At 36.7% G+C, this 57,671-nt stretch carries 51 protein-coding genes and 1 pseudogene (1 of these 52 running past the window's edge); 13 read left to right on the top strand and 39 right to left on the bottom strand.

Translation table 11 applies throughout. The annotated features are described in order from the left end of the window. Positions 1-674, bottom strand: partial view of a TetR/AcrR family transcriptional regulator gene (locus M3225_RS18860; RefSeq protein ID WP_251396233.1) — the 5' portion only. The gene continues 223 nt to the left of window position 1, outside the view; only the first 674 of its 897 coding nucleotides appear in the window; the start codon lies at positions 672-674; its stop codon lies beyond the left edge, outside the window. A gap of 222 nt (positions 675-896) precedes the next feature. Here M3225_RS18860 and M3225_RS29840 point away from each other — a divergent pair, with 222 nt between their 5' ends. Both M3225_RS29840 and M3225_RS18850 read left to right on the top strand, forming a co-directional pair. Continuing rightward, positions 897-2,150 carry a cytochrome P450 family protein gene (locus tag M3225_RS29840; protein WP_251396232.1) on the top strand — a complete coding sequence of 418 codons (1,254 nt, stop codon included), beginning with the start codon at positions 897-899 and terminating at the stop codon, positions 2,148-2,150. Between the two features lie 117 nt (positions 2,151-2,267). After that, positions 2,268-3,500 (top strand): cytochrome P450, encoded by a 1,233-nt coding sequence (locus tag M3225_RS18850; protein WP_251396230.1) that lies wholly within the window; start codon positions 2,268-2,270, stop codon positions 3,498-3,500. Between the two features lie 88 nt (positions 3,501-3,588). Here M3225_RS18850 and M3225_RS18845 read toward each other — a convergent pair whose 3' ends face one another. Genes M3225_RS18845 through M3225_RS18835 form a run of 3 tightly spaced genes read right to left on the bottom strand, consistent with a single transcriptional unit; the run spans position 3,589 to position 7,703 of the window. Continuing rightward, a complete protein-coding gene (locus tag M3225_RS18845) occupies positions 3,589-5,082 on the bottom strand; it encodes a tagaturonate reductase (RefSeq protein ID WP_251396228.1) in 1,494 nt (497 codons plus the stop codon). 51 nt (positions 5,083-5,133) lie between these two features. After that, on the bottom strand, positions 5,134-6,147 hold the full coding sequence (locus M3225_RS18840; protein WP_251396226.1) for a zinc-binding alcohol dehydrogenase family protein: 1,014 nt from the start codon (positions 6,145-6,147) through the stop codon (positions 5,134-5,136). A 50-nt stretch (positions 6,148-6,197) separates the two neighbouring features. Then, positions 6,198-7,703, bottom strand: a complete 1,506-nt coding sequence (locus M3225_RS18835; RefSeq protein WP_251396224.1) for a UxaA family hydrolase — start codon at positions 7,701-7,703, stop codon at positions 6,198-6,200. A 165-nt stretch (positions 7,704-7,868) separates the two neighbouring features. Between M3225_RS18835 and M3225_RS18830 the strand changes: the two genes are divergently transcribed. Next, positions 7,869-8,735 carry an AraC family transcriptional regulator gene (locus M3225_RS18830; protein ID WP_251396222.1) on the top strand — a complete coding sequence of 289 codons (867 nt, stop codon included), beginning with the start codon at positions 7,869-7,871 and terminating at the stop codon, positions 8,733-8,735. A gap of 66 nt (positions 8,736-8,801) precedes the next feature. On the opposite strand, the gene M3225_RS18825 is transcribed toward M3225_RS18830, so the two are convergent. The 9 genes from M3225_RS18825 to M3225_RS18785 all read right to left on the bottom strand — a co-directional run bounded on the left by M3225_RS18825 (position 8,802) and on the right by M3225_RS18785 (position 17,972). Then, complete coding sequence (locus tag M3225_RS18825) at positions 8,802-10,085, bottom strand: MFS transporter (protein ID WP_251396220.1); 1,284 nt, start codon at positions 10,083-10,085, stop codon at positions 8,802-8,804. A gap of 159 nt (positions 10,086-10,244) precedes the next feature. Further along, the gene (locus tag M3225_RS18820; RefSeq protein WP_251396219.1) at positions 10,245-11,246 is read right to left on the bottom strand and encodes a LacI family DNA-binding transcriptional regulator; all 1,002 of its coding nucleotides are present in this window, start codon (positions 11,244-11,246) and stop codon (positions 10,245-10,247) included. Between the two features lie 142 nt (positions 11,247-11,388). Beyond that, complete coding sequence (locus M3225_RS18815) at positions 11,389-12,225, bottom strand: SDR family oxidoreductase (RefSeq protein WP_251396217.1); 837 nt, start codon at positions 12,223-12,225, stop codon at positions 11,389-11,391. Continuing rightward, complete coding sequence (gene uxuA, locus M3225_RS18810) at positions 12,201-13,298, bottom strand: mannonate dehydratase (RefSeq protein WP_251396215.1); 1,098 nt, start codon at positions 13,296-13,298, stop codon at positions 12,201-12,203. The genes M3225_RS18815 and uxuA overlap by 25 nt, the downstream gene beginning before the upstream one ends. After that, positions 13,295-13,933, bottom strand: a complete 639-nt coding sequence (locus M3225_RS18805; RefSeq protein WP_251396213.1) for a bifunctional 2-keto-4-hydroxyglutarate aldolase/2-keto-3-deoxy-6-phosphogluconate aldolase — start codon at positions 13,931-13,933, stop codon at positions 13,295-13,297. The genes uxuA and M3225_RS18805 overlap by 4 nt, the downstream gene beginning before the upstream one ends. Before the next feature lie 10 nt (positions 13,934-13,943). Continuing rightward, entirely contained in the window at positions 13,944-14,963 is a 1,020-nt protein-coding gene (locus M3225_RS18800) for a zinc-binding alcohol dehydrogenase family protein (protein ID WP_251396212.1), read from the bottom strand. 8 nt (positions 14,964-14,971) lie between these two features. Further along, positions 14,972-15,982, bottom strand: coding sequence for an ureidoglycolate dehydrogenase (gene allD, locus M3225_RS18795; protein WP_251396211.1), 1,011 nt, complete (start codon positions 15,980-15,982; stop codon positions 14,972-14,974). A gap of 83 nt (positions 15,983-16,065) precedes the next feature. Further along, positions 16,066-17,022, bottom strand: a complete 957-nt coding sequence (locus M3225_RS18790; protein WP_251396210.1) for a sugar kinase — start codon at positions 17,020-17,022, stop codon at positions 16,066-16,068. Between the two features lie 485 nt (positions 17,023-17,507). Then, a complete protein-coding gene (locus M3225_RS18785) occupies positions 17,508-17,972 on the bottom strand; it encodes a hypothetical protein (protein ID WP_251396209.1) in 465 nt (154 codons plus the stop codon). 248 nt (positions 17,973-18,220) lie between these two features. On the opposite strand from M3225_RS18785, the gene M3225_RS18780 reads away from it, so the two are divergent. After that, positions 18,221-18,643, top strand: coding sequence for a CBS domain-containing protein (locus M3225_RS18780; RefSeq protein WP_251396208.1), 423 nt, complete (start codon positions 18,221-18,223; stop codon positions 18,641-18,643). 241 nt (positions 18,644-18,884) lie between these two features. Continuing rightward, positions 18,885-19,010, top strand: coding sequence for a hypothetical protein (locus M3225_RS29640; protein WP_013056562.1), 126 nt, complete (start codon positions 18,885-18,887; stop codon positions 19,008-19,010). Between the two features lie 62 nt (positions 19,011-19,072). Here M3225_RS29640 and M3225_RS18775 read toward each other — a convergent pair whose 3' ends face one another. Then, the gene (locus tag M3225_RS18775) at positions 19,073-20,128 is read right to left on the bottom strand and encodes an aldose epimerase family protein (RefSeq protein WP_251396207.1); all 1,056 of its coding nucleotides are present in this window, start codon (positions 20,126-20,128) and stop codon (positions 19,073-19,075) included. Between the two features lie 188 nt (positions 20,129-20,316). Next, the gene (locus M3225_RS18770) at positions 20,317-20,841 is read right to left on the bottom strand and encodes a DinB family protein (RefSeq protein ID WP_251396206.1); all 525 of its coding nucleotides are present in this window, start codon (positions 20,839-20,841) and stop codon (positions 20,317-20,319) included. A 308-nt stretch (positions 20,842-21,149) separates the two neighbouring features. Between M3225_RS18770 and M3225_RS18765 the strand changes: the two genes are divergently transcribed. Continuing rightward, positions 21,150-22,043 (top strand): sigma-70 family RNA polymerase sigma factor, encoded by an 894-nt coding sequence (locus M3225_RS18765; RefSeq protein ID WP_251396205.1) that lies wholly within the window; start codon positions 21,150-21,152, stop codon positions 22,041-22,043. Positions 22,044-22,105: 62 nt separating this feature from the next. Here M3225_RS18765 and fsa read toward each other — a convergent pair whose 3' ends face one another. Both fsa and M3225_RS18755 read right to left on the bottom strand, forming a co-directional pair. Then, positions 22,106-22,774 (bottom strand): fructose-6-phosphate aldolase, encoded by a 669-nt coding sequence (gene fsa, locus M3225_RS18760; RefSeq protein ID WP_251396204.1) that lies wholly within the window; start codon positions 22,772-22,774, stop codon positions 22,106-22,108. 60 nt (positions 22,775-22,834) lie between these two features. Next, positions 22,835-23,344: a hypothetical protein gene (locus tag M3225_RS18755; RefSeq protein WP_251396203.1), complete on the bottom strand. Its 510-nt coding sequence runs from the start codon at positions 23,342-23,344 to the stop codon at positions 22,835-22,837. A 486-nt stretch (positions 23,345-23,830) separates the two neighbouring features. Here M3225_RS18755 and M3225_RS18750 point away from each other — a divergent pair, with 486 nt between their 5' ends. Then, a complete protein-coding gene (locus M3225_RS18750; protein ID WP_013082749.1) occupies positions 23,831-24,127 on the top strand; it encodes a hypothetical protein in 297 nt (98 codons plus the stop codon). A 107-nt stretch (positions 24,128-24,234) separates the two neighbouring features. On the opposite strand, the gene M3225_RS18745 is transcribed toward M3225_RS18750, so the two are convergent. Continuing rightward, positions 24,235-25,686 carry an NADP-dependent glyceraldehyde-3-phosphate dehydrogenase gene (locus M3225_RS18745; protein WP_251396202.1) on the bottom strand — a complete coding sequence of 484 codons (1,452 nt, stop codon included), beginning with the start codon at positions 25,684-25,686 and terminating at the stop codon, positions 24,235-24,237. A 524-nt stretch (positions 25,687-26,210) separates the two neighbouring features. Here M3225_RS18745 and M3225_RS18740 point away from each other — a divergent pair. Then, a complete protein-coding gene (locus M3225_RS18740; protein WP_165573386.1) occupies positions 26,211-26,351 on the top strand; it encodes a hypothetical protein in 141 nt (46 codons plus the stop codon). 73 nt (positions 26,352-26,424) lie between these two features. On the opposite strand, the gene M3225_RS18735 is transcribed toward M3225_RS18740, so the two are convergent. Then, complete coding sequence (locus M3225_RS18735; RefSeq protein ID WP_251396201.1) at positions 26,425-26,874, bottom strand: hypothetical protein; 450 nt, start codon at positions 26,872-26,874, stop codon at positions 26,425-26,427. 376 nt (positions 26,875-27,250) lie between these two features. Here M3225_RS18735 and M3225_RS18730 point away from each other — a divergent pair, with 376 nt between their 5' ends. Beyond that, positions 27,251-27,406, top strand: a complete 156-nt coding sequence (locus tag M3225_RS18730) for an aspartyl-phosphate phosphatase Spo0E family protein (protein ID WP_016763750.1) — start codon at positions 27,251-27,253, stop codon at positions 27,404-27,406. A gap of 136 nt (positions 27,407-27,542) precedes the next feature. Here the strand turns inward: M3225_RS18730 and M3225_RS18725 are convergent, their stop codons facing one another. From M3225_RS18725 to M3225_RS18665, 13 genes are all read right to left on the bottom strand, one after another. Next, positions 27,543-28,511: an extracellular catalytic domain type 1 short-chain-length polyhydroxyalkanoate depolymerase gene (locus M3225_RS18725; protein WP_251396200.1), complete on the bottom strand. Its 969-nt coding sequence runs from the start codon at positions 28,509-28,511 to the stop codon at positions 27,543-27,545. Positions 28,512-29,098: 587 nt separating this feature from the next. Next, positions 29,099-30,436 (bottom strand): MFS transporter, encoded by a 1,338-nt coding sequence (locus tag M3225_RS18720; RefSeq protein ID WP_251396198.1) that lies wholly within the window; start codon positions 30,434-30,436, stop codon positions 29,099-29,101. Positions 30,437-30,497: 61 nt separating this feature from the next. After that, positions 30,498-31,517 carry a TAXI family TRAP transporter solute-binding subunit gene (locus M3225_RS18715; protein ID WP_251396196.1) on the bottom strand — a complete coding sequence of 340 codons (1,020 nt, stop codon included), beginning with the start codon at positions 31,515-31,517 and terminating at the stop codon, positions 30,498-30,500. A 138-nt stretch (positions 31,518-31,655) separates the two neighbouring features. Beyond that, entirely contained in the window at positions 31,656-33,062 is a 1,407-nt protein-coding gene (locus M3225_RS18710; RefSeq protein ID WP_251396194.1) for a sigma-54-dependent transcriptional regulator, read from the bottom strand. Next, entirely contained in the window at positions 33,034-35,097 is a 2,064-nt protein-coding gene (locus tag M3225_RS18705; RefSeq protein ID WP_251396192.1) for a transporter substrate-binding domain-containing protein, read from the bottom strand. Before M3225_RS18705 ends, M3225_RS18710 begins: the two co-directional genes overlap by 29 nt. A 469-nt stretch (positions 35,098-35,566) precedes the next feature. Then, positions 35,567-35,851 carry a DUF5316 family protein gene (locus tag M3225_RS18700; protein WP_251396190.1) on the bottom strand — a complete coding sequence of 95 codons (285 nt, stop codon included), beginning with the start codon at positions 35,849-35,851 and terminating at the stop codon, positions 35,567-35,569. Positions 35,852-36,026: 175 nt separating this feature from the next. Then, a complete protein-coding gene (gene ybaK, locus M3225_RS18695; protein ID WP_251396850.1) occupies positions 36,027-36,509 on the bottom strand; it encodes a Cys-tRNA(Pro) deacylase in 483 nt (160 codons plus the stop codon). Between the two features lie 96 nt (positions 36,510-36,605). Continuing rightward, entirely contained in the window at positions 36,606-37,613 is a 1,008-nt protein-coding gene (locus M3225_RS18690) for a hypothetical protein (RefSeq protein WP_251396188.1), read from the bottom strand. Positions 37,614-37,842: 229 nt separating this feature from the next. After that, positions 37,843-38,832: an ABC transporter ATP-binding protein gene (locus tag M3225_RS18685; RefSeq protein ID WP_251396186.1), complete on the bottom strand. Its 990-nt coding sequence runs from the start codon at positions 38,830-38,832 to the stop codon at positions 37,843-37,845. Continuing rightward, positions 38,825-39,823 (bottom strand): ABC transporter ATP-binding protein, encoded by a 999-nt coding sequence (locus tag M3225_RS18680; protein WP_251396184.1) that lies wholly within the window; start codon positions 39,821-39,823, stop codon positions 38,825-38,827. The genes M3225_RS18685 and M3225_RS18680 overlap by 8 nt, the downstream gene beginning before the upstream one ends. Beyond that, complete coding sequence (locus tag M3225_RS18675) at positions 39,820-40,728, bottom strand: ABC transporter permease (RefSeq protein ID WP_251396182.1); 909 nt, start codon at positions 40,726-40,728, stop codon at positions 39,820-39,822. Before M3225_RS18675 ends, M3225_RS18680 begins: the two co-directional genes overlap by 4 nt. A gap of 9 nt (positions 40,729-40,737) precedes the next feature. After that, a complete protein-coding gene (locus tag M3225_RS18670) occupies positions 40,738-41,691 on the bottom strand; it encodes an ABC transporter permease (RefSeq protein WP_251396180.1) in 954 nt (317 codons plus the stop codon). 59 nt (positions 41,692-41,750) lie between these two features. After that, a complete protein-coding gene (locus M3225_RS18665) occupies positions 41,751-43,289 on the bottom strand; it encodes an ABC transporter substrate-binding protein (protein ID WP_251396178.1) in 1,539 nt (512 codons plus the stop codon). A 292-nt stretch (positions 43,290-43,581) separates the two neighbouring features. On the opposite strand from M3225_RS18665, the gene M3225_RS18660 reads away from it, so the two are divergent. Beyond that, positions 43,582-44,328 (top strand): gamma-glutamyl-gamma-aminobutyrate hydrolase family protein, encoded by a 747-nt coding sequence (locus M3225_RS18660; protein WP_251396177.1) that lies wholly within the window; start codon positions 43,582-43,584, stop codon positions 44,326-44,328. A gap of 150 nt (positions 44,329-44,478) precedes the next feature. On the opposite strand, the gene ppsA is transcribed toward M3225_RS18660, so the two are convergent. The 4 genes from ppsA to M3225_RS18640 all read right to left on the bottom strand — a co-directional run bounded on the left by ppsA (position 44,479) and on the right by M3225_RS18640 (position 49,913). Continuing rightward, positions 44,479-47,085: a phosphoenolpyruvate synthase gene (gene ppsA, locus M3225_RS18655; RefSeq protein ID WP_251396176.1), complete on the bottom strand. Its 2,607-nt coding sequence runs from the start codon at positions 47,083-47,085 to the stop codon at positions 44,479-44,481. 365 nt (positions 47,086-47,450) lie between these two features. Next, entirely contained in the window at positions 47,451-47,834 is a 384-nt protein-coding gene (locus M3225_RS18650) for a hypothetical protein (protein WP_251396175.1), read from the bottom strand. 316 nt (positions 47,835-48,150) lie between these two features. Continuing rightward, positions 48,151-48,666: an SMI1/KNR4 family protein gene (locus M3225_RS18645; protein ID WP_251396174.1), complete on the bottom strand. Its 516-nt coding sequence runs from the start codon at positions 48,664-48,666 to the stop codon at positions 48,151-48,153. Positions 48,667-49,010: 344 nt separating this feature from the next. Next, complete coding sequence (locus M3225_RS18640) at positions 49,011-49,913, bottom strand: AraC family transcriptional regulator (protein WP_251396173.1); 903 nt, start codon at positions 49,911-49,913, stop codon at positions 49,011-49,013. A 190-nt stretch (positions 49,914-50,103) separates the two neighbouring features. Between M3225_RS18640 and M3225_RS18635 the strand changes: the two genes are divergently transcribed. Beyond that, positions 50,104-51,084 carry an aldo/keto reductase gene (locus tag M3225_RS18635; protein ID WP_251396172.1) on the top strand — a complete coding sequence of 327 codons (981 nt, stop codon included), beginning with the start codon at positions 50,104-50,106 and terminating at the stop codon, positions 51,082-51,084. A gap of 313 nt (positions 51,085-51,397) precedes the next feature. Here M3225_RS18635 and M3225_RS18630 read toward each other — a convergent pair whose 3' ends face one another. Next, positions 51,398-52,105, bottom strand: coding sequence for a DNA alkylation repair protein (locus tag M3225_RS18630; RefSeq protein ID WP_251396847.1), 708 nt, complete (start codon positions 52,103-52,105; stop codon positions 51,398-51,400). A gap of 124 nt (positions 52,106-52,229) precedes the next feature. Next, positions 52,230-52,601, bottom strand: a complete 372-nt coding sequence (locus M3225_RS18625; RefSeq protein ID WP_251396171.1) for an iron chaperone — start codon at positions 52,599-52,601, stop codon at positions 52,230-52,232. A gap of 1,135 nt (positions 52,602-53,736) precedes the next feature. On the opposite strand from M3225_RS18625, the gene M3225_RS18620 reads away from it, so the two are divergent. Both M3225_RS18620 and aspA read left to right on the top strand, forming a co-directional pair. Next, positions 53,737-55,008, top strand: a complete 1,272-nt coding sequence (locus M3225_RS18620) for a cation:dicarboxylate symporter family transporter (RefSeq protein ID WP_251396169.1) — start codon at positions 53,737-53,739, stop codon at positions 55,006-55,008. Positions 55,009-55,045: 37 nt separating this feature from the next. Next, positions 55,046-56,488, top strand: a complete 1,443-nt coding sequence (aspA, locus tag M3225_RS18615) for an aspartate ammonia-lyase (protein ID WP_251396167.1) — start codon at positions 55,046-55,048, stop codon at positions 56,486-56,488. 611 nt (positions 56,489-57,099) lie between these two features. On the opposite strand, the pseudogene M3225_RS18610 reads toward aspA, so the two are convergent. Next, positions 57,100-57,591, bottom strand: a pseudogene (locus tag M3225_RS18610) (Y-family DNA polymerase); the annotation flags it as partial. Positions 57,592-57,671 lie beyond the last annotated feature (80 nt).

Here is a 57,671-nt window from a genome sequence, read left to right as displayed (position 1 = left end):
TTTAACTTCGCGGTTACACGCGTCAGATCAGTCGAAAAATGACTTTCCGTTTTCTTATTAAACACCGCAGAGTAAACGAAAGGATTAAATAATTGTTCTTTTTGTTCTGCTACTTCGATTACGATTTCCTCTGTACGCTTTATACAATAACGGACAATTTGTTCAATAGGTAATGGATAGTTTAGTGCTTTATTCATTTTAAACATATTATTAAGCATTCCTTCTAGCAGCACGGCTCCATCAAATAAATAAGGAGCAGTATTAGATGGAAAAATCTGCTGAAAGCGTTCATATATCCAGTTGAATGTTGCCGCTTTTAACTCCTCTATATAATGAAATGTTTTAACTTCATTTAAAATGAGTGTACTTTCAATAATTTCAGGAATTTTGTTTTGCTCTGCAAAGTTCAGCATAAAGATCATCTGTTCTTCAAATACCTTCTGATTATCCCCTTTATATTCAATGGCTACTTTTTCTCTTTGTAGAATAAGTGATTCTTGCAGAGACGAAAGTAATGAGATAAGCAGTTCGCTTTTAGAAGAGAAATATTTATAAAATGTTCCTTTTGAAATACCGCTTCTTTCTAATATATCTTGTACCGAAGTGTCTACGTATCCTTTTTCCATAAAAAGCTGATGTGTATGCCCTAAAATATCGAGCTGTTTTTGATTCATTGCTGTTACTCCTCTGTTTACAATTTACTTTTTATTTAGTATAACTTATCTGCCTTTTCCTACGTAAATTTTATCCTTTTTCCTTGATAAACAAGTAAAAATAATTATATACTATTAGTACATTTTTATACATGTAGTATAAAAATGTACTAATAGTATAGGTTAATTACCTGTAAAAAAAGCTATATCCGGCTACAACTATATGTAGAAAGGAATGTTTTTGTGAAAAACCTAGATAAAACCGTAGAAGATAAGGAAGTTTTAGACTTATTTAGTGGTAAGAGCTGTAAAAATCCATTTGTGTTATTTTCGAAAATGCGGGAGATGGGCGCCGTTATTCCTATTCCTTCTCCGATGGAAGAAATAAAAACTCAGGCTTGGGTAGTGACTCGTATGGAAGAGGCTATGCAAGTTCTAAAAGATCACCATCATTTTACGGTAGACCAAAGTTCTGTTAGCAAAAATCATGATACGCGAAAACATAAAGCTGATGAGTCCGATCCCCCTACATTCTTTGGAGGACAATCGATGCTTTCTGTTGATGATCCAGATCACCGACGCCTACGCACGCTTGTATCAAAAGCATTTACGCCAAGATACATGGAAAGCTTACGTCCACGTGTACAGGAAATAGCCGATGAGTTACTCGATGAAGTACATGACAAAGGGAAAATGGATCTTGTTAAAGACTACGCCTTTCCATTACCCATCAACGTTATTTCTGACATGCTTGGTGTTCCAAAAGAAGATAAAGAAAAAATTCACGGCTGGTCTGCTGCTATTGCAAGAGGGCTGAGCTTAGGGAGAAGAGATCCTGGCGTGGAAAAGCAAATAAAAGCTTTTGGAACGTACACCATGCAGTTGGTAGATGCTAAGCGTAAGCACCCTGCCGACGACTTAATAAGTCAGTTAGTCGCGATTGAAGAAGAAGGAGATCGCTTAAGTGAAACAGAATTGCTTTCAATGATTACATTATTAATTTTTGCTGGTCATGAGACTACATCAAATTTAATCGCGACCGGATCTTTAATGTTATTTGATCATCCTGAACAGCTGAAAAAAATTAAAGCCGACCCTGCCTTAGTATCGTCAGCTGTTGAAGAATTGCTTCGTTTTAATGGACCAGCCACTATTTCAGGACCTCGTTATGCTACAAAAGATCTTGAATTGGGCGGTCAACAGATTAAAAAAGGCGACATGGTAATTCCTGTCTTAAAGTCAGCAAATCGTGATGAGCAGCAGTTTATAGATGCGGAGGAACTTGATATTATGCGCCCTATCAAGCGCCACTTGGCCTTTGGTCATGGTATTCATATGTGCTTAGGAGCTCCACTAGCTCGTATAGAAGCAGATGTTGCCTTTTCTACTCTACTAAGACGTATGCCTAATCTGCGCCTTTCCATTCCTCGGGAAGAAGTAAATTTACATTTTACACTGAGCTCACAAGGAGTAACTTCATTGCCGGTTATTTTTTAAAACATCTAAAAAGTACAATTCAACAAAGTAATTATTTATCTAGCAAGTGACAACTGCTGAGCTATATAGCTATTAGATTCCAAATCTATACCTATTCTAAAGGAGGAATAAGATCATATGAACAAAGAAGTCATTCCCGTTACAGAAATTCCAAAATTCCAATCACGTGCAGAAGAGTTTTTCCCTATTGAATGGTATAAAGAAATGCTGAACAACCACCCTGTTTATTTTCATGAAAAAACAAACACATGGAATGTATTTAAATACGACCATGTTAAACAAGTCTTGAGCAACTACGAATTTTTTTCAAGCGATGGACAAAGAACGACTATTTTTGTTGGAGATAATAGTAAGAAAAAAAGCACATCTCCAATTACTAATCTCACAAACTTAGATCCTCCTGATCACCGGAAAGCTCGATCTTTGCTTGCTGCAGCCTTTACTCCTCGTAGTTTAAAAAACTGGGAACCGCGAATCAAACAAATTGCAGCAGACCTTGTAGAAGCGATACAAAAGAATTCAACTATTAATATTGTTGAAGATTTATCCTCTCCTTTTCCTAGCTTAGTTATAGCAGATCTATTCGGCGTACCGGTAAAAGATCGATATCAGTTCAAAAAATGGGTAGATATTCTCTTTCAGCCTTATGACCAAGAAAGATTAGCAGAGATTGAACAAGAAAAACAACGTGCAGGAGCAGAATATTTTCAATACCTCTATCCTATTGTTATTGAAAAGCGTTCTAACCTTTCTGATGATATTATCTCAGACTTAATTCAAGCGGAAGTTGATGGTGAAAAATTCACAGATGAAGAAATTGTGCACGCTACCATGCTGCTTTTAGGTGCAGGAGTTGAAACCACAAGTCACGCCATTGCAAATATGTTTTATTCTTTCTTATATGACGACAAGTCGTTATACAGCGAGCTGAGAAACAATAGAGAGTTAGCTCCAAAAGCAGTAGAAGAAATGCTTCGATATCGGTTTCACATCTCCAGACGAGATCGCACGGTTAAACAAGATAACGAGTTATTAGGCGTTAAGCTAAAAAAAGGAGATGTAGTTATTGCGTGGATGAGTGCATGTAATATGGATGAAAATATGTTTGAAAACCCTTTTTCTGTAGATATTCACCGTCCAACCAATAAAAAGCACTTAACATTTGGAAACGGACCTCATTTTTGTTTAGGCGCCCCTCTTGCCCGACTTGAAATGAAAATCATATTAGAAGCATTTTTAGAGGCATTTTCTCACATCGAACCATTTGAAGATTTTGAATTAGAATCGCATTTAACAGCTTCAGCTACGGGTCAATCTTTAACATACTTGCCCATGACGGTGTACAGATAAAGTTTATGTACAAGACAAAGCAGAGAAACGTGAAAGAGGTGTATCTTCTCCCTCATGTTTCTCTTTTCTTTTATCATTCCGTTATTTACTAGGCTTTTATTATCTCGTTTAAGTATTTATGTACCAAATTTGAGAGGCCTTTAATACCATTCAAATCCTCATCCCAAAAATCTTTATTCCCTAGGATATTTTCAACCAGTTGCAAGAGAGAAATCTGATTTTTTTGATATTGCAACCACTGGTCTCTATAAAACTCTAAAATATATTCTTCATCTTTTAATATATATGGTTGGCCCTTAAAACCTTCTCCTGTCCAAGTGCCTTTAAGCTTCTCTACTTTATAAAAACGAATAAGCACTGCAAAGGCTTGAACAATTCCAAGAGGAAGTGCTCTGTTTAGGTCGACATAGCTTTTTAAAGTGGGCAGTAGACGATGCTTGAATTTTGATAAGCTGTTTAATGAAATATCAGCAAGACGATGATGAATAAATGGATTGGTGAATCGTTCAAATACCTCTTCTGCGTATACTTTATTTTCATTAAAATCACCTTGGGTAGAAGGAATAACTTCTTTTTTTATTACTTCATGCAGAAAGTGATTAAAGTTGGCGTTTTCCATAAATTCTTTTACTGTTTCGACTCCTGACAAAATTCCACGTAATGCCATAAGTGTATGAGCCCCATTTAAGATACGGACTTTTCGTGTTTGGTAAGGAGATAAATCCTTCACCCAATGCACATTTAAACCGGCTTTTTTAAAAGGAAGGCGATGATCTAATTCACTGTTTCCTTCTATAGCCCAAAAATGATAAGGTTCTGCTGTATTCAGTAAGAAATCCTCATATCCCCATGCTGTAAATAAAGCTTCTGCTTCTGCCTTAGGAAATCCTGTGACTATTCGATCTACCAACGAATTAAGGAATAAATTATGTTCTTTTATCCATTTTATAAATGCTTCAGGTAACTCCCACTCTTTACTATAACGGAGCACGCATTCTTTTAAGGTATCTCCATTTTTTTCAAGAAGTTCACACGGAAGCATAGTTAACCCTTTTTTTGTATTTCCACTGAAATGCAAATAGCGATGGTACAAAAAGAGTGTTAATTTTCCCGGAAATGATTGAATTGGGACACCTTCTTCTAATAAAGTTGGCTGATAGTTAAGTCCCGCTTCCGTCGTATTAGAGATTACAAATTCCAATGTAGGATTTGCTGCTAATTGTAAAAAGGTATTCCACTCTTCGTATGGATTAATGACTTGGGAGAAAACAGAAATTACTTCACTAGACGTAACCGTATCTCCGTTTTCCACTCCACGTGTAAGCAAGGTATAGAGTCCATCTTGCTCCTTCAATTTGTCTATTTTCTCTTTCCCCGCAGGTCGAGGCTGCGTGACAGCAATACTTCCTTGAAAATAGCCTTTCTTGTTGCATTGATGAATCATCCAGTCACAGAAGCCACGCAGGAAATTTCCTTCTCCAATCTGTAACACTTTTATAGGATATTCTAAGCCTACATAGTTATCTTGAATAGGAGCGGTCTTTTTATTAAGTGGGTTTAAAGTATCTTGTGAATTATTCAATGTAGATTCCTCCTTTGTATAATGAATTGCTTAGCTTTTCATAGTGATTGATTATATTTCTACAATAGCTTTAATCACATTTGCTTCAGGAGTTAACCAGTCTTCAAACTGTTCAATTAGTTGATCAAACTGTGCTCGGTGCGTAATATAGCGATTTAAATCTACTTTGTTGCATTTCAGAGTGTCTACTACATAATGAAAATCTTCTAACGTAGCATTCCTGCTTCCCATCAGCGTCAGCTCCCTTTTATGGAATTCTGGATCGTTAAATGAGATGTCTGCTTTCACTAGACCTACGTATATTAATTTTCCGCCATGAGCCGAATAGTTAAATGCCTCTGTCATTGATTTAGCATTGCCCGTTGCATCAAATACTATTGTTGGCATCTCTGCATTTGTTAACTCTACTAATTTATCAAACGGATTATTAAGAACATTTAGCGTATAGTCCACTTTAGCCCATTCACTGGCAAATGCTAAGCGCTCGTTATTTACATCCATTGCTATGACTTTTGCTCCTTGGTCTTTAGCAAATGCCATCACCCCTAAACCAATAGGACCAGCACCAATAACTAAGACAAACTCTCCTTGCTGAATCTCAGCGCGTCTAACTGCATGAGCTCCTATACTTAATGGTTCCACCATTGCAGCTTGGTCAAGTGTTAGTCCCTCAGCTCTCACTAAATGCGTATAAGGAACCGTAATCCACTCACTCATTCCTCCTTCAATATGTACACCTAATACTTTCATATCTGTACAGCAATTTGTTTTTCCATTTCTACAAGCAATGCATTTTCCACATTCCATATAAGGGATAATGGAGACTTGATCACCAGCTTTTAATCCCAACTCATTGTGAGGAATAAATTCAATGTATCCTGACAATTCATGACCGAGTACACGAGGGTAAGTGAAAAAGGGCTGGTTTCCTTCATAGGCATGAATGTCTGTACCACATATCCCAATACGTTGAATACGAATTAATGCTTCTTCTGCCTGGGGGATAGGTCTTTTACTTTCCACTTTTTTCAACTGGTTGGGCTGTTCACATACAATGCTTTTCATGCTTTATCTCTCCATTTCAATTTAAGATTCTTTTATTCAATACACGCATATTAGAGAATGACGCCTTCTTTAAAAATACTAATTTCTCGAAAGCCTAAACGTTCATTATTTGTTTGAGTTTGACCTGAAGCAACATTCAAAATATACTGCAATAAATCATGCTTTAGTTCCTCTATGGTTTGATCTTCAATTAGCCTGCCTGCATTATAATCAATCCAATGTTTTTTGCGATGTGCTAACTCGGAGTTTGTAGATATCTTCACTGTAGGTACGGGACCTCCAAATGGTGTACCTCTCCCCGTTGTAAACAACACAATATGAGCACCCGCTGCAGCTAATGCTGTTACGGAAATCAAATCATTTCCAGGGGCATTTACTAGGTTCAATCCTGATTTGATTACCCGCTCACCATATGGAACAACATCTTCAACTCTAGAATTCCCTCCTTTTTGTGTACAACCAAGAGATTTTTCCTCTAGAGTGCTAATTCCACCGTCTTTATTTCCTGGGGATGGATTTTCATAAATTTCTTGATTATGCCGAATAAAATATTCTTTAAAATCATTAACTAGATTTGTAATTTTGTTAAACGTTTCTTCATTCTTAGCCCGACTCATTAGAATCGTTTCCGCACCAAACATTTCTGGTACTTCTGTTAAAATAGCTGTTCCTCCACTAGCAACGACTATATCAGAAACTGCTCCAACTAACGGGTTCGCTGTAATACCTGAGAAACCATCTGATCCTCCACACTTCAAACCTATTTTTAGTTTTGAAAGAGGGATAGGTTGGCGTTCATATTGATTAGCATGTGCTACTAACTCCGAAATAAGAGATATTCCTTTTTCTAATTCGTCTTCAACTTCTTGTGCTTTAAGGAATTTAATACGACCTGTCGCATACTCACCAATAACCTCTTTAAACGCTTCAATTTGATTATTTTCACAACCTAATCCAACGACTAGAATACCCGCAGCATTTGGATGCTGAGTTAAAGCAGCTAAAAGCTTTTGTGTATTTGTGAGATCATCTCCTAATTGCGAGCAGCCGTATGGGTGAGGAAAATGATAAATTCCATCCACTCTTTCATCTCTGAACTGTTCAGTCGCCATTTTAGCTAGAAGTTCACACGTTTTATTAATACACCCAACCGTATTAATAATCCAAATTTCATTACGAATTCCTACTTCGCCATTTTCACGAATATATCCTTGAAACGTATAATTCAAAGCTTTTGGAATATTTGGTTGAGTAATTGGCTGGTACTCATAATTCAGAACACCACTTAATCCGGATTGTAAATTATGAGTATGAATCCACTCTCCTTCTTCTAAATCTGTTTTAGCTTTCCCAATTGAGTATCCATATTTAAAGATGTCCTCACCTTTTTTTCGGGGCTTTACTAAAATTTTATGACCTCTAGGAATATCAGTACGAATAGGAATTTCAATGCTGTTTTTACCCTCGCCTTGCACGTTTATAACTTCACCTTTGGCAATTTCCTTTATAGAAATAACAACACTGTCTTTTGAATGTAATTGAATAACCTTACTCATTTTTCCCCCTCCATTTGCCTCATATTTAGATGCTCTAAAAAGATAACGTTTTCATTTTGCGAATATATTTATATAGTACCATCAATACTTGAAATAAAAATTGCGGTTTTTGCTGTATTTATACTGTTTTTTGATATAAATTAGTAAAAAGAGGAGGTGGATTTCATGAGTAACTTAAAAAGTGAATTACACAGCAATTTTCCATTTTTATTTGTCTATAAGGATACGAAAAGTCCTCAAAAAGAATTATCTAACCATATGCATGATTATTATGAGATGGTGTACGTTTATGGAGGAAAAGGAACTTTTTTTGTAGGTGATATTTTTTACGAAATGAATCAAGGAGATATTTTTTTAATTCCTAATAATACAATTCATCGAGCGATGCCAGATAAAGAAAACCCTGTAACGTCTACTATTCTTTTTTTTAGCCCTATGTTAATCTATAAGGATTTGATTAATGATTCTTTTTCTTATTTTAGTATTTTTGACGTAGTAAAAAAGGGTAAAAACTATAAAATTTCGTTGCAATCAGAGGAAAAACAACAAATCGAAAAATTGCTTATACAAATTTATGAGGAAATAACTAACGAAGAACCGGGTTCAAAGCATTATGTCCTACTGATTGTTCACCAGATGATGCTAGAGTTATATCGTACTCACGCCAAAAGCAAGGGAGCTGTAAAAAATAATACGTATAAGGTAGAGTGGATTGCAGACATTTTACGTCATATAAACGAACATCTACATGAACCTCTCTCATTGACAACTCTTGCAGATAAATGTTTAGTCAGTCCTTCTCACTTCAGCAGGGTTTTCAAGGAAACAACAGGGATAGGGTTAACTGTCTATATCAATACAAAGCGGATTATTAAATCGAAAGAACTTTTACTAAAAACCAATTATACAATTTCCCATATCGCTGAAATGTGTGGATTTGAAAGTAACCCTCATTTTTATCGAATGTTTAAAAAATATATGAATATAACTCCAGCTATCTATAGAAAGAAAAATGACACAAGTAACATATAAACGAAGTAATACAAAAAAAGGTACAAGCACATAAGTGACGATGTGCTTGTACCCTTTTATCTAATTCTACAGCCCTGTCTTAGAATTCAAATTAACATCTTTGGAAACAAATTGTGCTGTTGGTTTTACAATTGGACGTACAAATCGAATAACCGCAAGTGAGGCAAATACTGCTAATCCTCCAGCAAGTAAAAAGGCAGCAGTGTAAGTTCCTGATCTCTCAACAAGGAAACCGGTTAACGTAGGACCAATGATTCCAGCCGTATTAGCCAAGAAGTGCATAAACCCTCCTACGGATCCAACGTTATTTTTGTCTACTACATCGTTAACGATTGCCCAGTAGATAGCTCCTGTTAAGTACAGAAAGAATACGGAAAGTGCAACGAGTGTGACCGCACTGACTGTAGTTGTTACAAGGCCTGCTACACCTATACAAACGGCTGATAAAAATAAACATGTGACAAGCACCAGCTTACGTGAGAACAGCACTCCTTTTTGAGCGAATTTTTTGGAGAAGAAATCCGATACAAAGCCTCCTAGAGCCAGACCAATAAAACCGAGAATCCAAGGAATGACGGTAGTAATACTCATTTCTTTAACACTAAGGCCGCGCGCATCTACTAAGTAACTTGGAAACCAAGTTAGGAAAAAGAACAAAATGTAGTTGTAAGCAAAAAACGCAAATGCTGTAAATAACACAGTTTTATGTTTCAAGTAAAAAGTTAGCTTCAATTTACTTTCTGTTGCTGCAGGAATTTCTTGCATCTTCATCTCTTCTGATGTATTCGAAGGCTTTTCTTTAACAAATTTCCACCAGCAAACAGCCCAAATGATTCCAATTAACATAATGGCAATAAAGGACACTTTCCAGCCATATGCAATGGCAATAAAACCAACGATCGGACCAGAGATAGCTCCTCCAAGGGGTGTACCGCTGTTAGTCAAACCAATAACAGTTGCACGATTGCTTGATGGAAACCAGTTATTTACCATTTTACTTATTGTAGCGGAGAGTGGACCTTCACCCATCCCAAATAAAACTCGAATAGCAATCATACTTGCAAAGCCTACAGCAATGACAAGAGCACCGCTAAATATTGACCATACAATCATAGCTACAAAAAGCGTTAGCTTAGCACCATATTTGTCAGAAGCCATTCCTCCAAGGAAGTTGAAAATTGCATAACCTACAGAGAAACTACTAAAAATAATTCCCATCTCAGTGGGCGTAAGAGATAAATCATCTTGAATAAAAGGAGCTGCAATCGATAATGCAGAACGATCTAGGTAATTAATAATTCCTGCTAAAAACAAAAATAAAATGACAATGCCTTTTCCTTGTGAAAACATAAATACCCCCCTTTGTTTGTACAGCCCATTGCTTTTTTGAAAGCGATTCCATTATAAGCCAAAGTTAAATAATTTCTTTCTTCAAGTAAGGTGATTTTAAAAGTAAATCGATTTACTAAGAACCAAGCAAAAAAGTGTTCCTTTTTTGCTTGATGGTTTCTAACAAGAAGTGCCAAGAAGCAGAACTGGTTTCAAACGATGGATGCTAGTATCGATTTTATCCGTTTTATTGATTTGATTAAAAAGAAGTTCTGCTGCTAAATTCGCCATTTGCACGGTTGGCTGTTTAATAGTGGTAATTGTTGGCGTATAAAGCTTTGCAAACGATACCTCGTCAATACCAATAACGGCTAGGTCTTGTGGTATTCTTAAGTTTTCTTTTTTTATATATTGCAGAACTTCATTAAGAACGATATCGTTCCCTGCTAATATTGCCTTAGGCGGCTGGGATAAAATGAATAATTCAGAAAGCGCTTCTGAAATCTTTTCTATATCTGCTGTTTTAATATAATCTTCATTGGGGTTTATTCCATGTAACAATAATGAAGATTTATATCCTTCGATCCGCTCCACCCGCGGGCTAATATTTCGAATGATGGACGTAGTTACAATAGCAATATCCTTATATCCTTTTTCAACAAAGTGATCAATTGCCAGCTTAGCCGCTAAGTGATTATCAAGCATGACCGTAGCGATTTCAAGTTCCTGAATGGTTCGATCCATAAATACAATAGGAAAATTTTCTTTTTTCATTCGCTTATATAAGTCTGGATTGCCTCCTGTAGGGAAAATAATAATACCATCTACTTGTTTTGCTTTTAACATTTGAATATAATTTTTTTCTTTATCCGGCTCATCATCAGCGTTACAAACAATGATATGGAATCCCTGATTGTAAAAATAGTTCTCTATTGCACGTATAATTTGAGTTGAAAACGTATGAAGTATATTCGCAACAACAACTCCTACTGTAAACGTCGATTTTTGCTTTAAACTACGGGCCAAAATATTAGGTTCATAGTTTAAATCTTTAATTGCTTCTTCAATCTTTTTTCTGGTCTTTTCACTCATATGTTCATATCGCTTGTTCAAAAACTGAGAGATTGTACTTTTGGATACCTTAGCATGTTTAGCTACATCTGCAATAGTTACCTTGGTCATATCATTCATCCCTAACTTATAAAGAGTAATTGATCCATGATTCATGTAATCAAACAATATTTTATTGTATTAGGAATGTATTTACAATTATTTGTTGATAGTTTTTATTTTTACGGCTCAATTTGACAATGGATATCATAGTCTAGACGCCTGCGTAAGCCATGAACCCTCCATCAACTGGTACTGTGATACCCGTAACGAAGCCGGAATACGTTTCATCTGCAAGCCAAAGTAATGTTCCAAGTAAATCCTCTGGTTTTCCAAACCGCTTCATTGGTGTCGAAGTGATAATTTTGTTGGATCTTTCTGTTAAGCTTCCATCATTATTAAGCAATAAATCTCGATTTTGTTTTGTTAAAAAGAATCCTGGAGCGATAGCATTTACTCGTAAGCCAGCTTCAGCAAAATGAACAGCCATCCACATGGTAAAGTTATTAATAGAAGCTTTAGCAGCACTATAGGCTGGTACTTTTGTCATCGGTGCATATGAACTCATAGAAGAAATATTAATAATAACAGGGGACCTCGCTTCTAATAAAGCTTTTCCAAAAACTTGACTAGCTAAAAACGTTCCTATGAAATTACTAGAAAACACTTGTGAAAAACCATTTTCGTCTAAATCAAAAAATGTTTTTTCCTCCACCTTTTCGCTATATTTTTCTCCCTCTGTAATAGCATCAGGATGATTCCCACCCGCACCGTTAATAAGTAAATCAATACGGCCAAATGTTTTAAGAATTTCTTCTCTTGCATGTAATAAAGAATCTCTATCTAACACATCGGCCTTAACGGAAATAGCCGTTCTACCTAATTCTGTAATCTCATTAACTACTTCTCTTCCTTTATCGATAGTTCTGTTCAAGATAGCTACTTTCATACCTTGCCTTGCTAATTCTTGTGCCATTTTAGAACAAAGTACACCGCTACCCCCAGTAATTACAGCAACTCTTCCAGTTAAATTTTCGTGAATTGAACCCATTCTTTCTCCCCTGCCTTATTGACTTGATGAGCATCCCATAGACCAAGTAAGTACATGATTCCTAAGGCTCGGTCATATAACCCGTAGCCAGGGCGACAAACTTCTCCCCAAATATGACGACCATGATCAGGTCTTACGTAACCGCTATAGTTTTGATTGCTTAATTCTTCTACAACACCTTGAATGTTGATGGATCCATCTTGTGTATAATGAGAAGTTTCTACAAAGTCGCCGTTCTCATAGATTTTTACATTGCGAACATGGGCAAAAGGCGAACGGGAAGCATATTTTTTAGCAATCTCCACCATATTATTTTTAGGATTAGCGCCCATTGATCCTGTACATAAAGTGAACGCGTTAGATGGTGAACCGGATATAGCCATCAATTTTTCATAGCTTGTTTCGCCTGTAATAATACGCGGTAACCCAAAAATAGACCAAGGTGGATCATCCGGATGAATGGCCAATTTAATTCCACATTCCTCTGCCACAGGTAATACTTCTCTAAGGAAAAACTCTAAATTTTCCCATAATAAATCTTCGTTTATCTTTTTGTAAGCCTCAAATAGCTCAGAAATGTGATCCAGCTTTTCAGGCTCCCACCCAGGTAACGTCAGATCTGAGGCTGCTGTCACAGTATGAATTAGCTCTTTAGGATCAATATTTTCTACTTTTCCTTTTTCATAAAATAAGGCAGTAGATCCATCCGCTAAAGGATGAAACATTTCAGTACGAGTCCAGTCAAAGATTGGCATAAAGTTATAACAAATGACTTTGACACCAAATTCTGCGAGATTACGAATTGTCTGTTTATAGTTCTCGATATAAAGTTCTCGCTCTGCATTCCCTAATTTAATAGATTCGTGAACATTAACGCTTTCAACAACATCCGTATGAAAACCAAATGATTGAATATACTCGATTTCTTTTTGGATTTCTTCTATTTCCCATACATCCCCTACAGGCTTTTCATGCAATGCCCAAACAATTCCTTTTACCCCGGGAATTTGTTTAACCTGTTCCAAAGTAACTGTATCATTTCCTTTTCCATACCATCTAAAGGTAATATTCATGATAACACCTCCGTTAGTGTAATACTTTTCCCCATATATTTCTTACTTAATTGAACAACAGCTTCATACCCACCATTTTGATAAGCTTTGTTTAAATCACTCCCAATACCAATGGCTACAGCACCTGCGTTTAGCCATTCTTCCATGTTATTTAAGTTAATTCCGCCTGTAGGCATAATTTTTACGTTAGGTAGAGGACCATTTACTGCTTTAATAAAAGATGGATCAAAGTGACCTGCAGGAAATAGTTTAAGAATGTCGCATCCTAGTTCAAGAGCACTAGCCATTTCTCGAATGCTCATACATCCGGGCATATAAGGAATACCGTATCGATTGCAAAGTTTAGCCACATCTTCAACAAAGTGAGAACTTACAATAAATTTTGCACCATTTAAAATAGCATGACGAGCTGTTTCTGAATCTAGTACAGAACCTGCTCCTAAAAGGACATCTAGCTCTTTTAAGGCTCTAAATGTATCTTCAATTTGAGGAGTAGTATACGTTAACTCGATTGCTTTAATACCGCCTTCTACCGCTGCTTTAGATAATTCAGTTGCTTCATTCGCATCTTTCCCACGAATGACAGCGACTACCTTTGTATTTGTTAATGCGTTAACAGTTGAATATTTATTCATTTTTTCCTCCTTAGTCAAATACAATAATGGCTTTACGAACTTGTTCTGGATGTGCTTCTACAAATTTAAACGCCTCTTGTACTTCCTCTAATGCAAATTGATGCGTTATTAAACCGTTATGACAAAGCTTCTTTCCATTTAATAATTGAACAATTTTTGGAAATTGATTTGTTTGCAATCGCGATCCTGTTACTGTTATTTCTTTTTTAGTAATAGGCAGCTGCGGGATAGCAGAAGGTCTTTCGTCAAATCCAAGCACGACTATCCTTCCTGCAGCAGATACTACTTCAAAGGACAATTGAAACGTATTTGGTAAGCACACGGCATCAATTACTACGTTTGCTCCTTTTCCATTAGTCCATTCTTTAACTCGATGTCGAACGTCTTCCTGCCCAGCATGAACGGTAACATCAGCTCCATTTTCATTCGCAAACCCTAATCGCTCTTCACTTAAATCTGTCATCATCACAGTTGCCCCTTGAAGTTTTGCTAATTTTAATATACAAATCCCAATAGGTCCTGCTCCCTGAATAAGTACCGTATCTCCTTTTTCTACCTCACCCCTCCAAACAGCTTGGGCACCTATAGTGTAAGGTTCTGCCAATACGATTTCTTCCCAGGGGAGAGTTGAGTCTACGACATGAAGTTGCTTCTCTGGAAGTACGAACCATTCCCTCATACCGCCATCTTCATGAACACCGAACACGGATAGATTTTCACACACGTTTGGCCTCTTTTTTTGGCATGCGTAGCACCCCCCACAGTAATTAATAGGTTCTACAACTACATGATCACCAATTTGGATACCGGTAACGCTCTTACCAATCTCCATAACTTCTCCTGCTACTTCATGACCAACGACACGTGGTAAAGTAGCAAGGGGATTTGTACCATGATAGATATGCATATCAGATCCGCAAATTCCCACTCGCTTTGTCTTAACTAAAACATCTGTAGGATTTAAAATTTTTGGTTTTTCTGTTTCTTGGATAACGAGTTTATGAGCTTGTTTGATTTGAACCGCTTTCATTTTTCCACCTACTTCTTTAGAAATTCATATACACTTGAGGCGATCGTAATCCCTTGTTCTAGGTTTCTTTCTTCATGTAACTGTTCAATTTCTCCTGGCACATATACACGTTCAGTTGCCGGAGCGGGCGGTACTTGCTGAAGCTCTTCTATCATTTGATCCATTTGTTCTAAAAAGTGATTTTTATCTGTAAAGAAAGAAGGATTTATTACACAAAAATAGTGACCAAGCTTTCTTTTTTTATCAAGATCGCCGTACATTTTACTAATGTGAGGGCCAAATGCAGCTCCGGATAGCAATCCAGAAAATACATCTACAATCACAGATAAACCGTACCCTTTAGGTCCGCCAAATGTAGAAAGAGAAACGACCTTGTTAGGATCTGTGACAGGAACACCATTCTTGTCTACTCCCCAGCTTGCAGGAATTTCTTTTCCTTCTTCACGCGCTTGAAGAATTTTTCCGAAAGCTACATTGGAGGTGGCCATATCAAGAATGAATGGCTTTTTTGTTTTTGCAGGTATACCATAAGCAATTGGATTCGTTCCAAGAAAAGGTATTTTTCCTCCAAACGGTACAACAATCCTATCTGTGTGTGTCATGGCCATTCCAATTAATTCGACTTCTGTTGCTTTTTGAACAAAATAACTTAATGCACCGCAGTGGCTGCTGTTTATAACAGTAATCATGCCAACTCCATTTTCACGAGCCATCTTAATCGCATGATTAACAGCAATATCACCAATTACATGACCAAACCCGTCATCTCCGTCAACAATTCCAGTTACAGGTCCCGTAGAACGAAAAGAAATGTTAGCATCAGAATTAATTCCACCCGCTCGCAAACGATTTATGTAGTGCTCTGTTCTTAATACACCATGTGAATTTACATTTCTCAAATCTGCGTGAATCAAAACGTCTGCAATTTTTTCTGCGTACGCTTTGTTTATCTTTTCCTCAGTGAACTTTTCAATAACTAGCTGTTTGACTTCTTCCACTGGTACAGTTACTGTGGACATTTTTATCCCCCCTACATGAAAATTAAAATTACCATTTAAATAGTTAGAATAACCAGATTTATATTCTGATAACTTCTATTAATCTACCTTTCAATAATCGCTTCTTTCTGCATAAAAGCTGAAACTTCTTCTAAGTAAGGCAACCCTTCATTATCTCCTGATACAGTCGTAACTAGAGCTCCTACACTATTCCCAAGTTCTAGTCTTTCATCTAAAGGTAATCCATGTAAATATCCATATACATAGCCAGCATCAAAACCATCTCCTGCACCGACTGTGTCTATCGCTTTAACTTTAAAAGCAGTCTTTCGATACCACTTTCCATTGCTGTATACCTTCGAACCATTCGCACCGTCTTTGATTACAAGTTGATCGATACTGTAACGTCTGGCTAGGTTTGCTAACTCACTTTCAGAATTACTTTCTGTGATCATCTTTATTTCATCAAGTCCAGTTAGCAAAATATCAACATGTGGAAAAATTTCAAAATAAACGGATCGTGCCTCTTCAATTGTCCATAACTTCAGTCTTATATTAGGGTCGAATGAAACAGGGATTCCTCTTTTTGCCGCAATTTCAATTACCCTTTTGACAATTTCAATATTTTTATAGTCTATAGCTAAGAACACACCCGTTATATGTATTAAATGAATGTTCTCAAACATCGTCTCCTGAATATCTTCTGGTTCTAATGTTAAAATCGGAGACTGATGTCGATAATAAAAAGTTTTTCCTGAACCATCTTCTCTAATTTCTTTAAAGTTTAGAGATGTAGAAAAGCCATTTATAAACGAAACGTACTCCATATCTATTCCTTCACCACGTGCAAAGTTATAAATGAAACGACCAAATTCATCTTTTCCTAAACGACTCAGCCATTTTGTACGTAGCCCAAGTCGTGCACAGCCAACAGCAAAATTAAGTTCAGCCCCTCCCACCTTTCGTTCAAAATTTGGTACAAATCGCAGAGGTCCTGTTATGGATGGGTTGAGAGTAATCATAGCATCACCTAAAGTGAAAACACCACATGTAGAGGACATTAAATCGCCTACCTTTCTGACTAGATATAACTTTTCTTATATGATGTACTAGCTAATCTTGTTAAAGCCAAATAAACAATTGAGTGTGTCTAAAGTTAAACAAAGTTTTTAAAGTAAATCGGTTTTGTAAACCGGTTTTGTAAATCGATTTATTAAAAGTATAATTGAAAGCACTTACATTTTCAATAATAAAAACAATTATTATTATAAAAATTCAGAAAAATAAATCACTTTCTACTCTAGTTATTGCATAAATGACCCTATTTTTAGGATATTTGTATAATATTTAAAATAAATAAATTTTCACTCCTCATTTAAAAATAGCTGATTTGTGTTTTACCTCTGCTTTTAGAAATTTGTAAATTATTTTAGCGATAAGAAATACTCTATCGTAAAATTAACCTTAGAAAATTAATTTGCTTCCGTGTGTTTAATAAATCTTTTTTATTAAGCATTAATTTGAAATTGGCATGGTAATATATCAGCTATTGTCTTCTCTGCCTTAATACATCTTCTATAAAATGCTGATATAAATAATTAATAAGAGCAGTCGCAATTGAGATTAAAAAAAGTTGAAAACGCGTCATGTTTACCATTTTGTATACCTTTAGTTTTTCTGCCAGACTGGTCAAAGGATAAGCAAATAGATAATCAAATAGAACGTTAAGCAACAAATATTTTTTGAAACTTCCGTAGGTTAACTTGAACACCCAAAAAGTAGCTATAAAAAATGGTCCAAAGAGAAAAGAAATGTCGCTTGAAAGTTTAGGAAAAAGAGGTTTCTTCACTTTCCACCAAGTAAAGCTTTTAGATAACTCACTGATAAAGGCAATAACTAATGAACTAAAGGTCAAAACAGGTAGGTATCTTTTAAAGACAAATTTATCAACTTTTATTATAGACAGCCAAGGCAATAAAAGTACTGCCAAAAGCATTAACTTTCCTTTCATTATGTACCCAACTCCTGCCGTTACGAAAATGTAAGCTAGATTATATCATCTTTAGTTTATGTAATAGGCTTGTTTTTATGTGCTTACTACACTGCGTTAGTTCTTTTATTCGCCTTTTATTAAAAGGTTTCTTCCTTTCTTCATTTTAAACCCTGTACGTTTTCGCTTTCAGGAAATTATTGATTCTCATATTCTGCATGTGCATGGAGAAAATACGAAGGTGAATGATTTAAAAGGAGGAATTAAAAATGACTACAGTACGTGAAGTTATGACCAAAGATGTGAAAGCTTGTGCACCGCATGACCCAGTAACAGCAGCTGCAAAGTTAATGCGTGATATTAATTGTGGTTCTGTGCCAGTGTGTCAAGAAAATCGAGTAATGGGAATGATTACAGACCGTGATATCGTGTTAAATTGCGTGGCGGACGGAAAAGATTGTAATACTGTTCATTGCCATGATTGTATGACTAAAGATGTAATTACTTGTTCTCCGGATACTGATATTCATGAGTGTGCACGTATGATGGCTGATCATCAAATTCGCCGCATTATTGTAGTGGAGAATAATGATATGGTTGGAATCTGCGCAATCGGTGACCTTGCGACAGTAAATGTATATGTTGATGAAGCTGGTGCAGCATTAAGCGAAATTTCTAATCAAGTTCATTAACACATTTCAGCATGTTGAAAGAGCTTGGAATAACAAGTATGATTCCAAGCTCTTTTTTATTATGACACCCTAGTTGAGCTTTTTCTCTTTTGGATAAAATGTTTAACTCTTCATGATTATCGTCATATTTCTGCAAAACCTCTTTATAATATCAGCTTAAAACTCTATTTCTTATCCTATTTTTAGTGTATAAATCCATACTTCCTGTACAAAATAACCCTGTCTACAAGGAGGTGCTAACATGCCAAATTTAAACGATAACAAATTTAAAAAGATTCAATCTGAGAGTCAAAAGCAAGGAAAGTCTCAAGAGGAATATGCGGCTGAGCTTGATGCTAATCGTGCAAAAAGCCAAAAGAAAAAGTAACAATAAAAAAGGATTACAACCGGTAGAGACCCGTTTGTAATCCTTTTTATCATCCCGCTGTGTTACAGGCTGCGATCAGTTATAAATGTATAGTGAGTATATGCTTCATACTTCTCACCAGGCTTTAATACACAAGAAGGAAAATGCTTATGATGAATAGCGTCTGGTAAACCTTGTGTTTCTAGGCAAACACCAAGGTATTTCTCTGAGTGAACACCTCTAATTTCGAATTCTTCGTCTAGATGATTTCCCGTATAGAGAACTACTGAAGGCTGATCCGTTTTGATTTCTACTTTGCGACCACTTGCAGGATCAAATAATGACATCTGATGTTCTGTTTCTTCTTCTAAAAGAAAAGGATGATCGTATCCTTTACCAACTAATACATTTTGCGGATGAGTGGATTCCACTCCTTCCTTGAGACTATGTCCTTTTCTAAAATCAAATGGGGTATCTGTGACATTTATCGTTTCTCCAGTAGGTAAAAGATCATCATTCAACTCTAAGAATTCGTTACTTTTCAGCTTCAAAACATGATCCAAGACCGTTTCTTTTAGATTTCCGCTTAAATTGAAATACGTATGATTTGTTAAATTGATAAGAGTATCTTGATCTGTTGTTCCTTCGTAAGAAATATGGAACTCATTTTTATTAGTTAATGTATACGTAACTTTCACTTCAAGGTTGCCGGGGTACCCTTCTTCTCCGTCTTTACTTAAATATGTAAATTCAACACCTGCATGATCACTTGCCTCAATTGTTTTGGCATTCCATATTTTGTGGCTAAACCCTTCTGACCCGCCATGCAAATGGTTGTTTCCTTCATTTTTCTCTAGACGATAGGTTTCATCATTAAGCTGAAACGCTGCTCCCCCTATACGTCCTGCTACGCGTCCGACCACAGCTCCGAAATAAGGAGAATACTTTTGGTATTCTTCTATTGAATCAAGTCCCAAGACAACACTTTCAATCTTCCCTTCAGAATCCGGCATTTCAATATTTGATATCACACATCCATAGTCAAGGCAGGTGATTTTAAGCCCTTCATCATTTAGTAAGGTATAAGCATGTACAGCTTGATTATTTAGTTCGCCAAATTTCTCTGAATTTACTTTCATTTTTAATCAGTCCAATCCTCTTTTATTCGTAAATCGCTTAACGGACCCTAAATGTTATAAACCTCGGATATGTTCTTATAGTTCCCTCCGTACTCCTTCCTGAATCTTCATTATTCTCATTTTATTGTAATCGTGTACATTTCCTAATTCAAGCTTGAATGATAAAGGCTGGCTACTGTTTATCATTGCTATTTCTTCAGTATTCCTAAGTATTCTTCCCAAGGTCCTACATCTTCTCTGTATCGTTCTGCCATTACTCGAACAATTTGCGCAATATGCGTTAAATCATGAGCAACCCACGTCGAGAGTAACTCTCTGACTTTTATTTCCCCAAACTCCGGGTGTTCTCCCCTCACTTCAAGATGTTTTTCGTGCTTAACTAGCAGCTTTAGTTGACATAAATTCTGTATTCTTATCATTTTGAACTCAAGAAGCTTCTCTTCAATAGAACTAGTAGATTCCTTGTTTAAATGGGCATAGCGGTCAAACGGAGGGAAAGCTCCCTCTTTTCCTTCTTGAAGGATGAATTCTAGCCTTGGTATCCAATTGTTTTTTTCTGCTTCTATTAAATGCTCTATGACTTCGGAGGTACTCCAAGTTCCTTCTCCTTCATTATATTGCAGCCACCCTGCAGATAACCCAGACAAAAGTTTTTCAAGCGTTTGTGGCGTATGATCAAGTATTTCTATCGCTTCTTTTAAATTAAAATTCATGTAAATTCCCCTTTCGACAAATATGACTTTCAACGTAATAATAATGAGCTGTCAGTTATGTAAGGATTCTTGCGATTATAGTCAATTTTATCACAATTTGCTTCTATTAAAGGAAGGAGCTATTCTTCTACTTACCTTATGCTCACTTAAATAGAACATACGTTTGGTTTTTCTGTAGAAATATGATAAAATATACATAGGCTAGAACGCAGTGAGTATCAGTCTGAATAGGCACTGCTCATCCGTAAAATAGATTGCTAGCGACTTTTTCATCTTGAGCTTTCCGTGTGAATTGGAGGGAGACAACAATGAGTCAAAATCAAAAGCGATGGACAAAAGAAGAAGATACCTTTCTCATCGAGCACTATGGTGTTATGACGCTTCAAAAGATGGGTGAGCATTTACATAGAAGTAAGGAATCAGTTAATAAACGACTTACTCGATTAAATCTTCGTGATTCAGATACAGCTTTACGTAAAAAATGGACGCCTGAACAAGATGCTTTTTTACAACAGAATATTGATATCATGAATAACCGTGAAATGGCACACTCCTTAGGCAGAAGTCCTTCTTCTATTGCTACGCGCATAAAAGTTTTGCGACTAACACGAAAAACGGCGATGCGGAGATGGACGCTACAAGAAGACGATTATTTGCTAAGGTATTACGGAGTAAAACCCCTTTCGCACATATCAGCTAAATTACAGCGAAGTGTGCAAGCACTAGAATCGAGGTTAAGTCGTTTAGAGGTGTATGGAGCTAAATCGCACGTAGGACACATTACAGCGTGTGAACTAGCAGCTTGTCTTGAAGTGGATGTTCATACAATTTACAAGTGGATTCATAAAGAGAAGCTACCGTATAAAATAATCATCGCCAAGACAAGAAAATTCATGGGAATTGACATTCAATCTTTTTGGAAGTGGGCCGAACAAAATAAAACGTGCCTTAACTTTTTTAAAATACCTAAAAATACGCTTATTCCAGAGCCTGCATGGGTGGATGACCAAAGAAAACTAGATTATGTAAAGCGACCTAAATACGAGCATAAAAAGTGGACAGCAGAAGAAGATGCCAGATTGTGGCGTATGTTTTATCAGGAAAAGCGCAATCAGCGAGAAATTGGGCAGCTGCTCGGGCGTTCAAGAAATAGCGTGCAGCGACGCTTAGAGCGGTTACGAAAAAAGAAACTAGCTAGTTAAACGATAAAAAGCTTGGAATAAGCTATGCTTAGCCCAAGCTTTTTTATTGATATGACTTTTTGTTAAGCTTTAACTGCTTTTTCCCAATCTGCTGCAAACTTTTCCATCCCTTGGTCTGTTAACGGATGTTTTGCTAGTTGCTCAATAACAGCGTATGGAATTGTGGCAATATGAGCCCCTGCAAGCGCTACGCGCGTTACATGGTCCGGATGCCTTACAGATGCTGCAATAACTTGAGATTCAATATTTTGAACGCGGAATAACTCAGCGATTTTAGATACTAGCTGTACCCCGTCTTCTGAAATGTCATCAAGACGTCCTAAAAATGGAGAAACATAAGTCGCTCCAGCACGAGCTGCTAAAAGCGCTTGGTTTACTGTGAAGATTAGGGTTACATTTGTTTTTACGCCTTTTTTTGCAAGGTAGCGCGTCGCTTCCAAGCCAGCCAATGTCATAGGCAGTTTAATCGTAATATTTTTATCTCCGTCGTTAATTTTAATCAATTCTTCAGCTTGAGCAATCATGTCTTCAGCAGAAAGGGCGTCAGGCGTTACTTCAGCGGAAACGGATTCAACTTCCGGTACCATTTGAAGGATTTCTTCAATGCGGTCTTCAAATCTTACGCCTTCTTTTGCTACTAAAGACGGATTGGTTGTCACACCAGCTAGAACACCTACTTTGTATGCTTTCTTAATATCCTCAAGGTTTGCTGTATCAATAAAAAATTTCATCTCACTATTCCTCCTTATTGTTGTACATAAATCTACATTTCAACGTACGCAAACTATAGCCTAGCCAATTTGTTGCAGCGCATATAGGTTTTCTATAGAAGCGTTTTCAATCTCTTTTGCAGTTAATAACTTTAATTTTTCTAAAAATTGTATTGCGTCCACTCGGTCTTCAATGTCTTCTTCTGTACGAATATTCTCCGTCTTAATCTGATGGATACATTCGTTGATGACTTCTTTGTATGCATTTGTTTGAATAAACCATTCTGCTAATAGTGTTTTTGTTGCTTCTCTTTCTTCTTCACTTTTAACCGCAAACAAACTCTCTGTTTCTGTTTCACTCAGCATAAGGCTGCTAAAATCGTGATTCATACAAATCCAAAAATAACCTTTTTGGCTATCGTAATACTTTCCTTCTCTTAAAAGAAAATACTTAATTCCAAATTTAATTTTATGAGATTGGTTATCTGAACTCGGCATATGAATTTCTTTTATTTCCACGCTTTCTGGTACATCCAGATATGTCTCTAAACCGTACTTTGTATTTACTACTTTTGCATCCAATATGTCCATCCTCATTCTCCTTTTCTCAAATTCTATTTATTTTTATAAAAAACAGAGGTCTGATTTTATGTAATAACTAATCCCGTTTTTGTGGATGTTTTTCTTAATCAACCGACATGTTTTACTGTTTACGCTTTCATTATATATCAGATTATTCAAAAAAACATCAAAAACAATCAAATTCATTCAAAAAAAGTCATAAAAATTGCAAGAATTAGTCAAAAAAGGTCATTAGCTATTAAAAATAGATGAATTTTTAATGTTGATTGCATGCTTCAATGTTTCTTAAGGTAATTAAACTGGCTTTTATTACATACCCTCTCTGCAAAGAATATACCCACTCATTTCACCGTTTTTTCACTTTAACATGATATCCTGTAGTATAATTTTGTTTCACGTGCTAATTCCCATTAATTTTTGCCGTTTAAGGTTATTCGTTTTTATTAGTGGGAAAGTTACATAAATACAACAAGTTAGAAATAAGGGGATGTTAACATGGATAAGAGAATTGAAACACTAAAAGAAAAGCTGCCTGATAATCATAAGGAGGTTGCTGTTCTGACCTCTCATATTTTTGATGCGCTTGATAAATTAACAACTGAACATCGCAGATATGTTGATATTTCGGCAGCAGCCAAAATAAAGCCGAATCCGGATGAAGAGAAAGCTTTTTTTGATACCATTTATCAAGTGAAAACACTCATCATGTCAGAGCTTGAAAAAACCGTTGAGGATATCGAGCACAAAGGTGATAAAAACTGGCATAAGAACTATAAAGATGGAATCGAGTGATAGGTAAATAAGACGTTTAAAAGCCTGTGCTTTTTGGAGCACAGGCTTTTTCCCCATGAGATTCTCTACACTCTACTGGCTCGATTTGGAGAGCTCTGGGAATTCAATTATTGAAGATTTAATACAGTTACTTTTTCACGAGTCATCGATTCAATACTTTTACGAATGCCTTGAGCGCCCATACCGGATCCTTTTACACCGATAAAAGGAAAATGATCGGGACCGCGTTCTGTGCGGCCGTTGATTTGAACGGAACCGACTTCAATATTATTTGCAATTGAGAAGGCTTTATTAATATCTTTTGTAAAAACACTTGCTTGTAAGCCAAATTCTGATTCGTTTGCTATATCAATGGCCTCTTGGTCGGAAGCGACGCGGATAATTGGTAACACAGGACCAAATGGTTCTTCCCATGCTACACGCATTGTATCATTCACATCATCTAAAAGAGTAGGATAGATAAGGTTGCCTTCACGCTTGTTCCCAGTCACAACTGTTGCACCTTTTCCGAGCGCATCTGCAATTAAAATCTGAATAAAGTCCGCTGACTTACTATCAATTAATGGAACAATCGTACATCCATCTTCAGGAGAACCCACTGATAATTTATGTACTTCTTCTTTTAAAATAGCAACGAGCTCGTTTGCCACTTTTTCATGCACAAGTACACGTTTAATGGCTGTACAGCGCTGACCGGAATAAGAAAATGCTCCGCTTATAATATGTTTTGCTGCTTCTTGTAAATCTGCATCTTCACATACAATACCAGGGTCTTTTCCTCCAAGTTCTAGTACAAGAGGAATCATGCCTGCCTTTTTAGCTAACTGAGTACCCGTATTTGTTCCTCCGGTAAACGAAATCATGTTAATGCCTTTATGTTCAACCAAGTAATCACCAATTACAGATCCACGACCCGTTACGACGTTTACAAGTCCTTGTGGAATACCTGCTTGATCAAGAGCTTCAATCATTTTAATACCGCTGATCGCTCCCTGCGTTGCGGGTTTGAAGATAACTGCATTTCCTGAAATAAGTGCAGGCGCCAGCTTAGCAGCTGACAAATTTACCGGATAATTAAATGGAGGAATCGCGAGGACAACCCCTAAAGGTACACGTTCAACAATGGCAACTTTAGACTTAGAACCTCCAGGAAAACTATCTCCCTTCATGCTTTCTCCATTCATATGAAGTGCTTCTTCAACTGTATAACGAATGAAATCAGCTGTGCGCACGACTTCATTCCTTGCATCTTTTAAGCTTTTTCCAACTTCTTTCATAATAATTTCGGCAATTTCACTCTGCATTTTTACCAGCTCATCTGCCCACTTATATAAATATTTTGCACGGTCTTGCAGAGAAGTTTCTGCCCACCCCTTCTGAGCTTTCTGTGCGGCATGTACCGCTTCATCGACTTCTTCTTTTGTGATAGCTTGCACTTTTCCAATCACATCATGACGGTATGGAGAGACAATATCGATCGTCTGCCCTGATTTGCTTTCTTTCCACTCACCGTTAAGATAAAAAGAATAAGTTGATACATTTAAAACCGTTGTTGTCATAAAAAGTCCCCCTTAATAAAAATGAAATTTATTATCAGAATTTTCAGTCTTTTTATGAATGAAAACTCTGTGAATATTTGAGCAAAAGGAATTCTACTGGTATTCATTTCTATAACTTTTATATCCCGTGTAACTTCCTTAATCTTATACTGCTTACTTGTTGCCTTTAAAGCAGCAGCTTTTTTCTTTTTAACTCAAAACAAAGCCTCGTATAATTTAATGAATATTTCGTATTTTTAATATATATAAATTTCTTTCATTCGTACAATACAAATAAGTTATCTCAACGATTAATAATTTTAATGATTCATATCCTCAATACGAAGAAATCTTTATGGTTTCCTACTTTTTTAAGTGAAATGTCTGTTTTAAGCTCCCTTGATTGTATTTACTTTGGATGGATATCCAGGCGATGCATATACTCTTTTTATTCTATGTGTTGAGAAAATAAAATAAGGGTATAAAATAAATATAGGAAAATGAAGATGAAAGTAGAATATATATTCTAAAGGGAGGGATTTATTGTGATTGTTACTTTAGGTTTTGTGGCATCAATTATTGCTTTGTTTATGCTTTTTACTAACCGGACGTCCAATATCCCGGAAGAAATAATCCATGAAACAACAAATGCCAATAAAGAAGAGCAGTATATGTATTATATATAAAGAGTCTTAAGCGTCTTAACAGACGCTTTTTTATTGTGTTTTTTACAAAGTTTATAGCGGTTAGAAGCGGTCTTCACCCTTTATCCTTACTTGTCAGTGCCTGATAGCCATACATAGTTAAACAAAAACCAATAAACGAAAAAAAGATATGTTTTGGCTTAAAGTTGACTAACGTAAATAAGTTTAATTTTTGATATAAGTAGCTTAACGGAAAAGCAAATAACGAATCCATAAGTAAATTAACGAAGAAAAATCGTTTAAAGCTGCCAAACGTAAAATGAAAGATCCACAATGTCCCGACCAAAAAGGGGCCAAAAATAAAAATGCTATCGTTTAAAATTTTCTCTTTCCATCCTCCTTTTACACTCCACCACTTATAAGGAATAGCTAATGAGCACATCCCTATGACTAACGATGAGGCAAAAAGAGAAGCGGGAAAATAGGTTCTAATTGATTTTTTCGGCATAAATAAAATAGAAATCCACGGAAGAAACAATTGAAGAATTCTGATGACATTAGGCATATTATTAAATTCCCCTTTCTTATGTTAACATGCCTAAATGTAATGGGATTATGCCTATATCCAAAAAATAGGATAAGATCTATTACTCCGTGAGTTATTTACAGTTGGTGGAACAATCATAATTAAAACAGAGCTTATGGCACAGCTTCAAGGTGCAGCTCATAAGTACAATCCTATCTGGTTTATTAGCGCTATAAGAAGCATAACAAAACGGTTAAAAGCTAATTCTTTTTAAGTGAAGATATTCGAATTTAAAATACGACAGACTTCGACACTATCTATTTGTTACTATATTTTCTAGGCTATATGTTCAGAAATGAAACGTTTGTATATAAATGATTCAACAATTTAAGCCGTGGCAAGTGGAGGAAACTTAATGTGTTTCAAATGTAGACTACTGCTGATTAAGATAGAATTTATACGGAAAATGATGATGATGATTGCCCTAGAAGAAGGGTTTACAAGTAGTAATACGATTAAAATCAGTCAGGATCTAGATGTATTGTTAAATCGGTTTGAAGCTACTTGTTAAGAAATGCTGGTTAATAACAGAAAAAGGATCTTTCGATAAGATCCTTTTTTGCTGTTGGTAGACGGTTATTCGTTTCAAAAAAATGAAAGGCTGATATTATTTAGTGGTACATTGTGATCGCTCTTTCATGCTCTATTTAGCTGTTCTGCGCTTCGAAAAAATCCCACATCATTTTTGAAGCATTGGGACCTTTTGGATCGGTATCTGATCCATTATCATTTCCTCCAGACCATGCATGCCCCATGTCCTCTACCATAATTTTTTTCATCCAGATTTTATTTTTTGCATCTGCGTAGTCATACATTATGTAGCTATAATGATTTTCGTTTTCTCTTGAAGTATAAGAAGTAGCATTTTCATGTAGGTCTAGACCGAAATACTTGTATGTATAAATCCACTGCTGAATTAATGTAGATGCATTAATCGGATTGACTGTTGTATCTGATTGACCATGAAAGGTAATGATGGGAATAGGCCGTGCATAAGGTCCCATCTTCTTATAAGCTTCATCACCGTCAAGTTCAGGATTTAAAGAGCCGTATAGCATGACTTGTGCAGCTGTGATGAGATCTACAGCATACGCATTACTGCCTGCTGAATGAATGCCTACCGCTTTAAATACATCAGGATAAGCAATAGCCATCAAATTTGCCATAAAGCCTCCAGCTGACATGCCAGCAAGGTATATATTAGTAGAATCAATAGCATATTTAGTGGTTATGTGATCAATCATATCTTTTATTATGTCTGGCTCTCCATTACCGCGAAATTGGTTATACTCATAAAACCAATTCCAGCACCCGTTGGAATTAGCAAAGTAATTCATTTGAGGATAGAGAACAATAAAGCCTTTTTCTTCTGCTAGCTTATTCATCTCCGTACCCGCAGCAAAATCATCTGCATCTTGTTGACATCCATGAAGCATAACGATTAGTGGTACTTTACTAAATCCAGTATATGTACTTGGAACATACACCTTATAGGTAAAATAATCATCATAATTATACTCTTTCCAAATAGGACGAAAGAACACGCTCTGTAATTCTATTAAAAACGTAGAAGCAGTTAAAACTGGGCTCATAAAAAAGGAACATAAAGTATTCACGAAGTTTACCCTCTCTCTATTTCTGTTGTATACACTCTCTATTTCGTTATATCACAAAATAATCCTTTTATTATGTAGCTGATCTTTTTTATATGCCTCTAATTATTTTTCTCTTCATTCTTTAGTCGTACAAATTCATAGAGTAAATTACGCTCTGCGTTGGATAACAACTTTAGGTAATTTTATTAAACTTAATATAACGACTATCCAATCGGGAAAATTTTAAAGGGAGTGTTCAAAATGACGAAAGTAAAGCCTGGTTTTAAACATTACTGGAATGAGATCATTCAAGCACTTATTACCACCAAATAATAGACAAAATTCCTACTACAGAAAAAAGTTGTGCAGCACGGATAGGTTAGTAAGAATAGTCACTTAGTATGTTTAATACAATGTTAGTCCTTTACGATAGCGATAAAACAGTTGGTCTTATCGAAGAAGGCACGCGTGAATTTAGCTTGAAAGACCCTATCTTTCCATATTCTGAACCGACTACAAAATAAATATTTTTTAAGGGTAAAAAAAGGACTGGCCATAAAAAGCCAGTCCTTTTTTATGTTATCAAACGATTATTTCTTTAACCAAAATTAAAGACTGATGTTATTAGGCGGTACATTGTCATCTGTCTTCAGTTCAGATTCTATGTATGAATCTTTAGAGGACTCTCCCATACGCCAATAAACAAGAAAGCTGATGGCAATACACCCTGCTACATAGAAAAAGAAAAGTGATTCATGGCCGATACTTTTTAGCCATAGTGCGATAAATTCTGCTGTGCCTCCAAATATAGCAACTGTAAGCCCGTACGGTAATCCTACACCAAGAGCTCGAATCTCTGTCGGGAAAAGCTCAGCTTTTACAATAGCATTAATAGATGTATAACCTGTTACAATGACAAGTCCGATTGTCATTAATAAAAAAGCCATGACTGGGTTGTGAGCTTGCTTCATAAAAAGAAACAGCGGTACAGTCAGTAACGTTCCTAAAATACCAAAGCTCATTAACAGCGGTCTGCGTCCAATTTTATCAGATAGCATACCTGCTATTGGCTGGATGACAACAAATACAAGCAGCGCACAGAAGTTAATCCAGCTCACGACTCCTTTATCCAGCCCTACACTGTTTACCATAAATTTCTGCAAATACGTTGTATACGTATAAAAAGCGACCGTTCCTCCTAATGTTAAGCCAATAACGGTTAACACTGCTTTAGGATGCTTCATAAGTGCTTTAATAGTCCCTGCATTTTCACGGCTTTTAGAGTCCATTTTAGAAAATTGTTCTGACTCATCCATTGTACGGCGCAGCCATAAAACGCTTAGCGCTCCGATGGCTCCAATAACAAAAGGAATACGCCAGCCCCATGAAATCATATCTGCTTCACTAAGAACGTTTTGCAGAATAATTTGAACACCTAATGCTACCAGCTGACCCGCAACAAGCGTCACATACTGAAAGCTTGAATAAAATCCTCTTCGCCCGCTACTTGCCATTTCAGAAAGATAAGTGGCAGACGTTCCGTACTCTCCTCCTAAGGAGATTCCTTGAAGCAACCGTGCTAATACTAGAATAATGGGAGATAATAACCCTATTGTGCCATAGTTAGGAGTACAAGCGATAATGAAAGAACCGCTCGCCATGATGGTAATAGACAAGGTAAGCGCAGCCCGACGACCATATCGATCCGCGTAGCGTCCCATTAATAAACTACCAATTGGACGCATCAAGAAACCGACGGCAAAGATTGCGGCTGTGTTAAGCAGCTGACTTGTTGAATCACCTTCTGGGAAGAATTGCGATGAAAAATAGACGGCAAAAGCAGAGTAAACATACCAATCGTACCATTCAATTAAATTTCCAACAGACCCTTTGAAAATATTACTTGTAATACGCCTGTTGTTTGCAGCTTCACTAGTATGAGCCATGATTAATCCCTCTTTTCTTTGATTAATATCTTCTTTTGTACTATTTTGATAGAGATTTAGCTTACTTTATAATGCCTTTTTCTTTGTAATACTTTTTGGCACCTGGGTGCAACGGTAAAGGAAGTTGTTCTGCAGCTTTTGCTAACGTTATTTTTTCAGCAGAGCTATTCGTTTGCTCAAGCGTTTTTACATTTTCAAACAAAGCTTTTGTCAGCTCATATACTTTTTTTTGCGGCATATCTTTATTGGTAATCAAAAGGTTGTTAACCATGACTGTTTTTGTTTCTGTGTTGACATCCTTATATGTATCAGCCGGAATCATCCCAATTCCTAGTGGCGGGTATGATTTTTTTAATTTTTCTGTCACTTCTTCAGGCACTGAAATCAGTTCAATCTCGTTTGTTGAAGCTAACTCTGTTATTCCCGAGTTAGGATATCCAGAAGAAAGAAAAGCTGCATCTGCAGTTCCATTTTTAATTCCTTCAATTCCTTCAGAAAAAGGTAAGAACCGTGCATGAAAATCCTGCGTGCTGATATGCATTTCTTTTAGAATTCGCATGGCCAATACCTCTGTACCGCTGCCGAGCGCTCCTACCACCACATTTTTTCCTTTTAAGTCTTGAAGCGTATGAATTTTAGCTGACTTAAGAGATACAATTTGCATATAGTTTGGATATAAAGAGGCCACTGCTCTTACATTAGATAAATCTTTCTTATTAATTACGGCTTCTTCTTTTTCCTGAGAACTTGCCAGCATATCGGCCATAGAAAAACCAAGCTCGGCTTTTTTTTGCGCAACTTTACTAATATTTTCTACAGAAGCTTCCGTCGTCTGTACACTAGCTTGAATTCCTAGCTTTTCTCCATAAATTCTGGCTAGAGCATTGCCTAACTGAAAGTAAACACCTGTTGGTCCTCCGGTCAAAATGGTAAGCGGTTTGTTATCAACCTCTTCACTAGCCTTTATGTTAGAGTCAGTGCTGTTCTCTTTTTTTTGATCAATAGCTAGTAGATCTCTATTTAAAACTGCTATGATAAATATCAAACAGAAAACGAGCGCCGCCGCTATATATTTTTTCATTTATTCACCTCTATTTTCTTTAATGTGGGCGCTTACAATAATATATTGCAATTTTCGTGCCAACAAAAAATCCCTTAAATGGCACAGAAACTGACAAGAACCCGGCAAAAAATGCCGGGTAGAAACGGAAATATGTTCCTACTCGGCATTTTTTTCCTCCTTTTGTTGAATTGTGCGATAAAGATGAAGTTTGTTACGGATACTTCGTTCACTGATACCAAGTGCCTGAGCTGTTTTTCTACGGTTGCCTCCACACTCTTCAAGGACTGACTCGATGATCAGCTGTTCTGCTTCTTTCATCGTGTAATTAATTGGAATTTTAATCGATTTTATTTCTTCAGTGAAGTTCTCATAGCGTGACAAAGAGGTCTCCTGTTCGTGTTGAACGGTTATAGGTAAATCTTTTTCCATAATCGTTCCATCTTTGGTCATAGCAACGGCATATTCAAGAATGTTTCCTAGCTGTCTTACATTTCCCGGGTAATCATACGTTAAAAGCTTTTTATATGCATCTGAAGAAAGCACGCAAAGCGGTTTCTCCATTTCTTCTGAGTATTTCTGCAAAAAGTATGGGATAAGAAGCGCTATATCTTCTTTTCGTTCACGTAATGGCGGTAGTGTGATGGGAATGACATTTAAGCGGAAATATAAATCCTCACGAAAGCCATTTTCCTTTACCATACGATTTAATTCTTTATTAGTGGCACTCACAATACGAACATCTACTTTTCTTGTTTCTGATGAGCCAAGAGGCGTTATTTCTTTTTCTTGTAAAAATCGAAGCATTTTTGCTTGCAAAGACGGGGGCATTTCACCAATTTCATCTAAAAAAAGAGTTCCTCCATCAGCTGCGGCTACTTTCCCGCTTTGATTGCGAGTAGCTCCTGTAAAAGCGCCTTTTACAAAACCAAAAAGTTCACTTTCAAGTAAAGTCTCTGGAATAGCCGCACAGTTAACGGAAATAAATGGTCCGTTTGCTCTCTTTCCCTGCCGGTGAATCCCTCGCGCTACTAGTTCTTTGCCAGTGCCGCTTTCACCAAATATAAGCACGTTCGAATCAATGTCTTTTACTCTATTAATAATCGAAAAAACTTGTTTCATGGCTGCACTTTCACCAATCATTTGATCATAGCCTTTTATTTTCTCAATCGTTTCACTTAGTTCACGAACTTTATCATGAAGTTCCTGGTGTTCAAGCGTTTTTTCGATTAAGATATGAAGCTCTTCAATATCAAGAGGCTTCGTAATGTAATGATACGCTCCCCTCTTAATAGCTTCTATAGAAGATTCAATCGTGCCATAAGCTGTCATCATAATAATGGATGTTTGAGGCTGAATATCTTTAATTTTACTCAGCACTTCAAGCCCATTGTATTCGCCGAGGCGCCAATCCAACAAAACAACATGTACAGGCTGACTGCGTAAAAATTGATAAGCTTCCGGTACTTCTGTAAGATTGGTCACTTCATAGTTAGTTTCTAGAGCGAAACGAAGAGATGAACCAATAGCAGGTTCATCATCTAGAATGAGAACGGTCGGTTTCATATGAATATCCTCCTTTTTCTTTCGTAACAGGCAAGATAATTGTAAATGTTGTACCATTTCCTTGTTTTGTGTGCATCGTGATTTCTCCGTTATTCTCTTCTATCCATTGATAGCATAGCGACAAGCCAAGACCTACTCCCTGCTTTTTTGTTGTATAGAAAGGTTCCATAATATGTGGGATGTCTTTTTCATCTATGCCTTTTCCTGTATCACTAACATCAATAAAACCTAACCCATTTTGTGTTACAGCCCTGATAGAGAGCTGCTTGCGAGGACTGTTTTCCATCGCGTCCAGAGCATTTAACATAAGATTTAGCATAATTTGTTTGATTTGATCAGGATCACTGTAAAGCTGCATACCTGATTCAATATCAAGGGATAAGTGAACCGCTTTCTTTTTTAACGTAGGACTAATAATAACCGATACAGAGTTTATAAACGTTTCTACATCAAAAGCTACTTTCTGAGGGTATTTAGGTCGGGCATAATCTACTAAACTTTCAACAATACGATTCATTCTTCTTAGTGCTTCTGGAACATGCTTAGACAGTTCTTTTCGAAACTCTGGATTTTCATATTTATTTGGCAGCAAATCTATAAATGTTTTTACAGATGTAAGCGGATTACGAATTTCATGCGCTACGCCTGCTACAAGCTGACCTAGAGCGCGCATTTTCTCTTGGGTTGCCAGCTTCTTCTCAAGCAATCTTTCTTCAGAACGATCGGCTAGTGTAAGTAAATAACCGTTCATTTTATTTGTATCTTCATAAAGCGGAATCACTCGATACAATACAAAATAGACTTCTCCATTTTGTTTATGCTGAATTTCTTTTGTAAATGGCAATGCCATTTGCGATTGCTTTATCGTTTTATACGTTTTAAAGATTTGCTGGATAAGCGGATGTTTATGAATATTACTAGGTTGAAATGTTTCATCCTTTATAAGAAGAATTTCTTTCGCCCGTTGATTGATAGTTGTAAGATTTAGCGATTGATCAAATGTGAGAATTCCATAATACATATGGTTAATAACTTGTGTCTGAAATGCATGCGCCTGTGAAATTGCTTTTTGCTGAATCTGCAGCTGTTGATTCGCATCAGCAAGTGCGGATGTACGCTTTTTCACTTCTTTTTTTAATCGCTTGTTCCAAAGATATATGATAAATAAACTACCTAGTGTTAATACAACTATAATAAGAAGAACAATAATCCAATTACGCAATTCTTTTAAGCGTTCTTCTGAAGAAGAAACAAACCATTTTCTATATAATTCTTGATAAGTTCCATTGGCTTGCATATGTGAAATTGAACGGTTGATTACCGATAAGAGTTTTGTATTTTCAGGCCGGGTTGCAACGGCAAACTCTGAAGGTATCCCTACATTATCTAGTACGGTGTACTGTCCCTTTTTCTTTGATTTCTCAAGATAAAACTCCGCAGTCCACTTGTTCGAAAAAAACGCATCGGCCCGGTTTAAAAACAGGAGATCGAGCGCATCTTCTGGATTTAAAGCCATCTGAAACTCTATGTTTCTTACATTCATCAGCAGCTCAAAGGAAATTTTGTCTTCTCGCATCGCAACTGTTTTACCTCGTAAATCGGTTAAAGATGTAACCGAAGATTTCAAGGAGTTCGGAATAACTACGGCATCTGCCATCGTAAAATATGGATCGGAAAATTTAAACACTTGATTTTGGTTAGCTGAATACTCCAAACCCATAATAGCATCAATTTTGCCTTCTTGGAGAGCTTTTGTTGCTTGATAAAGATCCATTGGAATATATGTAAATTTCACATTTTCTTCTTTCGCTATTTGATTGAGCATATCAATACTAAAACCAGTAAACACTCCTTCGTCGTTCACGTAAGAAAAAGGCGCAAGGTGCTTTTCTCCAGCAATGCGGTATGTCTTCTTTTCGGCTGCGTAATTTGCTTTTTTATCGGGTACAGTTTCTGCTTTTACAGAAACCGGAAGATAAGCTAGAAGTAAGATAATAGATAAAATAAAACAAAACGGGCGGAGTGTAACATGCATAAGATATAGCTGTCTCCTTTTAAAAAATCTTTGGTTAAGTAAATGAAAAATTTCTTTTATTATTATGTATTTCTTAAAATGTTCAAGTTTCAAGACTTAAAACAAAATGATATTGAAATATTCTGTCAATCATCCCTATAAAGAAAAGCCTCTTTCTAGAGGCTTTTTGTTATCGCACACAAAATATCTTTGTTCGGTAATTAATATTCTTTTACGCTCGGCCTTTAGCTTCTTTAATGTTAAGTTGTATGTAATGTAATTTTAGCTCTATAAATATAAGGAGCTGCTAAATGTATTATAACATATTTTGAGTGCCTTTTATTTGCTTACGTTATTAGTCATCCTGCTGCTCTTTTTGTCCTGCAACCCAAGCTAAAGACAAAATTGAAATTGTTATTGCGACTGCCGTTAAAAATACCATGCTTATATCTACATTCTTTGTGAGCTACTTTACATGATAGAGAATAAACTATATCAAATAATGAATAAAAAGAAACACGGCGAGAATTGGAGTGGCAGTCAACATAAGGTTTATAGAATTTGTAATCCTCCACTTCTTGTCTGTTTTTGATTCCGTGGAAAGATTAGCTCTCATTCGATCACCGCTTACAGCTGCTCCAGATATGATAAGAGCTAGCCCCACTAATATAATGAAAGCGGTGAAAAGTACTGTTTCTGAATTTACGTTAGCTATTGTACATGCTACTAAAAGAATAAAAGATAAAATGAAGCCACCAATAATTGATTTAATCATTTTTGTCTTCCTCCTAGCTTTTTTATAAAACCCCCACGTATTATCTATATAATAGCATTTTTTCTGTATTTTTACTTTTATTTTTCTTATCTTAACAGGTAAAAAGATAGTAATTAAAGCAACTAAAAAACGAAACGCTTATGTCTAAAAGCGTTTCGCTCAAGGGCACTACATTTCAACTATCTTTTGTGATGTCTGCCGAACGTATACGTATTACTTTTGATAAGTCACTTAGTGGTAACTGTATCTGGTGACCTACACGTCCACCCGAAAAATAAATCGTTTCACAATCTTCTGCCGTAGAATCAATGAAGGTTGTGAACTGCTTTTTCATTCCGATAGGGGAACACCCGCCGTGAACATATCCTGTAAGAGGTAACAGTTCCTTTTGAGGAATCATTTCTAAGGACTTTTCACCAGCTGCTTTTGCTGCTTTCTTTAAATCAAGCTCCTTTTCAACTGGTACCATGAAGACATAATGTTCTTTTGATTTCCCCACCGTCACCAGTGTCTTAAATACTTTAGAAAGGTCTTCTCCAAGCGAAATAGCTACCTGTACCCCACTCAGATTTTTAGTGTCATAAGAATAGTAGTTGTACTCAATTTTTTTCTGATCTAAAATTCGCATTACATTTGTTTTATCTGCTTTTTTACCCATAATTATCACCGATACTATAATACCACGTTTCGTTTTCATATCTCCATATATTAGGATAGGTAGCTTAGCAAGGATTATTTTGTTTATAAAGATCTTTTAGTTACTTTCTTTTAAATCGGCATATGCATCGGCTACTTCTCCAGTTTGCGGATTCACTGTATAAAAACCATAAAAAGCTTCGTGTTCAGTTGAATCTGCTGTTGCTTCTTGATATTGATAGACACGTATTGAATAATTCCCTTCTGGAGTATCCCCATCATATACATAATACATATTATCCATTGATAAACTCAGAAATTCTTTTACACGCTGTTCCGCTTCTTCATGTGTCAACAGATCTTGTGATTTTCCTGATGGAATTTCTTCTGTGCTTGATTCTTCGCTCTTTTCTTGGTCTTGCTTATTTTCTTCAGTATCCTCTGAAATCGTAGTGTTATCAGTTTTCTCTTCCTGTGACGATATATCACCTTTTTGATATGTACCTTCGTAGTAAACGCCTATTCCTCCAGCTTTTGAACAATTAGAAATCTCTTCAACTTGGATATAACTCGTATAGTTAGTCATCTTAATCATACAACCGCTTTCTATATCATCTGTTATTTGAGTAGCGACATTTCCTTCAATCTTCGCAGTTCCTTCTACGTCTCCAGCGCTTACAAGTCCCGTACTAACATCTTTCGGGTTATCTAAATGATTCGAATTTAGTTTAAATTTAAACGTATTACCCTTTAGGTTAGTAATATCTATTCCAGCAGGATCTGTATCAATATCTCTGCTCCAGGTGCTTCCCCAGTCAACTTTACTAGATGCTGTTTCAGTTTCTTTCGCTACCTTCGTAGAACTTTCTTCCTGCTTGTTCCCTTGTTTTGAGGACTCTTTCTCTTTTTCTGTCACTTTACTTGTGTCTTTATCTAAACCTTTAGTAGCACTATCTTGAGGCTCTTTCTTTTTGATTGCTTCGTTGCTTTCTCCTTTTGTTTCTACCTTTTCCTTTGTTTCTTGACCGCTTGTAGCAGTTTCCTTTTCATCTAAAAAGCTACATTCTGTTAATCCACCTACACATAAGAATAATAGAATCGACAAAACAAAAGATTCTTTTTTCATCCAAAAACTCCTTTTTATGTATATTTATAGAACTATATTATCATTAAAATATTCGTTTTTTACATAAAAATGAATCTAATATGCTGAATAAGAACTTTTGCATGCCCTTTAACCCTCTTGTTTTCACAAAAAAGCCACTAGAGGCACTAGTGACTTTTTTCATTTCTATATATTCGACTGTTCTGCTGTTTCAATACGCTTGTTTTCCATAAAGCTACAGCTTTTCATCTTAACTGTAAAGATGACATTTTACTTTATGCTTGCTATCAATCACTGTATCTTCAGGTGTTTCTTTCACGCAGCGGTCAAATGCGAACGGGCATCTTTTATGAAACGCACAGCCTGAAGGTGGATTAAGAGGAGAAGGAATTTCACCTTTAACCTCAATTTTTTCGCGTTTTTCATGTTCGTGAATCGCCGGCACAGATGATAAAAGAAGTTTTGTGTAAGGATGACGAGGATTTGAAAAAATCTCATCTGTTGGCCCTTCTTCTACTAATCTTCCTAAATACATCACTCCAACGCGGTCCGCAATATGTCTTACAACGCTTAAATCGTGGGAGATAAAAAGATATGAAAGCTTCATTTCTCTTTGCAAACTGCGCAGTAAGTTTAAGATTTGTGCTTGAATGGATACGTCCAGTGCTGAAACCGGCTCATCACAAATGATGAGCTTTGGGTTTAAAATCAATGAACGTGCGATGCCTATGCGCTGGCGCTGGCCGCCTGAAAATTCGTGCGGGTAACGGTTATAATCTTCTTCGTTAAACCCAAGCTTTTTTAATAACTCAATGACAAGCTGCTTTCGTTCGCTTTTTGCTCCTACATTATGAATCGTTAATGTTTCTTGAATGGAAGCACCAATTTTTTTCCTTGGGTTAAGAGAAGTATGAGGATCTTGGAAAATCATTTGTAAATCTTTACGAATCGTCCGTAAGCGTGATGCTTTAGATTCGAAAATACTTTCTCCATTAAACTGTGCTTCTCCGCCCGTTGGTTCTACTAATTTTAAAAGCGTGCGCCCAGCTGTGCTTTTCCCGCAGCCGGATTCACCTACTAATCCGTACGTTTCGCCTTCATAAATATCAAAGGATAAATCTTGAACCGCTTTGATTTGGCCTTTCGCTTTTCCTAAAGCAGAACGAACCGGATAATACTTTTGCAGGTTGCGAACTTTAAGCAAGGGCTTGGCGCTTTGCTGTTTTGCTTCATTAGACATACGCAACCTCTCCTTCTTGAATTTTTTCATAATGCCAACATCGAACGCGATGCGTATCATTGGCATGCTCTAAAACAGGTACTTCTTTATGGCATTTTTCCGTTGCAAATGGGCATCTTGGTGCAAAACGACAGCCGCCTGGCACGTTTGAAAGCGGTGGAACCGTTCCAGGAATGGACGAAAGCTCTTGTGTTCTGTCGCCATCTAAGTGAGGAACCGACTTAATCAAGCCCATTGTATAAGGGTGTAACGGCTTTGAAAACAGCGCTTTAACGTCCGTTTCTTCCACCACTTGTCCTAAATACATCACGGCTACTTTTGTACAAATATTAGCCACAACCCCTAAATCATGGGTGATGAAAAGCACGCCCATGTTGAGCTTATCTTTTAAATTCATCATAAGATCAAGGATTTGCGCTTGAATGGTTACGTCTAAAGCCGTTGTTGGCTCATCGGCAATAAGAAGCTTCGGCTCACAGGCTAAAGCCATCGCAATCATAATGCGCTGCCTCATTCCTCCAGAGATTTCATGCGGATACTCTTTTGCTCGCTGTTCTGGAGATGGAATGCCAGTTAGTCTCAAAAGCTCTACGACTTTCTTTTGCGCTTCTTTTTTAGAGACTTTTTGATGCAGACGAATTACTTCAGCAATTTGTTTTCCAATTGGCATAACGGGGTTTAAAGACGACATTGGATCTTGGAAAATCATTGAGATTTCGTTTCCTCTTAGCTTTTGAATTTGCTTTGAAGACATGTCCAATAAGTTTTTTCCTTCAAACAAAATCTTGCCATCGTAGCTTGTTAGATCTTCATCTAATAGCTGAAGAATAGATTCGGACGTTACGCTTTTTCCAGATCCTGATTCACCGACAATTCCTAATATTTCTCCTTTATTTAATTGAAGAGATACATTGTCAACAGCCGTTACTTCTCCGCTATACGTTGTAAAAGTTACTTGTAAGTCTTCTAATTTTAAAAGGGCGTTACTCAATGTTTTTTCCTCCTTTTCTTCAGCATTACGTTTTTCGGATTTAACCAGTCGCGCAGACCGTCACCAAATAGATTAAGACCAAGTACAATTAAAATAATGAACACGCCAGGAAACACAGTCATCCACCATGCGTTGTAAATAGCAAGCTTTCCGTCATACAGCATATTTCCCAAGCTTGGCGTTGGTGCGGGAATCCCGGCTCCTAAAAAGCTTAGCGAGGCCTCTGTTAAAATTGTCACGGCAAACACGTACGTTACTTGAACGATCAAAGGCGATAAGACGTTTGGCGCCATATGAAAACAAATGATTCGAAGTGAGCTCGCTCCTTGAGCTTTTAACGCTTCAATAAAGGTTTTTTCTTTTACAACAAGCGCAGCTGAACGAACAATTCTCGCGATTGAAGGAATAAATACAAGGCTCAGTGCGATAATAACGTTACTTGTTTTAGGTCCTAAAGCAGACATGATTGCAATTGCTAGTAAAATAGATGGAAAAGCAAACAAGCCGTCACAAATTCTCATTAAAATATAATCAAGAATTTTATAATAAGAAGATAAAAGTCCAACGATTAAACCAAGTACAGTAGCAATAATCGTTACTGCGGCTCCAATCATTAATGATATTCTGACGCCGTACATTGTCCGACTAAATACATCTCGTCCAAAGTTATCTGTTCCAAACCAGTGCGTGCTTGATGGCGGTGCTAAACGGTTTGCAGGGTCGATTTGTAAGCTACCAAAAGGAGAAATGAGCGGAGCAAAAACAGCAATCAAAATAGATAATAAAATAAGTATCGCTCCTCTTACTAGCAAACGATTTGAGAAAAAGCGTGCTGCCGCTGGGTTTCTTTTTTTCTTTGCAGTTACTGAAATGGTCTCAGTATTTTGTTGTGCGTTCACATTCATCACCCTCCTTTAATCATGATAAGAATTGCGTACACGCGGATCGATCACGGCATACAGCAAATCAACAACTAAATTGATGACCACGTAAGCAACCGTAATTAGAAGTACGGCTCCTTGAATAAGCGCGTAATCTCGGCGTTCAATCGATGAAACAATCAGCTGACCTAGCCCTGGAATGTTAAATAATGATTCTGTTACTGCCGCTCCAGTCACAAGCCCCGCAAATGATTCTCCAATAACTGTTAAAATCGGTAAAAAACTCACGCGCAGCGTATGCTTAAGCATAATTGTACGTTCATTTAATCCTTTTGCTTTTGCCGTTTTGACAAAGTTCTCAGAAATGGTATCGAGTAAAGATGAACGCGTCATACGGGTAATTAATGCAGCTTGAATCGCTCCAAGCGTAATCGTTGGTAAAACTAAATATTTTAAGTACTCAAATAATCCAGCATTTAACGGAACGTATCCTGAGACAGGGAAAATTCGAAGCTGTACAGCAAAAAGCAAAATAAGGAATGAACCGAGAAGAAAGCTAGGAATGGAAATACCTAAAAGGCTGACTCCCATAATGCTTTCATCACGAATCGTTCCTTTATGTTTAGCTGCATATATACCAAATAGTAAAGCAAAGGCCACGCCAAAAATTTGTGCAAGTATAGCTAGAGAAACCGTAGGACCTACGTTATCCCAAATCGCCCCGAGCACAGGTTTATTTAAAAAGTAGGAATAGCCAAAATCTCCGTGAAAGATGTTAGACAGCCAAATAAAGTATTGATTGAAAACAGGCTCATCCAATCCCATTTCTTTGCTCAGCGCTGCAATTTGTTCTGCACTTGCGCCTTGTCCTAAAATGATTGCAGCGGGATTCCCAGGCGTTAAGCGCGTAATTAAGAACACAACAATAGACACAATGAATAAAACAGGAATTAGTGCAAAAAGTCTCTTAATCGTATAAGCTCCCATCGTAAACTCCTTTCTAAAGCAGAGAGCACCTGCCCTCTGCTTATTAAATTAGTAAAATATTATTTTGTTAAACTCATATTGTAGAAAATTGGACCTAAATTGTATTCATATCCTTTTGCATTGTTAGAAACAGCATTGATATTCACTTTATGACCAATAAGCGTGAATGGAAGCTCGTCCCATACGTATTGTTGAATGGCATCAATGTCACTGCGAGCTTCTTTAACAGAAGGAGCAGCTTTAATTTTATTTAAGTAGTCCATTGATTTTTCAACTGATGTACCTTTTGTAGTCCAGAATCCTTGGAAGATGGTAGAACGGGCGTTCCAGTCAACAGGATAGATGTCCCATTGGTTTGTATCACTCATTTTATCGCTGAATGTCGCCCAGTCGTATACTTCTAGCTTTACATTCATACCAATGTCTTTTAATTCTTGTTGAACTACAACAGCTGTATTGTATTGATCTTGGTAATCACGAGACGCCATTAAGCGAATTTCTTCCCCGTTATAACCAGATTTCTTCAAATATTCTTTTGCTTTTTTCTTATCATGCTGGTTGTATTCTTCTTTTCCAGCTGTACTGTAGTAGTTTGGATACTCTTTGTTCACAATGGATGAAGAAAGCTTGTAATAAGCTGAGCTTCCGTAAGAACTGTCTAAGATATCTTTTGAGTTAAGAGCTGCGTTAACTGCTTTTCGTGCATTGATGTCTTTAAAGACGCCTTTATCTGCGTTGTAGAAAAGTCCCATAAATCCGCCTGGTGATGTTTCTACTTTTGCATTTTGACTGCCTTCAACTTGTTTGGCATTATCGCTTGATACAGATAGCGCAACGTCAAATTGTCCGGTTGTAATACCAGAAATCCTAGTTGACTCATCGCTTACGAAACTAATCTTAATTTCATCGACGTGAGGAGTTTTCTTAACTTCGCGGCCTTTTGAAGAATAATCTTTAAATTTCTCTAATAAAAGATATTGATTTTTCTTCCATTCTTTTACTTTATATGGACCTGTTCCTATGTAGTCTTTGATCCCTTCATCAGATGCATTGTCAACGACTTCTTTTGGTAAAATAGCTGCTGCGGGGATTGGATCAGCTAATAAAGACAGCGTGTTAACATTTGGTGATGGTAAATGAAGTTCCACCGTATCATCATTGGTTTTTGTCATTTCAGCACCAGAGAAGTTTGTTTTCCCAAGGGACGATAGCTTAATCCAGCGGTTAATAGAAGCGACAACGTCATCTGCAGTCATTTCTTTACCGTTATGAAATTTAATCCCTTTTCTTAATTGGAACGTGTATGTTTTTTTATCATCGCTAATATCTACTTTAGACGCTAAGTCAGGCTTAGGATTTCCTTTGTCGTCTAAAATCATTAACCCTTCATAGATACTGCGCGTTGCATCTTTCACATCTGAGTCCCCAGTGATTTGAGCATCTAGCGTTGCTGGTTCACTTTGAGACGCGACGTTTAGCGTTCCGCCTTCTTTTCCTTCTTTTTCACTTGAAGTATTTTTACTTGCGTTACCACTGCACCCTGCTACCATGAGGACAATGGTTAAAAGAGAAATGAAAAGTAAATAAGTCCTTTTCACTAAAATCACTCCTATTTCCTTGTATAAAATTTTAATCCGACTATAATAAGAAGAATAGTAGGAATGTGAACAATTGTAGCACTACCTTCTACCTTTGGCAATTAGTATTTTTAACATACGGGGGCTATTATACCATTTTCTATTAAATAAATATGGTATATATGTATAATAGTTGAACAAAAGAACCATTTATTTCTTATAGAGCAAGAGGTTGAGAATACTTTATCAACACAGTAAAAAAGAAAAAAACATCTCAAGAAATGGTAATTTAACAGAAAAGGAGAAAACAACAGTGGGATTTTTAATTGGTATATCAGGAAGCATTATTGTGGATCAAGGAGGACGTTTTCCAGGCTATAAGCGAGCGTATGTAAACAACGATTATATCGAATCAGCAGCACTCAGCGGCGGAGTTCCTTTTATCTTGCCAGTGCTAGAAGACGAAGAAATGATTAAAGCGCAGGCAGAAAGTATAGACGGATTGATTTTGTCAGGTGGACAAGACGTTAATCCCCTTTTATACGGCGAAGAACCAACAACCAAAACGGGCTCACCTTTTTTAGCACGAGATCATTCTGAACAGCTATTGTTAAAGCATGTGATTGATCAAGGAAAGCCGGTATTAGCGATTTGCCGCGGGTTACAAATTTTAAACGTTGCTTATGGCGGCACTCTTTATCAAGACATGTCAGACATTGAAGAGTCATTTATCAAACATGATCAATACAACAATACAAGCGATCCTTCTCATTCCATCATGATTAAAGACGGAACACGCTTACATGACCTTTACGGTAATCAAGCTCTTATTAATTCATTTCACCACCAAGCTATTAAAGACGTAGCGCCAGGTTTTGAAGTTTCCGCATGGGCAAAAGATGGAGTCATTGAAGCCATTGAAAAACAAGGAGAGCAATTTGTAGTTGGCGTGCAGTGGCATCCAGAAATGATGGCAAAAAAACATACTTCAATGCTGAATTTATTTAAACTGTTTATAGAACATGTGCAGCAGTCGGCTATAAAAAAAGTCAGCATTTAACGTTCAAATCTACTGCGTCACCAATATGAAAAAGGCAGTTCATAATGGCCTGCCTTTTTGTATTGACTGAAGATGCGCAAAAAAATCTAGACAATTCTTTATCTATTAATTAGATGAAAAGAAGAAAAACAACGTAAGAATCTTTAGCTTTTACAGTATTTCAATGTACCCTTCTGTTCCATGTACGCGAATTCGCTGACCGTCTTTTATCAACCGGGTAGCATTCTCTACTCCGACAACCGCTGGCAATCCGTATTCACGTGCAATGACTGCTCCATGAGTCATCAGTCCGCCAACTTCGGTAACAAGCCCTTTTATCCCTACAAATAACGGGGTCCAACTAGGGTCAGTAAAGGAAGTGACTAATATATCGCCATCTGATAGATCAGCATTTTCCATGTTTAAAATGACGCGCGCTCGCCCTTCCACCACACCTGAAGCAACAGGTAAACCTGCAATTGCTTCGGGCGGGAGGTTTTCTCGTTTGTATGCACCTGTAATAATTTCACCTTGAGACGTGATCACACGCGGCGGAGTTAGCTTTTCATATAATCTGTACTCTTCTTTTCGCTTGCTGATGATTTGATCATTCAGTTTATGTGTGCGCACGACTTCTTGAAGTTCTTCAAACGTCAGATAGTATATATCTTCTGATTCATAAATAACGCCGTCTTTTACGAGCTGATTGGCTTCTTTCAGTAAAGCCTGTTTATAAACGAAATAGCGGCTAATCATGCCGTATTTGGGATATTCACGATAACCGATATAATTTCGGATGAGATCAATCTTTTCTTTTGTTTCTTTTGCTTTTTGTTCACCATCCGGCAATTGCTTCAAGCGGTTTAATAACTCTTGCGCTTTTTTTAAAGCTTCCTGCAAGCCTTTTTCAAATTTTTGTTTGCTAGCATTAGGCTCAAAGTTTTTAATATTACCAAGAATCACAGGGACAAGTGCAGATGGTTTTTCGCTCCAGCGAGTTTTCGTAATATCGATTTCTCCGGGGCATCGCATACCGTATTTGCTGAGATAATCATAGATAGCGTCTTGTGTTTCCTGTCCACCCTCAAACTTAACCACTTCGCCCAAGAAGTTATCACTCTTTGCATGTTGTAAATAATGGATTACCTCCGGATAAGGACGAATCACGTCTGCGACATCCAATAGCGCCAGACCCATTTCCGAAGTAATATTGTTTGGTACAGATTGAGAAAGCGTATCTGCTGCGTTTTTTTCACCTAGCCACTTCTCCATCTTTTCATTGATCCATGATGAAGCATCCATAGCGGCCATAAACACAGCTGAACTTTGTGGGTCAAATAAAACCTTCTTTAATGTCTGAATATCTTCCAAAATAAATTCAAGTAATTCTGACCCTGATTTCGCTTGGATGGTTTGTTTTAGCTCTTCTATCGATGACTGATTCTTTTTAATCAAATCAGAAACGATCGTCGGGTTGTTTTGGATTTGTGCCTTAGAATTCGTAGAAGATACGCTTTTATTGCTTTTACGGGAACTCTGATCATTTGGTAAAGATTTTATGAAATCTCCTCGCTCTATTATGGCCGTAAGTGCGTCTTTCATGAGCGGATCATGTTGTCCCATGGCACCTAACATCATTTTTCTGCTGTCAGGTGAAGCGAGCATATGTGTAACATCAACAAACAGCCTTCCACCGGCTTTGCGCATGGGTGCATTAGTCGTTAACAGAAAAAAAGACAATCCCAGTGGTTTCATGGCATCGGTCATCATTTGTTGGTGTCCGACAGATACATACACGTGATTTTCCTGATCATTTGCTTCAGGAATTGGATATAAAGTAGTGATTGGACGACTTTGGACAATATAAAATGTATCATCAGCCAAGCACCACTCGATATCTTGAGGACAATCAAAATAAACTTCAAGCTGTCTTCCAACGCGTTCTAACTGTAAAATTTGACGGTCAGTGAGTGCTTGCGTTTTTTGCAGATCAGAATGAACTTCCTTCGTTTCTGTTCCGCCTTCTTTTAATCCATAGATAGCTAACTTTTTAGCTGCTATTTTTTTATGGATGATTTCTCCGTCTTGTACTTTATAGCAATCGGCAGATACCAAACCAGAGACTATCGCTTCTCCAAGTCCAAATCCTGCATCGATTGATAGTAGTTTTCGGTTAGAAGTGACTGGGTCAGCGGTAAATAAAATACCTGAAGCCTGCGGGAAAACCATTCTTTGAACAATAACAGATATGTGCACTTGACTATGGTCAAATCCATTTTTAATACGGTAGGTTACCGCGCGATTTGTAAATAGAGAAGCCCAGCATTTGCGAATGTGTTCAAGGATTGCTTCTTTGCCTCTGATGTTTAAATAGGTGTCATGTTGGCCAGCAAAAGAAGCATATGGCAAATCTTCAGCAGTCGCGCTTGAACGAACGGCATAAGAATGCTCCTCGCCAAACTGAGAGAGATAATGAGCAACGGCTTTTACAACATCGGAAGGAATGTCTACCTCGAGAATGGTTTGGCGGATTTTTTCGCTGATTTTACAAATTTGATCTTGGTCATTTGCTTTTAGCATCGTTAGCTGGTTCAGTAACGCTTGAAACGTTTCATTTTGTTCAAGGGCTTTTTCATACCCGGCCGTTGTCACACAAAACCCTTCCGGTACTCGTATTTCTTGAATTTTTGATAACGCCCCTAAATTCAAGGCTTTTCCTCCAACAAGTGAAAGCTGTGTTTGTTCTATTTCTTGAAAGCTAAGAACTAAAGAGTTCATTCAACATCTCTCCTAACCGGTAATGTTTTATTGATTTTACCAGCAGTAAATAAGAATAAACAGTCTATATCGGCGTTTTTTTATGTGGTATAATTAAAGTAGGAAGAAAAATACACGCCTTTTTGTTTGCGGTTACATATTTGAGGGTTGTATAACTAAGTTATTTAATTGATTCGTACTCCTTTTAAAGCAGGTAAGTACACGCCTCATAACGCTTCCCTTCTCCCTTCCTCTTTTGACTACAAGAGAATCCTTTCCAATGCTTTTTACCACATTTTCTAAGACAGAATAAATTTCTTTTTAACCCTTCTTTCAGCTAGTCACCTGAAGAGTCTAGCACATCAAATGACTAACTCTCTTTTTTGCTATTTTGAAATCATAGCTTTACGAATGTATCTCTTTGCTCGTTTTCTAGCAAGTGTATAAACAATCATCTGCAGTACAAGCGCCGCAAGGCTTATGAGTACGATTTGCTCAACAGAAGTAAAAGGCGAAAAATATTTTTCCCATTTTGGACCAGGAAGTCTTAATGCGTTATAAAAGTATGAAGTGCTAAAAGAAACTATATTTCCTAAAATAAGTGATGAATCCGCTCTAATCAGCCCACTTAGATAAGATAGTACGACTGTAACCATGGCCATGATTATATAGTTTGCCTTTGAACCATCTTCAAAATCTTTTTGCATAGATAAATAAACATATGGAATGCAATAAATGGTAAAAATTATAAAAGGAAGTAATCTTCTCATATAGTAATCTCTCCAATATTCAGGATTCGACATAGTTCTCTATTATTATAAATTACAAAAGAGAATTTTTTCCAGTTTTTTGTACGCAGAGAGTGTAGAAATACCTATATATCAAGTAATCATTTTTAGAATTAGTTCTTGAACAAAGTAAAAAAGCACTCTTGTGAGTGCTTTTTTACTTCATATTTATTAAACAACACATGTGCTTTAATCGAACATTCTCTGTTTACTAGAGAATATTGCGTCTTTATATACTACTGTTTTAAGAATTTTATAGATTTTCTCTATATCCGGCTTTATCATTTGCTTCTTCCCTTTAATTATCTGTATGACTTATCGTAGCCATTACCCATTCTTCTAAGCTATCTGCTATTACTTCACGCTGTTCCCAATCGTGCCAAAAGGTGATAATTTGGCCGGCTTTTCCTCTTTCATCAGGGTCCAAGTCTATACAAATATCATCTCCTCCCCCATTCGTAGCAATCGGAATCCAACGTGGGTTCCACCAAAATTCTTTTTTCACTGGTCCAATAGGTTCTACTTCTGGAAAATCTTCAAACTCTCCTCCGTCTAACAACTCTTTTAATGTTTGCCACGTATACAGAATCTCCTCTAAAGGTAATAGAGTATAATTTTCAATAGCTGCTATATATTCATCACGCTGTCCATTATGTATCATTAACCAGTCTTTAAGGTTTTGGGGGAATGTTAGTCCCATCTTTTGTTCAACCTCTGTAATTTCTGATTTAGCAGCTGCTTCGTTAAGTGTTCCTACTGCTTCTGGTCGATTTATTTTTAACCACTGCTCAAACTCATTCCAAACCTGCTTCATTTTAGGGGCCTCCTTATATAACATCATTAAATGAATCTATGAAAAATGATTGGGTACTCTTTAAGCTTATACTAATTATGTATGGAAATCTTATGTAAATAAACTGTTTTATTACTTTTTATTATATGAAACGAACATCAATTAGTTCACTTAGCCTCATTTAAAAAATCTATTGTTTTAATGGTTTTTACCACTGCATCTATGACTGCATCAATAGTCATTTTTTTGGTCTTTATTTCATTAAAGCACCGGATTGTTAAAGGTCTTAAAATTACTATTTCTTATCGAACTAAAGCACCCTTTACTTTAAGTACAACCTTTCACAACCTGCAGTATTTCTTCATTTAAACGTAGTTTTCTCTTATTCTGCTTATATCTACTCTAGGTGAAAAGCCAAACATTCGGGAATATTCTCGACTGAATTGCGATTGACTTTCGTACCCCACTCTGAATGCGACATCAGCTACATCTGTTGACTCTGCTAATAACAAACGCCTCGCTTCCTGCAACCTCAGTTGTTTTTGAAACTGAATGGGGCTCATTGCCGTTACCTCTTTAAAATGTCGGTGTAGCGATGAAACACTCATATTCGCTATTTTAGCAAGCTCTTCAATACGAAAAGACTCTTCATAGTTATTAATAATATGGTCTATAACCTCTCTTATTCTAGAGGCATTGCTACCTTCTAATGCCATTTGTTCAAGTGCTTCGCCATGTGGACCTTGTAGGATCCAATAGAGAATTTCTTTTTTTAATAATGGAGCAAGAACAGAGATATGTTTTGGAGTGTCTAGCAAAGATGCTAACCTTACTACTGCGTCTAACAAAGATGGCTCTATTTTGCTAACATACATAGCTCGTTTTACGTTCTTTCCTTGTCCCGTTTTAATATGTGTTCCATTTAAAACCTCTAAAACCTGGCTAGAGGTAAATTCAAGTTTCAAGGCTAAATATGGGGACTCGGCTGAGGCTTTGATGACTTGACCTGTAACTGGCAAGTCAACTGATGCCACAATATAATGACCGGAACCGTAAAAAAAGCGCTCTTCTCCCAATAATACCTCCTTTTCTCCATGGAGGATAACACAAAAAGATGGCTCGTTAACTCTAGAGATGGGTTCAGTAATAGTAGATTCACGGATGAGAAATAAGGAAGGAATAGTGGTAGAATGAACACCGTCCTGCTTGCAAAGGCGTTCAATGAGTTTAGAAAGCTCATGTTGCTGTTTATAGGTTTTGTTAGACATAACTTATTCTCCTTTTCTTTACTTTCGGTTCATTATATCTGATATCCATTGATTGAGTAAGAGGATCTAAGAGGATTAGGCAAAAACTTGATAGCAATGTGCTAATGGTTTCTTTATTATTTATGACATAATTAACCGTAAATAAGTCACGATAAATGTGATAAATAACTAAGAGAGAGGAAGCAGTTAAATGGAATATGTAAAACTTGGTAATACAGGCTTAGATGTATCTCGACTTTGTCTTGGATGTATGGGTTTTGGGGACGCCAACAAATGGCTTCATCAATGGGTGCTTAATGAAGAGGACTCTCGCCTTGTTATAAAAAAAGCCCTGGACTTAGGAATTAATTTTTTTGATACAGCAAATGTATACTCACTGGGTACAAGTGAAGAATACCTTGGACGAGCTCTTAAGGATTATGCTAATCGCGATGAAGTTGTCATAGCAACTAAAGTACACGGACAAATGCATAAAGGTCCAAACGGCTCTGGTCTCTCTCGAAAAGCAATTATGAGTGAAATCGATAAAAGTCTTAAGAGGTTGGAAACTGATTATGTAGATCTTTATATCATTCATCGCTGGGATTACACTACCCCCATTGAAGAAACAATGGAAGCATTACATGACGTGGTGAAGGCTGGCAAAGCAAGATATATTGGTGCTTCTGCCATGTACGCTTGGCAGTTCCAAAAGGCATTACATACAGCAGAAAAAAATGGTTGGACTAAGTTTGTGTCTATGCAGAATCATTTAAACCTAATATACCGTGAAGAGGAACGAGAAATGTTACCCCTTTGTAAGGAAGAGAAAATTAGTATCACTCCATATAGCCCTCTTGCATCAGGGAGATTAACACGTGACTGGTCAGTAACAACGCATCGTTCTGAGACAGATCAAATTCAAAAATCTAAATACGATGCGACTGCAGGAGCCGATCGATTGGTTGTAGAGCGAGTAGCCTCCCTCGCAGAAAAACATGATATCCCTCGTACACATATCGCACTTGCCTGGTTGCTACAAAACGAATCAGTCACAGCTCCTATAATTGGGGCTACGAAAATACCACATCTTGAAGATGCTGTAGGTGCTTTATCGATTAAGCTAACATCTGAAGAAATTGCGTTTCTTGAAGAGCCATATGTACCACACCCAATAGTTGGCCATAATTAATAATGTGATAGCTTATTATAAGGCAAAACCCCTCATTTCCTTATGTAGGAAGTGAGGGGTTTTGATTTCTAACGTTTTTTTAATACTCCCGATAAAGTCTGCTCTACACCACTTTAATTATTATGAGAGGTTCTATAACTTATAAAACCTTCTCCGTTAGGCTTTATGACCTCTTATAATGCCGTTTCGATAACGAGCTGTTGGATGATCAAAATAACATGAATCCCTTAGCATATTATTCTTTCTTAGGCTAATTAATCCTCCGATACTTTATCGCCTTGTCTCAGTTAGTGTAGCGACACTGAAAATTATGCTAACACCTTACGTATTTGCGTTTGAAACCAAGCCGGCCTCTATCTATATCCTTTTGAATAGTTTCGGAGGCAAGAAGGATACTACTTTTTTTCTTGTCCTTCTTAACTTCCACTGGACCTACTGCCTTTGCGATTTCAACCGCCTTATCATGAAGCGGCAAATATGAGATTCCGACTGTATAGATAAAATTATTCATAGCTGATTTCGTTCGATCTGGAGAAGCGTGAATCGTATTTTCCACTTGGTCAAGCATATTGGCAATCTTACTTGCGCTAAATTCATCGTCTGGACGATTACCCAAAAGCCAGCAGTAACAACTCCAGCCTGCAGACATTTTAAGTTCTTCATGGCTCACAATCCATTTATCAGCAACAACTTGCGCAAAATCGGTTTCTGCCAAAGTTACTGCAACTACATAATCCGATAGCATGTAAAAATACGCTGCATCTATCCAACGCTCTAAATCCTCTTCAGTCACCCTTGTTGGGTCTGCAATGATACCAGCTAAATACATAGCATCGTAGTTACCAGAGGCATAAAGCTGCTCAGCTAAAGGCTGGTTTTTCTTGATTTTCTTTGCAATGGGCTTCATTTTTCCCGTTGCCACTCCAAAAAGTGGATCGTGTGCACCATTGTTTATGTAAGTCTTTTTAATTCGTTCCGTACCGAGCGCTTCAAGTTCTTTCATAACCATTTCGAAATTCATTTTTTTATACTCTCCTCCTCTACCACTCATAAATTTGAGCACCTTTTTAAAAAAATTTAGCTTCTAATTCATCTTACGATTTCTAAGCTACTGGGGGTCAGTTTACCCCTCATAATCTGTTTTTTTATTTTCGCCAAAAAGTTGAACAATCTTTTTTATCTAAAATATTGAACTCGATTATTTTTTTAAGTAATTTATAGTTTACTGAATCAGTCCATGGAATGCGGAACAAGCCTTTGGTAGCGCTGTATTCAGCCTGAGCAATTTCATCAGCAAATTGCGCAATACCTACTTCTTCAGGTGAAACGCTCAAATGATGCTTGGCTGTGGAAAAGCCAATGATAAATTTATCGTGATTGGTAAACATTGGTGTATTCCACTTGATTTGCGGTTTCAAATTCGGGAAATTAGTAGAAACCCAATCCAAAACTTCCTCTGTTCGGTTCCGATGGTCAGGGTTATCAATACGCGCTAAATATTCTGCCAAAACTTCCATGCCATTTCCTCCTAAAATTAAAAAATATTCTGAACGGTTTAGTTTTTCAATCTACTCTAATTTTACATGAATCCAATATCAATAAGTTCACTCAATTTCATTTTATTTTTTAATTCAAATACGTCATCAATGAAGATAAATAGTTCCTCCAGCGAATCCACAAACTGAATGAAGCCTGTCTCTGTTATGCATTGGCCTTGCTTATAGCATTTCTTAAGGGCATAGGCTCTTTCACGCTACGAACAGTTAATATTTAAATAACAGTTCGTCGTTATTAAAGTAGTACTCACTTCTATGAGGCCTATTGAAATAAAATGTACGCGAAATGAATAATAATTTCTTGATTTATCCGTTGTATATAAATATAATGTAACTGGAGTACGCAAAAAGAGAACATAAAATTAAAAATATACTTTTCGTTATTATAATTTTTTCGATTCCATTCATTACCTATATACAAAAAAAGGATGTTCATTATAATGAAATTACAGTATGAAGAGATTAAAAGAGATACTCCAACTTAATGCTGTAGTTTCGTTAATTAAGTTACACATGGCATAAATCCTAAATTCCTTTAGCTTTCGGAGAAGATATATGTAGTTATTACGATTGATATTTTTGAAAGCGATATCATTTAATTTAAAGAAAAACATTTTAAGACATTTAATTATTTTAACAAATTATAGAGGTATCTAGTGTTATTGTTACCTTATCTCTAGACACTAGGTAAAGGAGAAGATATTTCTTTATATGAAATGAGGGAATAATAGATTAGGATATTATTGTCCAATTCTAGGAGTATAAATATAGAAGTGACTGTTACTATATTTATATGAATGTTAGACAAAAAACAGAACTCCAAAAAGGTTAAAAGGATAATGGAAAATCTCTTTATAAACGATATTATATGCTCAAGTATATAATGTGAGCCGAAAAAGTGTATTTTTACAATGAAGATTATGAAAACGTTTTACTGAAGGGGGAGTTAATTTCAAATTATATGATTACCATTTATGTTAAAGATTATCCACACATTAGACTTATTTTTAATTCTTGTCTTTTTTATAGACGCTAGCCTAAGCATAGGCTCTCTTTAAGTGTTTTAATGAACCGAAAATTGAAAGGGGTTACAACCATGAAGAAATTGGGATTAGCTACACAAATATTTATTGGACTTGCGTTCGGGATTGCTATAGGCGCTATTTTTTATGGAAATAATACAGTGATGGCCATTCTTCAACCTTTAGGGGATATTTTTCTTCACCTAATTAAAATGATTGTTATTCCTATCGTTGTATCCGCACTCATCGTATCTATAGCTGGTGTGGGTGATATTAAAAAGTTAGGAAGACTAGGTGGAAAAACCATTCTTTATTTTGAAATTGTTACTACAATTGCATTAGCAGTGGGCTTATTAGCCGCAAATTTATTCCATCCAGGTGCTGGTATAGATATGGGGAACCTCGAGAAAGGTGATATATCCAAATATGAAGAAACATCTAAAACAACTGAGAGTGCAGGTGTAGCAGCTCAAATCGTTCATATTATCCCAACTAATATATTCCAATCGTTGACTGAAGGGAATTTATTAGCGATTATCTTTTTCTCAGTCTTATTTGGTCTAGGAGTTGCAGCAATTGGAGAAAAAGGCAAACCAGTTTTAAACTTTTTTGAAGGCGTACTAGAATCCATGTTTTGGATGACAAACTTAGTTATGAAATTTGCCCCATTTGGCGTATTTGCTTTAATTGGTTTGAATGTAGCAAAGTTTGGAATTGGTTCATTAATCCCTTTAGGAAAGTTAGTACTCGTTATATATCTGACCATGATTTTCTTTGTTTTTGTAGTATTAGGTATTATTGCAAAAATGGCTGGAACTAATGTTTTAGTACTTATAAAAATCTTAAAAGATGAGTTAATTTTAGCATTTACAACCGCAAGCTCTGAAGCAGTATTGCCAAGGTTAATGACTAAAATGGAGAACTTTGGTTGTCCAAAAGCTGTTACATCATTTGTTATTCCGACAGGATATACCTTTAACCTTGATGGATCATCCATTTACCAAGCCATTGCTGCCCTTTTCATTGCACAAATGTATGGCATTCATTTATCCTTCATAGAACAAATTACACTTTTACTTGTGTTGATGTTGACTTCTAAGGGAATGGCAGGAGTTGCAGGAGCATCATTTGTTGTTGTATTAACAACACTGGGCTCAATGGGATTACCTCTAGAAGGTATGGCATTCATTGCTGGTATTGATCGCATTTTAGATATGTTTCGTACATCTGTCAACGTAGTAGGTAACGCATTAGCTGCTATTGTGATGTCTAAGTGGGAAGGCGGATTCGATAAAGAAAAAGCAAAGCATTATACAGATTCTATTAGAAAATCGGACGTAGCATAAAAAAATTTCTTTTTATGTAAAGAAGGAGATCAATGTTATGGCAAATATAGAAATACCTAAAAAACAAAATGTAAGAATTGAAAAAGATTTCCTAGGAACAAAAAAAGTTACTACTTATGCTTATTATGGGATTCAAACTTTACGTGCAGTTGAAAACTTTCCAATAACAGGATATCGAATTCACCCAGAGCTTATTAAAGCATTAGGAATCGTTAAAAAGGCTGCTGCTCTTGCTAATATGGAAACAAAAAGGTTATATGATGGGTTGGGTAATGCAATTATTGAAGCAGCAGACGAGGTTATTGAAGGAAAAAGAAATGATCATTTTATTGTTGATCCAATACAGGGTGGTGCAGGGACCTCAATGAATATGAATGCAAATGAGGTTATCGCAAACAGGGCTTTAGAGTTACTTGGTCATAAAAAAGGTTCTTATTCTGATTTAAGCCCTAATAGTCATGTAAACATGTCACAATCAACAAATGACGTATTCCCAACTGCTATTCATATTGCAGCCCTTAATCTGTTAAATAAGTTACTAAAAACAATGCATTATATGCACAGTGTATTTCATAAAAAGGCAGAACAATTTGATTCTATTATAAAGATGGGACGTACTCACCTACAAGATGCGGTTCCAATCCGTCTTGGTCAAGAATTTGAATCATATAGTCGTGTTCTTGAGCGCGATATGAAACGTATTAAGCAATCCTATGGACATTTATATGAGGTTAATATGGGAGCAACTGCAGTTGGAACGGGTTTAAATGCAGATCCACGTTATATCGAAAATGTTGTAAGATATCTAGCAAATATCAGTGGTTTACCACTTAAGAATGCCGATCATCTTGTAGACGCGACTCAAAATACAGATGCTTATACAGAAGTTTCTGCAGCATTAAAGATTTGTATGGTAAATATGTCGAAAATAGCGAATGACTTACGTCTAATGGCATCTGGGCCCCGTGCAGGACTAGCAGAAATCACTTTGCCAGCTCGTCAGCCAGGGTCTTCTATTATGCCTGGAAAAGTTAATCCTGTCATGCCAGAGATGATTAATCAGGTTGCCTTTCAAGTTATCGGTAATGATCATACAATTTGCTTAGCTTCTGAAGCAGGTCAACTTGAGCTTAATGTTATGGAACCTGTTCTTATTTTTAATTTACTTCAATCAATTAGCATCATGAATAATGCTTTTCAAACATTTACGGATTATTGCCTGCAAGGGATTGAGGCGAATGAAGAACATTTAAAAGAATACGTAGAAAAAAGTGTAGGTATTATTACGGCTATTAATCCCCATATTGGATATGAAGTGGCTGCTAGAATCGCACGAGAAGCAATACTAAAAGGTGAATCCGTACGTGAATTATGCTTAAGGTATGATGTTTTAACAGAAGAAGAATTGGATCTTATTTTAAATCCTTTTGAAATGACTAATCCAGGGATTGCTGGAAACTCCCTTTTTGATAGAGAATAAACAGGTTTTAATATGAAATGAAATTCACTACTATCATCTGTGTGGTTCTTTAATTAAATAATATTAGTAAAATAACTGCTGATTCATTCGAACTGTCCTTTCATTGTTAGGCAAAAACTAATAATGAGAGGGTAATTTTTATACTTTAATAATTAAATTGCTCTCTTCTTTTACATTTCTAACAACTTTAAGAATGACCTTAAATGTAAATTAAGTTTTAAAAGCTTTGCTCATAATAGAAAGGTTTCTTTATAGCGCCCTTTTTCTCTTCTTTTGATGTACTTGTAGATTGTGCGACACCAACTAATGTATCATTAAAATAAAATTGGATAACTAATAAGGCTTAACTTGGAGTATAAACGTCAAAGCATTTATAAGAAGATTTTCACCCTGAAAGGACCCATTCTTTAAACATTTACACTTACTGAGGACAAATGAAGCTGTTGTCAAATACCTATAAAAAAGTCTCGCACAATCGGCGAGTCCTTTTGTTTTTTAGTCTGTTTTTCACTTTCATTTTCTAACAAAAACAACCTGTTTAATATGAAGGAGAAAACTATAAAAAATCTGTTTGATTAACGTTTTAACTTTAAAACATGTGGTACACATATCTTTGCCTCATGATCTAAGCTCACCTTAGCCAGTAAGAGATTCGGACCGATTCCTGCGGTAGCTGTCAGCCGTGTCTTACGATAAATCTCGTTAATGATTTTATGGGCTAATTCTTCTGGTGTGCGAGCGAATAAATGTAACGAAGCTGTGGCATCAATAAACAACTCATCAATGCTATACGCATGAAAATCCTCAGGAGCCACATACTGTAACACCAAACTCGAAATATAGTTCGAAGCCTTGATATATCTCTCCATGGATGGATTCACCACATGGATATCTTTCCTTTTAGGAATGTCGAAAAGACGACTTCCTGTTTTGATCCCTTCTTTCTTTAATAAAGGTGTGGCAGCTAACACAACCGATCCCGACCGTTTAATATCTCCTACTACCGCCAGCTTTGTTTTCAACGGACCTAACCCCCGTATGACAGAGGAAACCGAGGATAACGATAGGTAGCCTACTAAGTGTAAAATCTGATATGATTCCATTCTCTTTTGGGCTTTCCCCCGTTCCACACCGTGCGTGAGACTTTCACCTCACACGGCGCTCCAGCAATTCCTAAGTTTGA

The sequence above is a fragment of the Priestia aryabhattai genome, assembly GCF_023715685.1.
Lineage (GTDB): Bacteria > Bacillota > Bacilli > Bacillales > Bacillaceae_H > Priestia > Priestia aryabhattai_B.
This window is presented reverse-complemented; position numbering and strand designations above follow the sequence as displayed.

Coding starts and splice junctions, on each gene's coding strand:
- M3225_RS18850 (WP_251396230.1), top strand. CDS start 2,268: ATGAACAAAGAAGTCATTCCCGTTACAGAAATTCCAAAATTCCAATCA.
- M3225_RS18840 (WP_251396226.1), bottom strand. CDS start 6,147: ATGAAAAGCATTGTATGTGAACAGCCCAACCAGTTGAAAAAAGTGGAA.
- M3225_RS18835 (WP_251396224.1), bottom strand. CDS start 7,703: ATGAGTAAGGTTATTCAATTACATTCAAAAGACAGTGTTGTTATTTCT.
- M3225_RS18830 (WP_251396222.1), top strand. CDS start 7,869: ATGAGTAACTTAAAAAGTGAATTACACAGCAATTTTCCATTTTTATTT.
- M3225_RS18825 (WP_251396220.1), bottom strand. CDS start 10,085: ATGTTTTCACAAGGAAAAGGCATTGTCATTTTATTTTTGTTTTTAGCA.
- M3225_RS18820 (WP_251396219.1), bottom strand. CDS start 11,246: ATGACCAAGGTAACTATTGCAGATGTAGCTAAACATGCTAAGGTATCC.
- M3225_RS18815 (WP_251396217.1), bottom strand. CDS start 12,225: ATGGGTTCAATTCACGAAAATTTAACTGGAAGAGTTGCTGTAATTACT.
- uxuA (WP_251396215.1), bottom strand. CDS start 13,298: ATGAATATTACCTTTAGATGGTATGGAAAAGGAAATGATACAGTTACT.
- M3225_RS18805 (WP_251396213.1), bottom strand. CDS start 13,933: ATGAATAAATATTCAACTGTTAACGCATTAACAAATACAAAGGTAGTC.
- M3225_RS18800 (WP_251396212.1), bottom strand. CDS start 14,963: ATGAAAGCGGTTCAAATCAAACAAGCTCATAAACTCGTTATCCAAGAA.
- allD (WP_251396211.1), bottom strand. CDS start 15,982: ATGTCCACAGTAACTGTACCAGTGGAAGAAGTCAAACAGCTAGTTATT.
- M3225_RS18790 (WP_251396210.1), bottom strand. CDS start 17,022: ATGTCCTCTACATGTGGTGTTTTCACTTTAGGTGATGCTATGATTACT.
- M3225_RS18785 (WP_251396209.1), bottom strand. CDS start 17,972: ATGAAAGGAAAGTTAATGCTTTTGGCAGTACTTTTATTGCCTTGGCTG.
- M3225_RS18780 (WP_251396208.1), top strand. CDS start 18,221: ATGACTACAGTACGTGAAGTTATGACCAAAGATGTGAAAGCTTGTGCA.
- M3225_RS29640 (WP_013056562.1), top strand. CDS start 18,885: ATGCCAAATTTAAACGATAACAAATTTAAAAAGATTCAATCTGAGAGT.
- M3225_RS18775 (WP_251396207.1), bottom strand. CDS start 20,128: ATGAAAGTAAATTCAGAGAAATTTGGCGAACTAAATAATCAAGCTGTA.
- M3225_RS18770 (WP_251396206.1), bottom strand. CDS start 20,841: ATGAATTTTAATTTAAAAGAAGCGATAGAAATACTTGATCATACGCCA.
- M3225_RS18765 (WP_251396205.1), top strand. CDS start 21,150: ATGAGTCAAAATCAAAAGCGATGGACAAAAGAAGAAGATACCTTTCTC.
- fsa (WP_251396204.1), bottom strand. CDS start 22,774: ATGAAATTTTTTATTGATACAGCAAACCTTGAGGATATTAAGAAAGCA.
- M3225_RS18755 (WP_251396203.1), bottom strand. CDS start 23,344: ATGGACATATTGGATGCAAAAGTAGTAAATACAAAGTACGGTTTAGAG.
- M3225_RS18750 (WP_013082749.1), top strand. CDS start 23,831: ATGGATAAGAGAATTGAAACACTAAAAGAAAAGCTGCCTGATAATCAT.
- M3225_RS18745 (WP_251396202.1), bottom strand. CDS start 25,686: ATGACAACAACGGTTTTAAATGTATCAACTTATTCTTTTTATCTTAAC.
- M3225_RS18735 (WP_251396201.1), bottom strand. CDS start 26,874: ATGCCTAATGTCATCAGAATTCTTCAATTGTTTCTTCCGTGGATTTCT.
- M3225_RS18730 (WP_016763750.1), top strand. CDS start 27,251: ATGTGTTTCAAATGTAGACTACTGCTGATTAAGATAGAATTTATACGG.
- M3225_RS18720 (WP_251396198.1), bottom strand. CDS start 30,436: ATGGCTCATACTAGTGAAGCTGCAAACAACAGGCGTATTACAAGTAAT.
- M3225_RS18715 (WP_251396196.1), bottom strand. CDS start 31,517: ATGAAAAAATATATAGCGGCGGCGCTCGTTTTCTGTTTGATATTTATC.
- M3225_RS18710 (WP_251396194.1), bottom strand. CDS start 33,062: ATGAAACCGACCGTTCTCATTCTAGATGATGAACCTGCTATTGGTTCA.
- M3225_RS18705 (WP_251396192.1), bottom strand. CDS start 35,097: ATGCATGTTACACTCCGCCCGTTTTGTTTTATTTTATCTATTATCTTA.
- M3225_RS18700 (WP_251396190.1), bottom strand. CDS start 35,851: ATGATTAAATCAATTATTGGTGGCTTCATTTTATCTTTTATTCTTTTA.
- ybaK (WP_251396850.1), bottom strand. CDS start 36,509: ATGGGTAAAAAAGCAGATAAAACAAATGTAATGCGAATTTTAGATCAG.
- M3225_RS18690 (WP_251396188.1), bottom strand. CDS start 37,613: ATGAAAAAAGAATCTTTTGTTTTGTCGATTCTATTATTCTTATGTGTA.
- M3225_RS18685 (WP_251396186.1), bottom strand. CDS start 38,832: ATGTCTAATGAAGCAAAACAGCAAAGCGCCAAGCCCTTGCTTAAAGTT.
- M3225_RS18675 (WP_251396182.1), bottom strand. CDS start 40,728: ATGAATGTGAACGCACAACAAAATACTGAGACCATTTCAGTAACTGCA.
- M3225_RS18670 (WP_251396180.1), bottom strand. CDS start 41,691: ATGGGAGCTTATACGATTAAGAGACTTTTTGCACTAATTCCTGTTTTA.
- ppsA (WP_251396176.1), bottom strand. CDS start 47,085: ATGAACTCTTTAGTTCTTAGCTTTCAAGAAATAGAACAAACACAGCTT.
- M3225_RS18650 (WP_251396175.1), bottom strand. CDS start 47,834: ATGAGAAGATTACTTCCTTTTATAATTTTTACCATTTATTGCATTCCA.
- M3225_RS18645 (WP_251396174.1), bottom strand. CDS start 48,666: ATGAAGCAGGTTTGGAATGAGTTTGAGCAGTGGTTAAAAATAAATCGA.
- M3225_RS18640 (WP_251396173.1), bottom strand. CDS start 49,913: ATGTCTAACAAAACCTATAAACAGCAACATGAGCTTTCTAAACTCATT.
- M3225_RS18635 (WP_251396172.1), top strand. CDS start 50,104: ATGGAATATGTAAAACTTGGTAATACAGGCTTAGATGTATCTCGACTT.
- M3225_RS18630 (WP_251396847.1), bottom strand. CDS start 52,105: ATGAATTTCGAAATGGTTATGAAAGAACTTGAAGCGCTCGGTACGGAA.
- M3225_RS18625 (WP_251396171.1), bottom strand. CDS start 52,601: ATGGAAGTTTTGGCAGAATATTTAGCGCGTATTGATAACCCTGACCAT.
- M3225_RS18620 (WP_251396169.1), top strand. CDS start 53,737: ATGAAGAAATTGGGATTAGCTACACAAATATTTATTGGACTTGCGTTC.
- aspA (WP_251396167.1), top strand. CDS start 55,046: ATGGCAAATATAGAAATACCTAAAAAACAAAATGTAAGAATTGAAAAA.